The organism is Herbiconiux solani NBRC 106740, assembly GCF_001571005.1.
Classification (GTDB): domain Bacteria; phylum Actinomycetota; class Actinomycetes; order Actinomycetales; family Microbacteriaceae; genus Herbiconiux; species Herbiconiux solani.
In genome coordinates, this window is the sequence record NZ_BCST01000007.1 from 227192 (window position 1) to 284487 (window position 57296).

General features: G+C 70.1%; 51 protein-coding genes and 2 tRNA genes (2 of these 53 running past the window's edge). 37 read left to right on the plus strand and 16 right to left on the minus strand.

Features of this window, described 5'->3' with window-relative positions; translation table 11 throughout:
* A protein-coding gene (locus tag HSO01S_RS14460; protein WP_066042805.1) for an amidohydrolase crosses the window boundary here: on the plus strand, positions 1-1305 show its 3' portion. Its footprint begins 258 nt before the window's first position; the window shows 1305 of its 1563 coding nt (coding positions 259-1563); the start codon falls outside the window, past its left edge; its stop codon occupies positions 1303-1305.
* Between the two features lie 153 nt (positions 1306-1458).
* On the opposite strand, the gene HSO01S_RS14465 is transcribed toward HSO01S_RS14460, so the two are convergent.
* The 4 genes from HSO01S_RS14465 to HSO01S_RS14480 all read right to left on the minus strand — a co-directional run bounded on the left by HSO01S_RS14465 (position 1459) and on the right by HSO01S_RS14480 (position 3709).
* Positions 1459-1944 (minus strand): Dps family protein, encoded by a 486-nt coding sequence (locus HSO01S_RS14465; protein ID WP_066042807.1) that lies wholly within the window; start codon positions 1942-1944, stop codon positions 1459-1461.
* A 73-nt stretch (positions 1945-2017) separates the two neighbouring features.
* Positions 2018-2491 carry a hypothetical protein gene (locus tag HSO01S_RS14470; RefSeq protein ID WP_066042810.1) on the minus strand — a complete coding sequence of 158 codons (474 nt, stop codon included), beginning with the start codon at positions 2489-2491 and terminating at the stop codon, positions 2018-2020.
* Between the two features lie 64 nt (positions 2492-2555).
* Complete coding sequence (locus tag HSO01S_RS14475; RefSeq protein WP_066042813.1) at positions 2556-3350, minus strand: nitroreductase family protein; 795 nt, start codon at positions 3348-3350, stop codon at positions 2556-2558.
* 2 nt (positions 3351-3352) lie between these two features.
* The gene (locus HSO01S_RS14480; protein ID WP_066042816.1) at positions 3353-3709 is read right to left on the minus strand and encodes a hypothetical protein; all 357 of its coding nucleotides are present in this window, start codon (positions 3707-3709) and stop codon (positions 3353-3355) included.
* A gap of 705 nt (positions 3710-4414) precedes the next feature.
* On the opposite strand from HSO01S_RS14480, the gene HSO01S_RS14485 reads away from it, so the two are divergent.
* Positions 4415-5146, plus strand: a complete 732-nt coding sequence (locus HSO01S_RS14485; protein WP_157079093.1) for a hypothetical protein — start codon at positions 4415-4417, stop codon at positions 5144-5146.
* An 18-nt stretch (positions 5147-5164) separates the two neighbouring features.
* Here the strand turns inward: HSO01S_RS14485 and HSO01S_RS14490 are convergent, their stop codons facing one another.
* Positions 5165-6025 (minus strand): LLM class F420-dependent oxidoreductase, encoded by an 861-nt coding sequence (locus tag HSO01S_RS14490; RefSeq protein WP_066042822.1) that lies wholly within the window; start codon positions 6023-6025, stop codon positions 5165-5167.
* Positions 6026-6073: 48 nt separating this feature from the next.
* Positions 6074-6144 (minus strand) — tRNA-Gly (locus HSO01S_RS14495).
* A gap of 106 nt (positions 6145-6250) precedes the next feature.
* On the opposite strand from HSO01S_RS14495, the gene HSO01S_RS14500 reads away from it, so the two are divergent.
* From HSO01S_RS14500 to pnuC, 6 genes are all read left to right on the plus strand, one after another.
* Positions 6251-6325: transfer RNA gene (locus tag HSO01S_RS14500), tRNA-Pro, on the plus strand.
* Positions 6326-6366: 41 nt separating this feature from the next.
* Positions 6367-7722 carry a trigger factor gene (gene tig, locus HSO01S_RS14505; RefSeq protein WP_066042827.1) on the plus strand — a complete coding sequence of 452 codons (1356 nt, stop codon included), beginning with the start codon at positions 6367-6369 and terminating at the stop codon, positions 7720-7722.
* Positions 7723-7899: 177 nt separating this feature from the next.
* Positions 7900-8493 (plus strand): ATP-dependent Clp protease proteolytic subunit, encoded by a 594-nt coding sequence (locus HSO01S_RS14510; RefSeq protein ID WP_066042829.1) that lies wholly within the window; start codon positions 7900-7902, stop codon positions 8491-8493.
* A gap of 34 nt (positions 8494-8527) precedes the next feature.
* Entirely contained in the window at positions 8528-9193 is a 666-nt protein-coding gene (locus HSO01S_RS14515) for an ATP-dependent Clp protease proteolytic subunit (protein ID WP_066042832.1), read from the plus strand.
* A 138-nt stretch (positions 9194-9331) separates the two neighbouring features.
* A complete protein-coding gene (gene clpX / locus HSO01S_RS14520; protein WP_066042834.1) occupies positions 9332-10609 on the plus strand; it encodes an ATP-dependent Clp protease ATP-binding subunit ClpX in 1278 nt (425 codons plus the stop codon).
* 227 nt (positions 10610-10836) lie between these two features.
* Entirely contained in the window at positions 10837-11505 is a 669-nt protein-coding gene (gene pnuC, locus HSO01S_RS14525; RefSeq protein WP_066042836.1) for a nicotinamide riboside transporter PnuC, read from the plus strand.
* A 99-nt stretch (positions 11506-11604) separates the two neighbouring features.
* Here pnuC and HSO01S_RS14530 read toward each other — a convergent pair whose 3' ends face one another.
* Positions 11605-12612 carry a 1-aminocyclopropane-1-carboxylate deaminase gene (locus HSO01S_RS14530; protein WP_066042840.1) on the minus strand — a complete coding sequence of 336 codons (1008 nt, stop codon included), beginning with the start codon at positions 12610-12612 and terminating at the stop codon, positions 11605-11607.
* Between the two features lie 80 nt (positions 12613-12692).
* Here HSO01S_RS14530 and HSO01S_RS14535 point away from each other — a divergent pair, with 80 nt between their 5' ends.
* Complete coding sequence (locus HSO01S_RS14535; protein ID WP_066042842.1) at positions 12693-13340, plus strand: GntR family transcriptional regulator; 648 nt, start codon at positions 12693-12695, stop codon at positions 13338-13340.
* Positions 13341-13499: 159 nt separating this feature from the next.
* Here the strand turns inward: HSO01S_RS14535 and HSO01S_RS14540 are convergent, their stop codons facing one another.
* The 4 genes from HSO01S_RS14540 to HSO01S_RS14555 all read right to left on the minus strand — a co-directional run bounded on the left by HSO01S_RS14540 (position 13500) and on the right by HSO01S_RS14555 (position 18786).
* A complete protein-coding gene (locus HSO01S_RS14540; protein ID WP_245636017.1) occupies positions 13500-13739 on the minus strand; it encodes a hypothetical protein in 240 nt (79 codons plus the stop codon).
* On the minus strand, positions 13736-14203 hold the full coding sequence (locus HSO01S_RS14545; RefSeq protein ID WP_157079094.1) for a GNAT family N-acetyltransferase: 468 nt from the start codon (positions 14201-14203) through the stop codon (positions 13736-13738). Before HSO01S_RS14545 ends, HSO01S_RS14540 begins: the two co-directional genes overlap by 4 nt.
* Positions 14200-16848 (minus strand): valine--tRNA ligase, encoded by a 2649-nt coding sequence (valS, locus tag HSO01S_RS14550; RefSeq protein WP_066042845.1) that lies wholly within the window; start codon positions 16846-16848, stop codon positions 14200-14202. Before valS ends, HSO01S_RS14545 begins: the two co-directional genes overlap by 4 nt.
* A gap of 102 nt (positions 16849-16950) precedes the next feature.
* Positions 16951-18786, minus strand: a complete 1836-nt coding sequence (locus HSO01S_RS14555) for a phosphoenolpyruvate carboxykinase (GTP) (protein WP_066042987.1) — start codon at positions 18784-18786, stop codon at positions 16951-16953.
* 112 nt (positions 18787-18898) lie between these two features.
* Between HSO01S_RS14555 and HSO01S_RS14560 the strand changes: the two genes are divergently transcribed.
* Complete coding sequence (locus HSO01S_RS14560; RefSeq protein ID WP_066042849.1) at positions 18899-20341, plus strand: helix-turn-helix transcriptional regulator; 1443 nt, start codon at positions 18899-18901, stop codon at positions 20339-20341.
* Positions 20342-20401: 60 nt separating this feature from the next.
* Here the strand turns inward: HSO01S_RS14560 and HSO01S_RS14565 are convergent, their stop codons facing one another.
* On the minus strand, positions 20402-21502 hold the full coding sequence (locus HSO01S_RS14565; RefSeq protein WP_245636018.1) for an App1 family protein phosphatidate phosphatase: 1101 nt from the start codon (positions 21500-21502) through the stop codon (positions 20402-20404).
* Between the two features lie 179 nt (positions 21503-21681).
* Between HSO01S_RS14565 and HSO01S_RS14570 the strand changes: the two genes are divergently transcribed.
* From HSO01S_RS14570 to cydC, 9 genes are all read left to right on the plus strand, one after another.
* On the plus strand, positions 21682-22311 hold the full coding sequence (locus HSO01S_RS14570; protein ID WP_066042852.1) for a TetR/AcrR family transcriptional regulator: 630 nt from the start codon (positions 21682-21684) through the stop codon (positions 22309-22311).
* 95 nt (positions 22312-22406) lie between these two features.
* Complete coding sequence (locus tag HSO01S_RS14575; RefSeq protein WP_066042855.1) at positions 22407-23219, plus strand: ABC transporter ATP-binding protein; 813 nt, start codon at positions 22407-22409, stop codon at positions 23217-23219.
* Positions 23216-23908 carry an ABC transporter permease gene (locus HSO01S_RS14580; protein WP_066042858.1) on the plus strand — a complete coding sequence of 231 codons (693 nt, stop codon included), beginning with the start codon at positions 23216-23218 and terminating at the stop codon, positions 23906-23908. The genes HSO01S_RS14575 and HSO01S_RS14580 overlap by 4 nt, the downstream gene beginning before the upstream one ends.
* Entirely contained in the window at positions 23905-24642 is a 738-nt protein-coding gene (locus tag HSO01S_RS14585) for an ABC transporter permease (protein ID WP_066042861.1), read from the plus strand. Before HSO01S_RS14580 ends, HSO01S_RS14585 begins: the two co-directional genes overlap by 4 nt.
* A gap of 4 nt (positions 24643-24646) precedes the next feature.
* On the plus strand, positions 24647-25576 hold the full coding sequence (locus HSO01S_RS14590; RefSeq protein WP_066042863.1) for an ABC transporter substrate-binding protein: 930 nt from the start codon (positions 24647-24649) through the stop codon (positions 25574-25576).
* A 174-nt stretch (positions 25577-25750) separates the two neighbouring features.
* Positions 25751-27163 carry a cytochrome ubiquinol oxidase subunit I gene (locus tag HSO01S_RS14595; protein WP_066042866.1) on the plus strand — a complete coding sequence of 471 codons (1413 nt, stop codon included), beginning with the start codon at positions 25751-25753 and terminating at the stop codon, positions 27161-27163.
* Between the two features lie 9 nt (positions 27164-27172).
* Positions 27173-28180 (plus strand): cytochrome d ubiquinol oxidase subunit II, encoded by a 1008-nt coding sequence (cydB, locus tag HSO01S_RS14600; RefSeq protein WP_066042868.1) that lies wholly within the window; start codon positions 27173-27175, stop codon positions 28178-28180.
* A gap of 4 nt (positions 28181-28184) precedes the next feature.
* Positions 28185-29954, plus strand: coding sequence for a thiol reductant ABC exporter subunit CydD (cydD, locus tag HSO01S_RS14605; RefSeq protein ID WP_066042872.1), 1770 nt, complete (start codon positions 28185-28187; stop codon positions 29952-29954).
* Complete coding sequence (cydC, locus tag HSO01S_RS14610; protein ID WP_066042875.1) at positions 29951-31639, plus strand: thiol reductant ABC exporter subunit CydC; 1689 nt, start codon at positions 29951-29953, stop codon at positions 31637-31639. The genes cydD and cydC overlap by 4 nt, the downstream gene beginning before the upstream one ends.
* Positions 31640-31752: 113 nt before the next feature.
* On the opposite strand, the gene HSO01S_RS14615 is transcribed toward cydC, so the two are convergent.
* A complete protein-coding gene (locus HSO01S_RS14615) occupies positions 31753-32547 on the minus strand; it encodes an aminotransferase class IV (protein ID WP_084361701.1) in 795 nt (264 codons plus the stop codon).
* Positions 32548-32717: 170 nt separating this feature from the next.
* Between HSO01S_RS14615 and leuS the strand changes: the two genes are divergently transcribed.
* The 4 genes from leuS to holA all read left to right on the plus strand — a co-directional run bounded on the left by leuS (position 32718) and on the right by holA (position 40055).
* Positions 32718-35303, plus strand: a complete 2586-nt coding sequence (leuS, locus tag HSO01S_RS14620; protein ID WP_066042878.1) for a leucine--tRNA ligase — start codon at positions 32718-32720, stop codon at positions 35301-35303.
* A 237-nt stretch (positions 35304-35540) separates the two neighbouring features.
* Positions 35541-36299 (plus strand): ComEA family DNA-binding protein, encoded by a 759-nt coding sequence (locus tag HSO01S_RS18395; protein ID WP_245636019.1) that lies wholly within the window; start codon positions 35541-35543, stop codon positions 36297-36299.
* A 93-nt stretch (positions 36300-36392) separates the two neighbouring features.
* Positions 36393-38876 (plus strand): ComEC/Rec2 family competence protein, encoded by a 2484-nt coding sequence (locus HSO01S_RS14630; protein ID WP_066042883.1) that lies wholly within the window; start codon positions 36393-36395, stop codon positions 38874-38876.
* A 144-nt stretch (positions 38877-39020) separates the two neighbouring features.
* Positions 39021-40055, plus strand: a complete 1035-nt coding sequence (gene holA, locus HSO01S_RS14635; RefSeq protein ID WP_066042886.1) for a DNA polymerase III subunit delta — start codon at positions 39021-39023, stop codon at positions 40053-40055.
* A gap of 100 nt (positions 40056-40155) precedes the next feature.
* On the opposite strand, the gene rpsT is transcribed toward holA, so the two are convergent.
* A complete protein-coding gene (gene rpsT / locus HSO01S_RS14640) occupies positions 40156-40416 on the minus strand; it encodes a 30S ribosomal protein S20 (RefSeq protein ID WP_066042889.1) in 261 nt (86 codons plus the stop codon).
* A 189-nt stretch (positions 40417-40605) separates the two neighbouring features.
* Between rpsT and HSO01S_RS19690 the strand changes: the two genes are divergently transcribed.
* Positions 40606-42405, plus strand: coding sequence for an aminotransferase class I/II-fold pyridoxal phosphate-dependent enzyme (locus HSO01S_RS19690; RefSeq protein ID WP_169799992.1), 1800 nt, complete (start codon positions 40606-40608; stop codon positions 42403-42405).
* Positions 42402-43412, plus strand: a complete 1011-nt coding sequence (locus tag HSO01S_RS14650; RefSeq protein ID WP_066042892.1) for a ketopantoate reductase family protein — start codon at positions 42402-42404, stop codon at positions 43410-43412. The genes HSO01S_RS19690 and HSO01S_RS14650 overlap by 4 nt, the downstream gene beginning before the upstream one ends.
* Before the next feature lie 95 nt (positions 43413-43507).
* On the opposite strand, the gene HSO01S_RS14655 is transcribed toward HSO01S_RS14650, so the two are convergent.
* Positions 43508-44398, minus strand: coding sequence for an NAD-dependent epimerase/dehydratase family protein (locus HSO01S_RS14655; RefSeq protein WP_066042896.1), 891 nt, complete (start codon positions 44396-44398; stop codon positions 43508-43510).
* 79 nt (positions 44399-44477) lie between these two features.
* Between HSO01S_RS14655 and lepA the strand changes: the two genes are divergently transcribed.
* The 3 genes from lepA to hemW are packed head-to-tail and all read left to right on the plus strand — an operon-like array spanning position 44478 to position 48220.
* A complete protein-coding gene (lepA, locus tag HSO01S_RS14660; RefSeq protein ID WP_066042899.1) occupies positions 44478-46328 on the plus strand; it encodes a translation elongation factor 4 in 1851 nt (616 codons plus the stop codon).
* 2 nt (positions 46329-46330) lie between these two features.
* Complete coding sequence (locus HSO01S_RS14665) at positions 46331-46993, plus strand: DUF1990 domain-containing protein (RefSeq protein WP_066042902.1); 663 nt, start codon at positions 46331-46333, stop codon at positions 46991-46993.
* Between the two features lie 6 nt (positions 46994-46999).
* Complete coding sequence (gene hemW / locus HSO01S_RS14670; protein ID WP_066042904.1) at positions 47000-48220, plus strand: radical SAM family heme chaperone HemW; 1221 nt, start codon at positions 47000-47002, stop codon at positions 48218-48220.
* A gap of 127 nt (positions 48221-48347) precedes the next feature.
* On the opposite strand, the gene HSO01S_RS14675 is transcribed toward hemW, so the two are convergent.
* Positions 48348-48902 carry a DUF4870 domain-containing protein gene (locus HSO01S_RS14675; RefSeq protein WP_066042906.1) on the minus strand — a complete coding sequence of 185 codons (555 nt, stop codon included), beginning with the start codon at positions 48900-48902 and terminating at the stop codon, positions 48348-48350.
* Between the two features lie 182 nt (positions 48903-49084).
* Between HSO01S_RS14675 and hrcA the strand changes: the two genes are divergently transcribed.
* From hrcA to dapA, 9 genes are all read left to right on the plus strand, one after another.
* A complete protein-coding gene (gene hrcA, locus HSO01S_RS14680) occupies positions 49085-50119 on the plus strand; it encodes a heat-inducible transcriptional repressor HrcA (RefSeq protein WP_066042908.1) in 1035 nt (344 codons plus the stop codon).
* Positions 50120-50206: 87 nt separating this feature from the next.
* A complete protein-coding gene (gene dnaJ, locus HSO01S_RS14685) occupies positions 50207-51316 on the plus strand; it encodes a molecular chaperone DnaJ (protein ID WP_066042910.1) in 1110 nt (369 codons plus the stop codon).
* Between the two features lie 7 nt (positions 51317-51323).
* Positions 51324-52076: a 16S rRNA (uracil(1498)-N(3))-methyltransferase gene (locus HSO01S_RS14690; protein ID WP_066042912.1), complete on the plus strand. Its 753-nt coding sequence runs from the start codon at positions 51324-51326 to the stop codon at positions 52074-52076.
* Between the two features lie 65 nt (positions 52077-52141).
* Positions 52142-52486, plus strand: a complete 345-nt coding sequence (locus HSO01S_RS14695) for a histidine triad nucleotide-binding protein (protein WP_066042914.1) — start codon at positions 52142-52144, stop codon at positions 52484-52486.
* Between the two features lie 99 nt (positions 52487-52585).
* Positions 52586-53581: a PhoH family protein gene (locus HSO01S_RS14700; RefSeq protein WP_084361718.1), complete on the plus strand. Its 996-nt coding sequence runs from the start codon at positions 52586-52588 to the stop codon at positions 53579-53581.
* 13 nt (positions 53582-53594) lie between these two features.
* Positions 53595-54059, plus strand: coding sequence for an rRNA maturation RNase YbeY (ybeY, locus tag HSO01S_RS14705; protein WP_066042916.1), 465 nt, complete (start codon positions 53595-53597; stop codon positions 54057-54059).
* The gene (locus HSO01S_RS14710) at positions 54056-55375 is read left to right on the plus strand and encodes a hemolysin family protein (protein WP_066042918.1); all 1320 of its coding nucleotides are present in this window, start codon (positions 54056-54058) and stop codon (positions 55373-55375) included. Before ybeY ends, HSO01S_RS14710 begins: the two co-directional genes overlap by 4 nt.
* Complete coding sequence (gene era / locus HSO01S_RS14715) at positions 55372-56322, plus strand: GTPase Era (protein ID WP_084361703.1); 951 nt, start codon at positions 55372-55374, stop codon at positions 56320-56322. Before HSO01S_RS14710 ends, era begins: the two co-directional genes overlap by 4 nt.
* A 46-nt stretch (positions 56323-56368) precedes the next feature.
* On the plus strand, positions 56369-57296 hold the 5' portion of the coding sequence (gene dapA, locus HSO01S_RS14720; RefSeq protein WP_066042920.1) for a 4-hydroxy-tetrahydrodipicolinate synthase. 50 nt of this gene lie beyond the right edge of the window; only the first 928 of its 978 coding nucleotides appear in the window; it begins with the start codon at positions 56369-56371; its stop codon lies off the right edge, out of view.

The window sequence follows — 57296 nt, forward strand, 5'->3', positions numbered from 1 at the left end:
GCCGACTCGGCGGCCGGCACCGCGGCGCTCGTGCGCGAGGCACTCGCGACCGCAGAGCCGGAGGAGCTGCTGGTGGGCATCGGCTTCCGCGACGGCCTGTGGCCCGATCGGCCGAGTGCGGCGCTGCTGGATGCGGTGACCGGCCCGCATCCGGTCGTGCTGATCAGCGGCGACCTGCACTGCTGCTGGCTGAACTCGGCAGCCCTCGCGCGGTTCCGACGGGCCGGGCATCCGGACGGGGTGCTCCGCGAGGAGGACGCGTTCGCGGTCCACCGCGCACTCGACGAGGTGCCGCCCGAGACCGTCGACGGCTGGGCGCTCGACGCCGCGAAGGCCGCCGCCGCCCGCGGGGTGGTCGGGATCGTCGACCTCGAGATGGCGTGGAACCGCGAGAGCTGGCTGCGCCGGATCACGGCCGGCCACGACCTCCTGCGGGTCGAGTTCGGCGTGTACCCGCAGCACCTCGAGCGGGCGATCGCCGAAGGGCTCGCGACGGGGGACGCCGTGGGGGCCGTCGGCTCCGTCGAGGGTTCGCGGGCGGATGCCGGCGTCGCGCGCGGCGTCGACGCGACCGGTCGGGCGCTCGTGCACGTCGGACCGTTCAAGGTCATCACCGACGGCTCGCTCAACACCCGCACCGCCTTCTGCTTCGACGAGTACCCCGGCCTCGAGGGCCGGGCCGACTCCCGCGGGCTGCTGACCGTGCCGCCGGCCGAGCTCGGGGCGCTGCTCGAGCGGGCGACCGCGGCCGGGTTCGCGCCCGCCGTGCACGCGATCGGCGACCACGCGAACCGGCTCGTGCTCGAGACCTTCGAGCAGCTCGGCAGCGGGGGATCGCTCGAGCACGCGCAACTCGTCTCGGACGCCGACTTCGGGCGCTTCGCCGCCGCGGGGGTCGTCGCCGGGGTGCAGCCCGAGCACGCGATGGACGACCGCGACGTCGCCGACCTCTTCTGGGCCGGCCGCACCGGCCGCGCCTTCGCGCTGGCGAGCCTGCTCGAGGCGGGGGCCACGCTCGCGATGGGGTCGGATGCGCCGGTCGCGCCGCTCGACCCCTGGATCACGATGGCGGCCGGCACCGGGCGCGACCGCGACGGGCGGGCTCCGTGGCATCCCGAGCAGCGCATCCCGATGGCGGAGGCTCTCGCGGCATCGACCCGCGGTCGCCGCGGGCTGCACGTGGGGGAGGTGGCCGACCTCGTGTCGGTCGAGCGCGACCCGTTCGCGGCGACCTCGGAGGAGCTGCGCACGATGCCCGTCGCTCTCACCCTGCTGGCGGGCCGGGCCACCCACTCGGCACTCTGACGCTCGCAGCGTCCTGAGCGCCGACGCTCGGACTGCTGCTCGCCGTGCCGGTGGCTCTGCAGCTCGCTCTGCCACTCGCCGCCGCATCCCGCCCGGGAACGCGAAAGGCGGGCCCACCCGAGGGTGAGCCCGCCTTCGGCGGAGGGGGAGGAACTACGCGGCGATGTGCGCGAAGAGGAACCAGCGGTCCTTGTCGAGGCCGCGAGCGATCTCGATCGCCACGTCCTGCGACGAGGCGTCGATCTCACCGAGCTCCTTGACAGCCTTGTTGACGACGGCCAGGGCGACGTCGATCTGCGAGATGATCGTCGCGATCGTGGCATCCGACTTCTGGAAACCGGCGGGCATCGCCTCGGTGCCGGTCTTCGCGGCGACGGTCTGGATGCGGGCGTCGATCGGCAGGCCCAGGGCGACGACACGCTCAGCGGCGGTGTCGGCGTACTCCTGGGCGTGGTCGACGACCTGGTCGAGCAGCTCGTGCACACCGATGAAGTTCGAGCCGCGCACGTGCCAGTGCGCCTGCTTGCCGTTGACCGCGAGGGCCTGCAGCTCGATGACCACCGGGCTGAGGAACTGGGCCGCCGCTGCGGCGACATCCGGGCTCGTGGTGCTGGTGGGGGTGGTGATCAACTCGGTCATGGTGTGTCCTTCCGTTTCCCTGTGGCTCAACGCTACTCAGGCAGAAAACTTCCGCAAGCAAGCTGAGGCTGGGCTAATCCGGCGCGACGGCGGGGTACGGGGCCCGGAAGTAGGCGTTCGAGTTCGGCAGGTACATGGCCACGATGGCCACGATGGTGAAGAGCGCGTGGGCCATCGCGACCGGCACGTTGCTCTGGAACTCGACCGTCAGCCCGATCAGTCCGATCACGCCGAGGATGGTCAGCGTGTTGCGCGCCCAGGGCCGCCCGCGGAGCATGAAGACGGCCGCGATGATGCGGAACACCGCCACGAGGGCGATCAGGATGCCGATGATCACGAAGATCACGATGGTTCCCACGGCGGCGGCTCCGTCGGCGCCGACCACGACCGAGACCAGTACGCCGGCCAGGATGACCAGGATGCCGCTGAGGATGGAGAGGATCGCCTCGGCCAGCCACAGACCGAATGAGAGCTTGACCTCCCAGGGAGCGGCTTGAAGGGCGGTCTCGCCCGTGAATTCAGGACCGGAGAGTTCGGTGTCGGACATGGTTCGGCGCCTTTCGTCGAGCGGAGTCAGGTCGACACTATCGACGCGGGGTGTCGCGCAGGGGCTACGACTCGTCCCAATCCGTCTCGGGCGTCGCGCAGCTGTCGCGGAAGACGTACTGCGACGGACGCTTCCGCTCGTGGCTCGACCAGTCGATCGCGGGGCGCTGCTGGTCGGCTGGGAGGTAGCCGAGGCGGTACACGGCCATGAGCTCGAGGTCGTCCGGCACCGCGAGAAGTCGTTCGATCTCGGCCCAGCGACCCGGCACCTCCATGGGGAACGACACGAACTGGATGCCCATCCCGAGCTCGACGGTCGCGAGCCAGATGTTCTCCATCGCGGCGCCCATGCTGAAAACGGAATAGAAGGAGCTGAGCTCGCCGGGGCGGTACTCGGAGCGGTCGAGCATCACGCCGAGCAGGAGCGGTGAGCCGGCGACGAGCTTGCGGTTCTCCTCGCCCAGGGTCTGCGGCACGTGGAAGGTGTTCATCAGCTTCTGCCCGCGCGGGGTGAAGACCTGCTTGGTGAAGGGGCGGAGCGGCGCGGGGAGCTTGTCGAAGAGCATCCCGCTGCGCTTCTCGGCCATCTCGTCGGCGCTGAACCGGAAGTACGGTTTGTAGCGCTCGAAGAAGGTGCCGTTCGACATCGCCTCGGTCATGCTGCTGCCGCTGATCGACGCGATCTTCTCGATCGTGTCGCGGTTCTCGACGATCACGAAGCGCCAGGGCTGGCTGTTGAGCTGGGAGGGCGCGCGGCCGGCGAGCTCCATCAGGAGGCGCTGGTGGTCGCGGCTCACCGGATCGGGACGGAAGGGGCCGTTCGTGGTCTTGCGGCGGCGGACGACGTCGAGGAACTCCATGGTCATCCTCTCCTCGAGATGATCAGGCTCGCGACGAAGAAGGGGGCCGCGCTGAGCGCGACCCGCATGTGCTTCGACGAGCGGGTGCTGACGTAGGGGATGGCGGCGAGCGGTGCGGCCGCGGGCAGCAGCGCGAGGGCGGCGGTGCGGGCGGGGTTCGTGTCGGCGCGAGCGGTCGGGCGGCTCAGGATGCCGGTGCCCGCGGCGGCCGCCGCGAGCACGCAGGTCGAGATGTAGAGGGCGTGGTGCACCCAGCGGATCCGGCGGGTGTCGACCAGCCCCGCCGCCACCGAGGCGCCCAGTGCGCAGTTGACCAGGTAGCTCGTGGTGGCAGCGACGAACAGCGGCTGCGGGGACATTTCGCCAGACTACGCGGCCGCGCCGAGCCCGCAAGCGGGGGCGCTGCCGGTGGCGCCGCCGAGTGGATGCGGTGGCCGGCATGCGAGCGCAGGCGGCGCTCCGATGCCAGACTGATCCCGATGACGAACCGTGAGCCGGACCCCGAGCAGACGCCCGATCCGGGCTCCGTCCCGCCGCTTCCGCTGCCGCCCATCCCGGGCGCCACGACGCCGGAGGTGCCCGCCGGGCCCGGTTCGTCCGCCGCACCTTCGGCTCGGCCGGTGCCCGCCACCCCCACGCCGACCGTGACCCACCGGCCTGCCGGTCTGCGGGTGCCGGCCGTCTCCCGTCGGCGCGCGAAGAGCAGCTTTCCGCCGCCCCCGCCTCCGCCACCTCTGCCATCCGGAGTCGCCGCGGCGTCCGCTGAGCCGGTCGAGCCGGACGAGCCGGGGGACTCCGCCGCCCCGTCCTCGCCGCCGTCCTCACCGGCAATCCCCGCGATGCCGGCGTTCGGTGACGGCAAGGCCGGTGGGGGTCCTGGTGCCGCGACGTCCTTCGTGGTCTCCGGGCAGGGGACGCTTGCTTCCACGCCCGTCGCTCCTCCCGCATCCACCTCGACAGCCGCAAGCGAGCGGCCGTCCGCCGACCGACCGTCAGCTGACGGGCCAGGCCGGCCACAGGCGTCGGGGAGACCGCCGAAGCAGCCCCGTTCGGCTCGGCCGCCCGTGTCCCAGGGCAGCGGTCGGCGCGGGGCGGGCGCCGGAGCGGTGCTCGCGATCGTGCTCGGGCTCGTCGCGCTCGGCATCGCGTTCGTACCGATCGCCAGCTACGTCGCCGTCCCGATCGCCATCGCCGCCCTCGTGCTCGGCATCGTCGCGATCGGCCGCCGTCGCGGCCGTGCTCTGGCCGGCGGGGGAGTCGTCGTCGCCGGGATCGCCCTGGTCGCCGCTCTCGCCGTCTCGGTCGTCACCACCGTGGGCCTGCTGGCCGCGCTGCCCGGGGGACTCGCGGCGGCCCGCCCGGGTGCGGGAGGGGCGGCGACCGCCCCATCCACGTTGCCCGACGGCGATGGCACCGTGGTGCCCGCGCTCTACGCCCAGACGGTCACCTACGACGACGGCCTGCAGATCTCGGTCAGCGAACCGGTCGTCTTCGAGCCTTCGGCGGATGCCCTCGGGGCCGACCAGGCCCAGAACGTCTCGGTCTCGATCACGGTCTACAACGGCAGCCCCACCGCCTTCACGCCGCAGCCCGACGTGGTCGTGCGCTCCGGCGGCGGCGAGGGCACGACCATGGTCGACGTGCTGAAGCAGATGAACGGACTCCGGCCGAGCGATCCCATCGAGCCCGGCAGCACCGTGACCTGGGTCGAGGGCTACTCGGTGACGGATGCGGCCGACGTCGTCTACGAGATCACCCCGTCGCCGGCCTACCTCCCGGCGCGCTTCAGCGGCTGACCCTGATCGGTACGCCGCTCAGTACGCAGCGACCTCGTCGACGACGGACGCGATCAAGTCGACGGCGGCGAGCGGATCCGTGTACGTCGGCGTCACGTAGACCACGCTGAACCCCAGTTCGCGCGCGCGGTCGAGGTTCGCCAGCAGCTCGTCCCGGCTCGTCTCCGGGGTCAGGCGGGTGCTCGCCGTCTTCTCGACCGTGGCGAAGTCCCGGCCCACGTCGTCGCAATGCCGCTTGAGCACGTCGAATTTGTGGGGCGCGTCGTCGCCGATCGCGAGGTTGCAGGCATCCGCGTACTGGGCGACGAGCCGGAGGGTCTTCTTCTCGCCCCCGCCGCCGATCAGGATGTACGGCCGCGGCCGGCTGAGATTCTGCGGCGAATTGAGGGTGCGGGCGAGCTGGTAGTGCCGGCCCTCGTAGGGGCCGTCGTCGTCGCTCCACATCTGCAGGCAGATCTGGAGGGCCTCCTCGAGCCGCTCGAACCGCTCGGCGATCGGAGGGAAGTCGAGGCCGAGGCCCCGCGACTCCTCCTCGTTCCAGGCGGCGCCGATGCCGAGCCCGGCGCGGCCGCCGCTCAGCGCATCCAGGGTCGAGATCTGTTTCGCCAGCAGACCCGGCGCCCGGTACACCACACCCGTGACGAGCGTGTGCAGCAGCACCCGCGAGGTGTGCGCGGCGAGGAAGCCGAGGGCCGTGTACGCCTCGAGCATCGGCTCCTCGGGCGGGCCGAAGCCGCCGATCTGCCAGACGTGATCCATCACCGTGAGCCGGGCGACGCCGGCATCTTCCGCGGCACGCGCCGTGGCGGCCAGCGTCGGCGCCAGTGCCGCCGTTCCGCCCTCGTAACTGAGAAAGGCCAGATGCATCCCGAGCTCCATGCTCGAACCCTATGCCCGACCGGGCGGATGCCGATGATGAAAGGCCAGAGGGGATGACGGGAATCGAACCCGCGTGATCAGTTTGGAAGACTGAGGCTCTACCATTGAGCTACATCCCCGCGCCGGAGGCTGACCCCCGGGCACCCGAACATCGTAGTACAGCTTCGAACGCGCTGTGTGACGGGCATGCCGGGTGCGGTAGGCTTGCCGAGGCCATTTCGCCGCCGGGGCGTAGCTCAGCTTGGCTAGAGCGCCCGCTTTGGGAGCGGGAGGTCGCAGGTTCGAATCCTGTCGCCCCGACACGGATCTGAACCACCTCGAAACCACAGGAGAGACCCAACGTGAAGACCACGGTCGAAAAGCTCAGCCCCACGCGTGTGAAGATCGCGATCTTCGTCACCCCCGACGAGCTGAAGCCCAGCATCGATCACGCGTACACCCACATCGCGGAGCAGGTGAACATCCCCGGCTTCCGCAAGGGCAAGGTGCCGCCGCCCATCATCAACCAGCGCGTCGGCAAGGAGGCCGTGCTGGAGCACGCCGTCAACGAGGGCCTGGATCGCTTCTACCGCGACGCGGTCACCGAGAACGACCTCCGTCCGCTCGGCCGCCCGCAGGCCGACATCGTCGAGTGGCCCAAGGCCGAGGACTTCTCGGGCGACCTGGAGCTCGCGATCGAGGTCGACGTGCGTCCCGAGATCGACCTGCCCGACTACGAGGGCTACGAGGTCACCGTCGAGCCCGCCGTGGTCGAAGACAGCGACGTCGACGAGGAGCTCGAGCGTCTGCGCAGCCGCTTCGGCACCCTCGTGACCGTCGACCGCCCGGCCGCCATGGGCGACTTCGCCCAGCTCGACCTGGTCGCGACCGTCGACGACGTCGAGGTCGACTCGGCCTCCGGCATCTCCTACGAGCTCGGCTCGGGCGAGCTGCTCGAGGGCATCGACGAGGCGCTCGACACCCTCACCGCCGGTGAGACCACCACCTTCGAGGCTCCGCTGCTCGGCGGCGACTACGCCGGCCGCGACGCGCTGGTCACCGTGACGCTCAACTCCGTCAAGGAGCGCGAGCTGCCCGAGGCCGACGACGACTTCGCCCAGATCGCGAGCGAGTTCGACACCCTCGACGAGCTGAAGAACAGCCTCAAGGAGCAGGTCGAGAAGCAGAAGGCGTTCGGCCAGGCTTCCGAGGCCCGCACCAAGATCGTCGAGAGCCTGCTCGAGAAGGTCGAGATCCCGGTTCCCCCGGCGCTCATCGAAGACGAGGTGCACCGTCACCTCGAGAGCGAGAACCGCCTGGAGGACGACGAGCACCGCGCCGAGGTCACCGCCTCGAGCGAGAACACGTTCAAGACGCAGATCCTGCTCGACGCGGTCGTCGACCGCGAAGAGGTCAAGGTCAGCCAGGACGAGCTCACCCAGTACCTGGTGCAGTCCGCTGCCCAGTACGGGATGGACCCGAACGAGTTCGTCAAGATCCTCTCCGAGTCGAACCAGATCCCCGCGATGGTCGCCGAGGTCGCCCGCAACAAGGCGCTCGCGATCATCCTGTCGAAGGCGAAGGTCGTCGACACCAACGGCAAGGCCGTCGACATCTCGGAGTTCACGACGCTCGCCGAAGACGGCGAGGGCGAGAACCTCGTCGGTGCCGCCGCCGACGACCACGCCGGTCACGACCACGAGGGCCACTCGCACTAGTCGCGAACCCTCGCGGCACACCCGCGAGACCCTCTGGAGGGCCCGCATCCGAATTCCGGATGCGGGCCCTTCGTCGTTCCGCGATCCTGCGGATGATCTGCCGACGGCGAACACGGGTTCCCTGCCGCGTTCCACCCAGTAGATTCAAACCACTGCAAGTGAATTGGAGCGACACACATGGCCGAAACGGCTCTCCCATCCAGCGTCTTCGACCGGCTGCTGAAGGACCGCATCATCTGGCTCGGGTCCGAGGTTCGCGACGACAACGCGAACGAGATCTGCGCCAAGATCCTTCTTCTCGCGGCGGAAGACCCCGAGCGCGACATCTACCTCTACATCAACTCGCCCGGTGGTTCGATCACCGCCGGCATGGCGATCTACGACACCATGAAGTTCGTCCCGAACGACATCGTGACCGTGGGCATCGGAATGGCCGCGTCGATGGGCCAGTTCCTCCTCACGAGCGGCACCAAGGGCAAGCGTTACATCACGCCCAACGCCCGCGTGCTGCTGCACCAGCCGCACGGTGGATTCGGTGGAACGTCCTCCGACATCCAGACCCAGGCGCAGCTCATCCTCGGGATGAAGAACACGCTCGCCGAGATCACCGCCGCCCAGACCGGCAAGACCGTCGAGCAGGTCAACGAGGACGGCGACCGCGACCGCTGGTTCACCGCCCAGGAGGCGCTCGAGTACGGCTTCGTCGACCACGTGCGCGAGTTCGCCACCGATGTCGTCGGCGGCGGCGGCACCATCGAAGCAGACGACTAGCACCGGATCTCTAGAGAAACAGGGAACAGAATTTATGGAAACCCCCACCTTCGGTGCGAGTGCCTACGGCAACGGCACCATGCCGAGCGACCGCTACATCCTCCCCTCCTTCGAGGAGCGCACGGCCTACGGCTTCAAGCGCCAGGACCCGTACGCCAAGCTCTTCGAAGACCGCATCATCTTCCTCGGCGTGCAGATCGACGACGCGTCGGCTGACGACGTGATGGCCCAGCTGCTCGTGCTCGAGTCGCAGGATCCCGATCGCGACATCGAGATGTACATCAACTCTCCCGGTGGCTCGTTCACCGCGATGACGGCGATCTACGACACGATGCAGTACGTCCGTCCGCAGATCCAGACCGTGTGCCTCGGCCAGGCGGCCTCCGCTGCCGCCGTCCTGCTCGCGGCGGGAACGCCGGGCAAGCGCCTGGCGCTGCCGAACGCGCGCATCCTCATCCACCAGCCGGCCACCGGCCAGGGCGGCGGCCAGGCCTCGGACATCGAGATCCAGGCCCGCGAGATCCTGCGCATGCGCGGCTGGCTCGAGAACACCCTCTCGCACCACTCGAACCGCACGATCGAGCAGGTCAACAAGGACATCGACCGCGACAAGATCCTGTCGGCCGACGAGGCGCTGGAATACGGCCTCATCGACCAGGTGCTCACCTCGCGCAAGAACGTGCCGGCGCTCGTCAGCTGACGTCTGCCGTTTCGAAGGGGCTCGTCGCAATTCTGCGGCGGGCCCCTTCGCTCGCTCCGGCCGATTGCTGCGTCGGTGTCGAAGCTTGTCGGGGGTTCGGGTTAGGCTCGTCGGAACACAGCGATTAGGAGGCTGGGCATGGCACGCATAGGGGAGAGCGCCGACCTGCTCAAGTGCTCGTTCTGCGGAAAGAGCCAGAAGCAGGTCCAGCAGCTCATCGCCGGTCCCGGCGTGTACATCTGCGACGAGTGCGTCGAGCTGTGCAACGAGATCATCGAAGAGCGCTTGTCCGAGGCCAGCGAAGAAGCGGCCGGCGAGTTCGAGCTCCCGAAGCCGAAAGAGATCTACTCCTTCCTCGAGGAGTACGTGATCGGGCAGGATGCCGCGAAGCGCGCCCTCTCGGTCGCCGTCTACAACCACTACAAGCGCACGCGTGCCCGCAGCGCCATCGTCTCGGCCGAGGCGCAGGCCTCCGAGGTCGAGATCGCGAAGAGCAACATCCTCCTGATCGGCCCGACGGGATGCGGCAAGACCTATCTCGCCCAGACTCTCGCGAAGCGGCTGAACGTGCCGTTCGCGGTCGCCGACGCCACGGCGCTGACCGAGGCGGGTTACGTCGGAGAAGACGTCGAGAACATCCTGCTCAAGCTGATCCAGGCCGCCGACTACGACGTCAAGCGTGCCGAGACCGGCATCATCTACATCGACGAGGTCGACAAGATCGCGCGCAAGGCGGAGAACCCGTCGATCACGCGCGATGTCTCCGGCGAGGGTGTGCAGCAGGCGCTGCTGAAGATCCTCGAGGGCACGGTCGCCTCCGTTCCGCCGCAGGGCGGGCGCAAGCATCCGCACCAGGAGTTCATCCAGATCGACACGACGAACGTGCTGTTCATCGTCGCCGGCGCCTTCGCGGGGCTGGAGGAGATCATCTCCCAGCGAGCCGGCAAGCGCGGCATCGGGTTCAACTCGCCGCTCTACAGCAAGAAGGCCGACGCCAACCTGTTCGGCGAGGTGCTCCCCGAAGACCTGCACAAGTTCGGTCTCATCCCCGAGTTCATCGGCCGGCTCCCGGTCGTCACGACCGTCACGCCGCTCGACCAGTCGGCGCTAATGCAGATCCTCACCGAGCCGCGCAACGCACTCGTGCGCCAGTACCAGCGGATGTTCGAGCTCGACGGCGTCGAACTCGAATTCGAGGTCGACGCGCTCGAGGCGATCGCCGATCTGGCGGTGCTGCGGCAGACGGGTGCGCGTGGTCTGCGGGCGATCATGGAGGAGGTGCTCGGGCCGATCATGTTCGAGGTGCCGTCCACCGACGAGGTCGCCCGAGTCATCGTCACCCGAGGGGCGGTGCTCGAGAACGCGGCGCCGACGATCGTCGCGCGGAAGCCGCGTCGCGAAGAGAAATCTGCGTGATTTCTGCCGCGCCGCCGCCTCTGCGGCGCGGGCGACATGTGACGGTGCGGTCGTGAGAGCCGGCCTGCGGTCGTGCCTCACGGCCGCGCCGCCACCTTGGGTCGTCGAGTAGGGCCTGTTGCGTTCGTCGCGGCGCGCACCGGGATTGTTTTCGGGGGGCGGGGCGTTGTGGTGGTCGTGAGGTGTGCGGGGAGTAGCTCTGCCGCCGCGAGAGACGAGAAGGCGCCGTGAACGTCATCGAGTGGCTGTTCGATGCTCAGCTGAGGATCGGGGATCAGACGATCCTCTGGCGCGAAGTCGTCGGCAACCTGTTCGGCCTCGCGAGCGCCCTGGGAGCACTCCGGCGCCGCATCTGGGCCTGGCCCGTCGGCATCGTCGGTAACGCGCTGCTCTTCACCGTCTTCCTCGGCGCCGTCTTCGGCACGCCGAACCCCGTCGACCTGCTCGGCCAGGCCGGGCGCCAGGTGATGTTCATCATCGTGTCGATCTACGGCTGGTACCGATGGGCGCACCCGTCAGCCCGGTCGACCTCGCCGGTCGAGCCGCGCTGGGCATCCACTCGGGCCCGCATCGGGCTCGTGGTCGCGCTGATCGCCGGCACCGCCATCCTGACCCCGATCTTCCGCGCCCTCGGCTCGTTCGAGCCCGTCTGGAGCGACGCCTGGATCTTCATGGGCTCGCTGCTCGCCACCTACGGCATGGCGCGTGGCTGGGTCGAGTTCTGGCTGCTCTGGGTCGCGGTCGACATCGTCGGGGTGCCTTTGCTGTTCTCGGCGGGTTACTACGCCTCGGGGATCATGTACGCCGTCTACGGCATCTTCACCCTCGTCGGCTTCTTCGTCTGGCGTCGTCAGCGCCGCCGCACGGCCGTCGACCCGGCACTTGTTGTCGCCTAGACGCCGGTTTAGCGACAACAACTGACGGGTCGAGGACCTGCCTGCGGGCGGGACGTGGCGGGTGGCGGGCGGCGGACGGGACGTGGGCGGCGCCGGGCGTCAGCGGAAGAGGCCGCTGTAGGCGTTGAGGGCGAGCTGCCCACCGAGGTGCGCGTAGAGCACCGTCGACGTCGCCGGGATCTCGCGCGACTTCACCAGATCGATGAGCCCGGCGAGCGACTTGCCCTCGTACACGGGGTCGGTGATCATCGCCTCGAGCTCGGCCCCCAGCCGGATCGCCTCCATCGTCGAGTCGACCGGGATGCCGTACAGGTCACCCGCCCACCCCTCGAGGATCTCGATCTCGTCGTCGCGCAGGTCGCGCCCGAGGCCGATCAGGTCGGCGGTGTGCCGGGCGATCCGTGCGACCTGGTCGCGGGTCTTCTCGAGCGTCGCCGAGGCGTCGATCCCGATCACCCGGCGCGGCCGCTCCTGCCCGGCGAACCCGGCGATCATGCCGGCGTGCGTCGAGCCGGTGACCGTGCAGACGATGATCGTGTCGAAGAAGACGCCCAGCTCCCGCTCCTGCTGCTCGACCTCGTCGGCCCAGTTCGCGTACCCCAGTCCGCCGAGGTGGTGCTCGGATGCTCCGGCCGGGATCGCATAAGGCTTGCCGCCCGCCTCGACCACCTCGTCGATCGCCCGCTGCCAGCTCGACCGGATGCCGATGTCGAACCCGGCGGAGTCGAGCGTGACCGTGGCCCCCATCATCCGCGAGAGCTGGATGTTGCCGACCCGGTCGCTCAGCGGGTCGGGCCAGTCGACCCAGTTCTCCTGCACCAGCCGGGCCTTGAGCCCGAGCTTCGCGGCGACCGCGGCGACCTGCCGCGTGTGGTTCGACTGGTACCCGCCGATCGAGACGAGCGTATCCGCGCCCTGAGCCAGCGCATCCGGAACCAGGTACTCGAGCTTGCGCGTCTTGTTGCCCCCGAACGCCAGCCCGCTCGACACGTCGTCGCGCTTGGCCCAGACCTGCGCGCCACCGAGGTGCTGGCTGAGGCGGGGCAGCGGATGAACGGGGCTCGGCCCGAAGGTGAGCGGGTAGCGGGGGAAATCGGAGATCGGCATGGGGGTCCTTCGGTCCTTCGCGAGAGCAGCGGTACGTTATGTCGTATGCAATATATCGCACCCCGGTCTAGACTTCCGACATGCCCGTTCCGTCGACCCGCTCCGTCCGTTCGCGCACGCTCTTGCGCGACGAGGTGTATCAAACCCTCCGTGACGCGATCGTCGACGGCACGCTCGCGCCGGGGGAGCGGCTCCGCGATCCCGAGCTCGAGACCTGGCTCGGGGTCAGCCGCACGCCGATCCGCGAGGCGCTGCTGCGGCTCGAGCGCTCGGGACTCGTCGTGGCCAAGCCGGGCCGAGCCACGACAGTGGCCCCGGCCGACGGGCAGGCCGTGCGCAACGCGCAGCAAGTGGCGGCGGCGCTGCACGAGCTGGCCGCACGCCTGGCGGTGCCTCAGCTCGGGGAGCAGGACCTGGATGCGCTGGAGGCTGCGAACGACGACTTCCGCGCCGCGCTGCAGGCCCACGACGTGGATCGCGCCCTGCAGGCCGACGACCGCTTCCACGAGGTCTTCGTCGCGGCGAGCGGCAACGCGATGATCGCGGAGGTGCTCGAAGGGGCGACCAGTGTGCTCAGGCGCATCGAGCGCATCCGCTTCTCGTCGCTCGACGGGCGTGACTCCGTACGCCAGCACGGCGCGATCATCGAGGCGGCCCGTGCGGGCGCTGCCGACCGAGCGGCCGATCTGGTGCGCGCGAACTGGATGGCGCTCACCCTCGCCGAGTGACCCCGCTCACCCCATCCCACCTCGCCGAGAAGTCACTTTTACGTCCACCCCGCCGGTTTTAGACGTAAAAGTGACTTCTCGGCGAAGTGGGGGTGGGGTTGGGGCGTGTGTGTGGGCGGGGGTGGGGTGGGCGCGCGAGGTGGGGATGCGACCCGGGGGTCAGGACCCGGGGGTCACGACCGCCGCATCCTCGTCGGCGTCGTACTCGATGATCGTCTCGTCGTCGAGCTCGACCACGGGCTTGCCCTCGAGCCAGGTGAGCGTCCAGCTCCAGTCGGAGGCGTCGACGCCCTGCTCGGCGAGCTCGCCCTCGACCTCGTAGATCGCGTCGATCACGACCTGGGGCAGCCGCGACGGCGGCTCGTCGCCGACCAGCCAGCGCGTCCCGAGCTGGATCATCGCAGCGACCTGTCGTAGGTGACCCACGGGGTCTTCTCGGCCACGTCGTCGTAGAGCGCGCGGGCGGTCTCGTTGTCCTCCGCCGTGATCCAGCGCACGATGCTCGCCCCGCGGCGGCGGCCCTCGTCGGACACGCCGTCGAGCAGCGCGCGGGCGATGCCCTCGCGCCGGCGCTCCGGCAGCACGAACAGGTCGTCGAGGTAGAGGCCCCGGCTGCCGTCCAGCGGCCGCGCGAACTCGCGGAAGTGCGCGAGGCCCACGACCTCGCCCGAGTCGTCGACGGCGACGAGGCACTCGACCTCGTTGGAGTCGTCGATGATCCAGCTCCAGACGAGCACGGCCTTCTCGTCCTGCAACGGCTTCTCGTAGAACTCGCCGTAGCCGGAGTACACGGCGTGCCAGGGGAAGAACTCCCCGGTCGATACGGGTCTGACCTCGATCGGCATCGTCGCCTCCTGGTTCATCGTGCGCCCTCCGTCGTGTCGTCGGACGCCTTCTCGTCGGGTGCCAGAACTATATCGCTGACCACGAGCTCGTCCGCCGAGGCGAAGCCGAGCGACTCGATCCGGCCCACGGCCTTCAGATCGGCGGCGGCGAGCTCGAGCAGAGCGGTCTCCTCGGCGGGGCCGGCGATGGTCGCCGAGGCGACCGCGGTCTTCTGCGAGGCCTTGGCGTCGGTCTTCGCACGACGGATGCCCACGAGCGCCCGCGAGGCGAGTGGCAGCAGAGGGGCGTGCGCGGGCAGCGCCGCGGTCACGCCCTCGGGCAGCGAGGTCTCGACCGACTCGGGCCAGGCGGCGTTGTGCACCGAGCCCTCGTGGGTCCACGACCAGACCTCATCGGTGGCGAACGGCAGGTAGGGCGCGAACAGCCGCAGCAGCACGTCGACGGCGGTCTGCAGTGCGAGCACCGCCGACGCCTTGCCGGCCGCGTCGGAGGAGTCGCGGTACGCCCGCTCCTTCACCAGCTCGAGGTAGTCGTCGCAGAAGGTCCAGAAGAAGGTCTCGGTGAGCTCGAGGGCACGCGCGTGGTCGTACTTGGCGAGCGAGGCCGTGGCGGCCCGGACGACCTCGTCGAGCTCGGTCAGCATCGAGAGGTCGATCGGGTCGACGATCTCGGTGTGGCCCGAGGGTAGGTCGAAGCCGTAGACGAACTTCGCCGCGTTCAGGATCTTGATGGCCAGGCGCCGCCCGATCTTGATCTGCGTCGGGTTCTTCTCGTCGAAGGCCGCGTCGGTGCCCAGGCGCGAGGAGGCGGCCCAGTAGCGCACCGCATCCGAGCCGTGGGCCTTCAGAATGTCGGCGGGCGTGACGACGTTGCCCTTCGACTTCGACATCTTCTTGCGGTCCGGGTCGACGATGAAGCCCGAGAGCGCGGCGTGCGCCCAGGGCGCCTGGTCGGTCTCGAGGGTCGAGCGGAGCATGGTCGAGAACAGCCAGGTGCGGATGATGTCCTGGCCCTGGGGGCGCAGGTCGTAGGGGAAGACCATTCCCCACAGCTCGTCGTCGCGCATCCAGCCGCCGGCCAGCTGCGGGGTGAGGGAGGAGGTGGCCCAGGTGTCCATCACGTCGACCTCGCCCTGGAAGCCGCCGGGCACGCCACGCTGCTCCTCGGAGTAGCCGGGTGCCGCATCCGAGGAGGGGTCGACGGGCAGGATGTCGCGGGTCGCGACGATCGGCTCGTCGAAGACCGGGTTGCCGTCGCCGTCGAGCGGGTACCAGACCGGCAACGGCACGCCGAAGAAGCGCTGGCGCGAGACCAGCCAGTCGCCGGTGAGGCCGCCGACCCAGTTGTCGTAGCGCACCTTCATGAACTCGGGGTGCCAGTCGAGCTCGGCGCCGAGTTCGAGCAGGCGGGCGCGGAGCGCGTCGTCGCGGGCCCCGTTGCGGATGTACCACTGACGGGTCGAGACGATCTCGAGCGGACGGTCGCCCTTCTCGAAGAACTTGACCGGGTGGGTGATCGGTTTCGGCTCGCCGATCAGCTCGCCCGAGGCGCGCAGCAGCTCGACGACGGCCTGCTTGGCCGAGAACACGGTCTTGCCAGCGAGCTGCGCGTAGGCCTCGCGCCCGGCGGGGGAGGTGATGGCCGAAGGCGGCTCGCTGACGACACGGCCGTCGAAGCCGATGATCGCGCGGTTGGGCAGGTCGAGGTCGCGCCACCAGATCACGTCGGTCAGGTCGCCGAAGGTGCAGATCATGGCGATGCCCGAGCCCTTGTCGGCCTGGGCGAGGTGGTGCGCGAGCACCGGCACCTCGACGCCGAACAGCGGGGTGGTGACGGTGGTGCCGAAGAGGGCCTGGTAGCGCTCGTCATCCGGATGCGCGACCAGCGCCACACAGGCGGGCAGCAGCTCGGGGCGGGTGGTCTCGATGAAGACGCCCTCGCCGCCCGGCCCATCCTGACCGGCAGTGTGGAACTCGAGGCGGTGGTAGGCGCCCGGCTGCTCCTTGTCCTCCAGCTCGGCCTGGGCGACGGCGGTACGGAAGGTCACGTCCCAGAGCGTGGGGGCCATCGCCTGGTAGGCCTCGCCCCGCTCGATGTTGCGCAGGAACGCCAGCTGCGACGCGGCCTGCGACTCGCGCGAGATGGTGCGGTAGGTCTGGGTCCAGTCGACCGAGAGGCCGAGGTCGCGCCAGAGCGACTCGAACTGCTTCTCGTCCTCGACCGTGAGGATCTCGCACAGCTCGATGAAGTTGCGGCGCGAGATCGGGATCTGGTCGGCGGCCTTCGACGACTTGTTGTCGCCACCCTCGAACGGCGGGGTGAACGACTCGTCGTAGGGCAGCGAGGGGTCGCAGCGCACACCGTAGTAGTTCTGCACGCGGCGCTCGGTGGGCAGGCCGTTGTCGTCCCAGCCGATCGGGTAGAACACGCGCTTGCCGCGCATCCGCTGGTAGCGGGCGATCACGTCGGTGTGCGTGTACGAGAACACGTGGCCGATGTGCAGCGAACCGGATGCGGTGGGCGGCGGGGTGTCGATCGAATAGACGCACTCCCGGGTGGCGCCCTCGCGGCGGAACAGGTACGTGCCCTCATCCCGCCACCGCTCGTCCCACTTCGCTTCGAGCCCCTCGAGGGCGGGCTTCTCGGGCATGCGTGCGGACATAGCGGCCTCCTGGCGATATAGACGGCACCGTGTCAAGTGGTGAGGTGCCTCACTGTCTGGGCCAGTTTACCGGGACATCCCTTCCTCTACCCCATGCTCCCTCTACCTCATGCTCGCGCGGAGGGTGCGGAGCTCTCGGGTGAGGGGCTCGGGGATGCGGTCGGCTCCGAGCTCGGTGAAGTAGGCGTCGATCTCGTCGGCCTCGCGCGTCCAGGCGGCCCGGTCGACCGAGAGGATCGCCTGCAGGTCCTCGTAGCCGATGTCCAGGCCCTCGACGTTGAAGTCGCGCACCCGGGGCAGCTTGCCGACGGGGGTGTCCACGACCTCGACCGATCCGTCCAGGCGGCGCACGATCCACTCCAGCACGCGCGAGTTCTCCGAGAACCCGGGCCAGATGAACCGGCCGTCCGCATCCTTCCGGAACCAGTTCACCGAGAACACGGGAGGAGCATCCGCCCCCAGCGTCTCGCCGATCTCGAGCCAGTGGGCGAAGTAGTCGGTGATGTCGTAGCCGCAGAACGGCAGCATCGCGAAGGGGTCGTGGCGCAACCGGCCCACGGCACCCTCGGCGGCGGCGGTCGTCTCCGAGGCCATGGTCGCCCCCATGAAGACACCGTGCGCCCAGTCACGGGCCTGCGACACCAGCGGCACGGTCGAGGGCCGGCGGCCGCCGAACAGGATCGCGTCGATCACGACCCCCTCGGGCGAATCCCAGTCGGACGCGATCGAGGGGCACTGGTCGGCCGTCACCGTGAACCGGGAGTTCGGGTGCGCGGCCGGCGTCGCCGACTCCGGCGTCCAGTCCTCTCCCTGCCAGTCGATCAGGTGCGCCGGCGGGGTCGGGGTGAGTCCCTCCCACCAGATGTCGCCGTCGTCGCGCAGGGCGACGTTGGTGAAGATCGAGTTGCCCCAGACGGTGTCGACCGCGGTCGGGTTGGTCGTGATCCCGGTGCCGGGCGCGACGCCGAAGAAGCCGCGCTCGGGGTTGATCGCGCGCAGCCGGCCGTCGGGGCCGGGCCGCATCCACGCGATGTCGTCACCGATCGTCTCGACCTTCCAGCCCGGGATCGACGGGTTCAGCATCGCGAGGTTGGTCTTGCCGCAGGCCGAGGGGAACGCGGCGGCCAGGTGGTAGACCTTGCCGGCCGGCGAGGTGATCTTGATGATCAGCATGTGCTCGGCGAGCCAGCCCTCGTCGCGGGCCATGACCGAGGCGATGCGCAGCGCGAAGCACTTCTTGCCGAGCAGCGCGTTTCCGCCGTACCCGGAGCCGAACGACCAGATCTCGCGCGTCTCGGGGAAGTGGGAGATGTACTTGACCGGGTTGTGCGGCCACGCGACATCCTCGTGCCGCACGCCCGCGTCGTCGACGAGGGGCGCGCCCACCGAGTGCACCGCGGGGACCCACGGCGTCTCCGGCCCGATCAGGTCGAGGGCGGCCTCACCCATCCGCGTCATCAGCTGCATGCTGACGACGACGTAGGGCGAGTCGGTGATCTGTACGCCGAGCTGCGAGATGGGGCCGCCGAGGGGGCCCATCGAGAACGGCACGACGTACATCGTGCGGCCGCGCATGCTGCCGGCGAAGAGGGTGTCGAGCTCCTCGCGCATTGCGAAGGGGCTGCGCCAGTTGTTCGTGGGGCCCGCGTCGGCCTGGCGCTCGGAGCAGATAAACGTGCGGTCCTCGACCCGGGCGACGTCGGCCGGGTCGCTGCGGGCGAGGAAGCTGTTGGGCCGCCATTCCGGGTTCAGCCGGATCAGGGTGCCCTGGGCGACCATCATCTTGGTCAGGTCGTCCCATTCGCGGGTGCTGCCGTCGCACCAGACGATCTGATCGGGCTTGGTCAGGCGCGCTAAGTCGCGCACCCAGTCGTTCACGTCGGCGTTCCTGCTGGGGCCGTCGACGCCGGTCATGGTCGGTGTGGTGAGGATGCTCATCATCGAACCCGTTTTCGTCAAGTAGGGGAGGTTTCTTCCACTATGCGGAGATATTCGAGCAGAATCCGGGTATTCTGCCGGAAAGATCGGCCAATCTTTACGGGAGGCAAAAGTGGCGGACTCCAGTGACCTGATCACGCTCGGCCGGCGCATCCGGCACCACCGCAAACAGCACGGGCTGACCCTCGACCAGCTGGGCGCGAAGGTCGGCGTCGTCGGCAGCCAGCTCTCCCTGATCGAGAACGGCCGCCGCGAACCCAAGCTCTCGCTGCTGCAGGCACTCGCCGTCGAGCTCGGTGTGCCGATGCACGATCTGCTGAGCGACGAGGCTCCGGATGCGCGCACCGCGCTCGAGATCGAGCTCGCGAAGGCGCAGGCCTCGCCCCTCTACGCCTCACTGGGGCTCCCCGTGGTGCCGGCCAGCCGCACCCTGCCGCTGGAGACCCTGGAATCCCTCGTCGGACTGCACCGGGAGCTGCTCCGGCGCGCGACCCAGTCGATCGCGACACCTGAGGAGGCGCGGCGGGCGAACACCGAGAACCGGCTCGCCATGCGCGACGAGAACAACCACCTCCCGGAGCTCGAGGCGCTCGCCGAGGAGACGCTCGCGACCGTGGGTCACACCTCGGGCGCCCTCACCCACCGCAGCGTCTCGCTGCTCGCCGAGAGCCTCGGGTTCAGCCTGATCTACGTCGACAACCTGCCGCACTCGGCCCGCTCGGTCACCGACTTGGAGAACGGCCGGATCTACCTGCCGCCGGCCTCGATCCCGGGCGGGCACGGGCTCCGCTCGATGGCACTGCAGGCGATGGCGCACCGGCTGCTCGGGCACACCCCGCCCCGCAGCTACGCCGAGTTCCTCCAGCAGCGGCTCGAGATCAACTACTTCGCCGCCGCGTGCCTGATGCCGATGACCCCGTCGGTCGCGTTCCTCCGGGCTGCGAAGGAGCGGAAGGACCTGTCGGTCGAGGACTTCCGCGACGCGTTCGGGGTGACCCACGAGGCGGCGGCGCTCCGGATGACGAACCTCGCGACCTCGCACCTGGACATGCGCGTGCACTTCCTGCGGGTGGGGGAGGACGGCGCGATCTACAAGGCCTACGAGAACGACGGGCTCCCGCTGCCGGCCGACGTCACGGGCGCGGTCGAGGGTCAGCTGGTCTGCCGCAAGTGGGCGGCGCGCGGCGCGCTCGGCCGCACCAACCGCACGACCGAGTTCTACCAGTACACCGACACCCCGGCCGGCACGTTCTGGTGCGCGACCCAGACCGGCAAGACCGACGCCGGGGAGTTCTCGATCACCTTCGGGGTGCCGTTCTCGGAGGCCAAGTGGTTCCGCGGGCGCGACACCCAGGGCCGGGTGCAGTCGACCTGCCCAGACGAGTCGTGCTGCCGGAAGCCGGCGTCCGATCTCGCCGAGAAGTGGTCGGACTCGGCCTGGCCGAGCGCGAAGCTGCACGCCCACATCCTGTCGCCCCTGCCGTCGGGCAAGTTCCCCGGGGTCGACGAGAACGAGGTGTACCAGTTCCTCGAGGCCCACTCCGGGTCGCTCTAAGGGAAGCGGTCGCCTCAGGCGACGAGCTCTAGGTGAGCGGGCCACCCCGGGCGACGAGGTCTAGGCCAGCGGGTCGCTCGGGTCCCTCGGGTCGGTGTGGTCGAGCATCCACCCGCGGTCCTTCGCGGCCTTCTTGAGCTTCTCGAAGAGCCCGGCGCCGTCGGGGGCGTAGACCCGCGGGGCCAGCTCGACCGCCGCGTTCGGGTCGACCTTCGACCGGCCACCGGCCAGCACCGCCTCGCTCGCGGAGAGCTGGCGGATGGCGATCGCCGCGACGCTGTCAGGGTGCTCGATCGCGAACTCCCGGTAGATCTCCTCGTCGTGCTGCCCGTCGTCGCCGATCAGCAGCCAGTGGATGTCGGGGAACTCCTCGGCGAGCCGGCGGAGGTTCTTCTCCTTGTGCTCGCGGCCGTTGCGGAAGAAGCGGTCGTGGGTCGGGCCCCAGTCGGTGAGCAGGATCGGGCCGCTCGGATACAGGTTCCGCGACAGGAAGCGGGTGAGCGTCGGCGCGACGTTCCAGGCGCCCGTCGAGAGGTAGATCACGGGCGTGCCCGGGTTGTCGGTGGTCATCCGCTCGAGGAAGACGGCCATCCCGGGTGTGGGCGTGCGGGCGTGCACGTCGAGCACGAAGGTGTTCCAGAACGCCAGGAAGGGGCGGGGGAGCGCGGTGACCATGACGGTGTCGTCGATGTCGCAGACCACGCCGAACGTGGTGTCCGGGGCGACGATGAACACGGGCGCCTCGACCGGCTCGGAACCCTCGGCCGACATCGTGATCGTGTGCCAGCCCGGCTCGAGCTCGACGTCGACCGACGCGTCGACGACGCCGCCGCGGTCGGCGAGCACCGTGCGCACGCTGCCCTCGACCTGGATCGTCACCTCGACGTCGCCCACCGGGACGCTCGTGAAGCTGCGCCAGCCGCGCACCCGCTCCTCGCGCCGGCGCTGCTGGCGGGCGGCGCGGGAACCGGGCTTGGGCTGCTTGGTCAGCAGCACCCGGCCGAGAACCCGGACGCGGGTGGTGGAGCCGTACCCGGTGTACGGGATGACCGTCGCCTGGTGTCCGCGACGCCGGGCCCACTTCTCCCGGAAGTCGTGGATCGCGTCGTCGATTCGAGCGGCACGGTGCAGGCGGAGTGCCGCGGCGGGTTCTGTTGGCACGCTGCCAGTCTGTCACGGCCCGGCACGCACCGCAGAAGATGGTGCAGACCCGACGGGATCCGCACGCCGACGGGGCCGCCCGGACACGTCGACACGACGCAGACCCGAGAAGTGCTCACGCGACTGACAGACAGTCGATCTAGACTCGGGTGTCGGGATTCGGGAAAGGGACGGGCTCAGTGTCATTCAACGACCTCATCAGCGGTGCGCTCACATCGACCGGGAAGGTGCGCAACGAGCCGGTCCAGGCTCGCAGCAGCGAACGGATCGGAGCCCTGCTCGACGCCGCCTCGGCGGTCGTCGCCGAGGTCGGCATCGAGCGCCTCACGACCGCCATGGTCGCCGAGCGCGCCGGCGCCTCGATCGGCACCGTCTACCGCTACTTCCCCGACCGCATCGCCGTGTTGGGGGCCATGAGCCTTCGCGGCTTCGAGCGCTTCCTCCGCGCCAGCGTCGACCTGCTCGAGAGCACGAAGCCCACGACGATGGATGCCGCGTTCGGCTGCCTGATCGACGCGGCCGTGCAGATGCACCGCACCGAGCCGGGCTTCACGTCCATCCGGCTCTCGGACCAGATCGCCCTCCCCGAGGTGGATGGCGGCACCGCCGCCTCGGCCCGCGTCGCCGGCCCCCTCGCCGAGATCTTCGCCGCCGAGTTCGACATCGCCGACGACGGAACCCTGGCCGACCGCCTCGACATCGCGCTCACGATGGTCGACGCCCTGCTGGTGCGCGCGTTCATCATCGACCCGCAGGGCGACGAGGATGCGATCGCCGCCTGTCGCGCCGTCGTCACTGCGTATTTGTGACGATGGTTGACCCTCGGGCTTTGCGTTTTCCCCCGATGATGTTTGGCTTGTCCGAAGGATCGTAGCCCGCGGTCCCACGACGATAGGGCCCCGCGATGATCGAGTTCCGCTCGGTGACGAAGCAATTCCCGGACGGGACGGTCGCGGTCAAGTCCTTCGACCTCGTCATCCCGCCCCGCAAGACGACCGTGCTGGTCGGGTCCTCCGGCTGCGGCAAGACGACGTTGCTCCGCATGATCAACCGGATGATCGACCCGACCTCGGGCAGCATCCTGATCGACGGGGAGGACACCTCGACGCTCGCGCCGGTGAAGCTCCGCCGCCGGATCGGTTACGTGATGCAGAACTCCGGTCTGCTGCCGCACCGCAAGGTGATCGACAACGTCGCGACCGTGCCGATCCTGAACGGCGTGCCGAAGAAGGAGGCCCGGGCGCACGCGCTCGACCTGCTCGACACGGTGGGCCTGGACCGTTCGCTCGCCGACAAGTACCCCCGCCAGCTCTCCGGCGGTCAGCAGCAGCGCGTGGGAGTCGCACGAGGGCTCGCGGCCGACCCGAACATCCTGCTGATGGACGAGCCGTTCGGCGCCGTCGACCCGATCGTGCGTGCCGAACTGCAGCAGGAGACGATCCGGTTGCAGGACGGCCTCGGCAAGACCGTCGTCTTCGTGACCCACGACATCGACGAGGCCTTCCTCCTCGGCCACCAGGTCGTCATCCTGCAGAAGGGCGGACACATCGCGCAGGTCGGCACGCCGGCCGAGATCCTCGCGAACCCCGCCGACGACTTCGTCGCCTCGTTCGTCGGGGCCGACAAGGGCAAGCGGGTGCTCCGTATCGAGCGGGTCGACGGGCAGGATGTCGTGGTCGACGAGAACGGCACGCCGACCGGGGTGCTCCGCCCATGAAGTGGGTCGGATCGAACCTCGATCTGGTCTGGGAGCTGATCGTCGCCCACGTCGGCCTCAGCGTGCCCCCGATCATCATCGGCTTCCTGCTGTCCATCCCGCTGGGCTGGGTGGCCAACCGGTTCCGCATCTCCCGGGGCGTGATCCTGCTCGTGCTCGGGCTGCTCTACACGATCCCCTCGCTTCCGCTGTTCATCTTCATGCCGCTGATCCTCGGCACCAACCAGCTCTCGTCGGCCAACGTCGTGGTCGGGCTCACGATCTACGCGATCGCCCTGATGGTGCGGTCCTCGGCCGACGGCCTGGCCTCGGTCGACGACGACATCCTGCAGGCCGCCTCGGCCATGGGCTACTCGGCCTGGCAGCGGTTCTGGCGGGTCGAGCTGCCACTGTCGGGCCCGGTCCTCCTCGCGGGCCTCCGGGTCGTCTCGGCGAGCACCGTGAGTCTCGCCACCATCGGCTCGGTGATCGGCGTGACCAGCCTCGGCTACCTGTTCATCAACGGCTTCCAGCGCAACATCCCCGCCGAGGTCATCACCGGCATCGTGGCGACCCTGCTCGTCGCGGTGGTCTTCGACCTGCTGCTGGTGCTCCTCGGCCGGGTGCTGCTGCCCTGGAACGCCCGTGACCGGACGAGCTCGCGCCAGGCACGCCGGCAGGCCGTGCTGCTCGCGGAGGGTGTCTCGTGAACTTCGTCGTGGAGGGCTTCGGCTGGATCTTCGACCCGGCCAACATCGGCGGGCCGCAGGGCTGGATCGCGCGGCTGCTCGAACAGCTCTCGTACACCTTCGGCGCGGTCGCGATCGGCGCCGTCATCGCCATCCCGCTCGGCTACCTGGTGGGCCACACCGGCCGTGGCCGGGACATCGCGGTCTCGCTCTCGGGCGGCCTCCGCGCTCTGCCGAGCCTCGGTGTGCTGATCCTAATCGGGCTCGGACTCGGGATCGGGTTCAAGGCGCCGCTGATCACCTTCGTCATCCTCGCCATCCCGCCCATCCTGGCCGGTGCCTACTCGGGCTTCGAGGCGGTCGACCGCAAGACCATCGACGCGGCGCGGGCGGTCGGGATGACCGAGTGGCAGGTCATCACGCAGGTCGAGGTGCCACTCGGGCTGCCCCTCCTGATCGGTGGGATCCGCTCCGGCGTGCTGCAGGTCGTCGCGACCGCGACACTCGCCGGGTACATCTCCGGAGGCGCCCTCGGCGTCTTCATCTTCGAGGGCACCAGCACCCGCAACTACGCCGAGACGCTCGGCGCCTCCATCCTGGTGACGGCCCTGGCGCTCGCACTCGAGGGAATCTTCGCCCTCGTGCAGCGGTTGGTCGTTCCACGCGGAGTCGTCGCGAAAGAAGCCACAGACCTCCGGCCGCGGTCATCCCGTCCGCAGCCGGTGATGGGAATCCCCATCCACGAAGGGAAATGATCACATGTTCACAGCAATCAAGAAAGGCCGGCTCGTCGCAGGGCTAGTCGCGGTCAGTGCGACGGTGGCACTGGCAGGGTGCTCGTCAAGCAATCCGCTCGACACCTCGTCGTCATCCGCCGGCGGCGACGGATCGGCGATCGTCATCGGCTCGCAGGCGTACTACTCCAACGAGATCATCGCGGAGATCTACGCCCAGGCCCTCGAGGCGAACGGCGTGACCGTCACCCGCCAGTTCAACATCGGCCAGCGCGACGCCTACCTCCCCGCCCTCGAGAGCGGCGAGGTGCAGCTGTTCCCGGAGTACTCCGGCAACCTGCTCCAGTACTACGACCCCGAGACCACGGCCAAGACCAGCGACGACGTCTACGCGGCACTCAAGGGCGCACTGCCCGAGGGCCTCGAGGTGCTCGACCAGTCGCCGGCCACCGACCAGGACTCCTACAACGTCACCAAGGAGTTCTCTGACGCGAACGGCGTCACGAGCCTCGAAGACCTCGCGAAGGTCACGACGCCGATCACCCTCGGCGGCAACTCCGAGCTCCAGACCCGTCCTTACGGACCTCAGGGTCTGCAGTCGACCTACGGCGTGACCGTGGGCTTCACCCCGATCGAGGATTCGGGCGGACCGCTGACCATCCAGGCGCTGAAGGACAACACCGTCCAGCTGGTCAACATCTACTCGGCAGACCCGAACATCAGCACGAACAACCTGGTGACGCTGGAAGACCCGAAGGGCCTCTTCCTCGCCTCCAACATCGTCCCGCTGATCAACTCGGACGCGGCGACCCCCGAGGTCTCCGACGTGATCAACAAGGTCAGTGCCGCGCTCACCGCCGCCGACCTCGTCGAGCTCAACTCGCAGAGCGTCAACGACCAGGAGTCGGCCGACAAGATCGCCTCCGACTGGCTCGCCAAGGTCAAGCTGTTCTGACGACCCCCCACTGAGAGGCCCCGATCCGCGCGTCCTGCGGGTCGGGGCCTCTTCGTGTATCGACTTGTATACAGGTCAATGTTTACGCGTGCGTGCTGCACATCCGTGCAATGACGCGGGATAAAGGGACTAAGGGCCCGACCTGTATACAGCCGTTCGTAGACTGTAGGTGTCATGAACGATCTCCTCGATCCACTCTTGCTGTCGCGGTGGCAGTTCGGTCTCACGACCATCTACCACTTCCTGTTCGTGCCCCTGACGATCGGCCTGGCGACCACGGTCGCCATCTTCCAGACCGCCTGGGTGCGCACGGACAAGACCAAGTACCTCCAGCTCACGCGGTTCTTCGGCAAGATCTTCCTGATCAACTTCGCCATGGGCGTCGTGACCGGGATCGTGCAGGAGTTCCAGTTCGGGATGAACTGGTCCGACTACTCCCGCTTCGTCGGCGACGTCTTCGGGGCGCCGCTCGCGCTCGAGGGACTGCTCGCGTTCTTCCTCGAGGCGACCTTCATCGGGTTGTGGATCTTCGGCTGGGACAGGCTGCCGAAGAAGATCCACCTGCTCACGATCTGGGCGACCGCGATCGGCAGCACCCTCTCGGCGTACTTCATCATCGCCGCCAACTCCTTCATGCAGAACCCGGTCGGCTACCAGATCAACGAGGTCAAGGGCCGGGCCGAGCTCACCGACATCTGGGCCCTCCTGACCAACAAGGTCGCGCTCGCGGCCTTCCCGCACACCGTCTTCGCCTGCTTCATGGTGACGGCGGGCCTGATCATCGCCGCAGCGGCCTGGCATCTGTACCGCAACCAGCACCTCGAGACCATGCGCCCGGCCCTCAAGTTCGGCCTGTGGATGATGGTGATCGCCGGGGCGCTCACCGTGCTGAGCGGTGACCAGCTCGGCCTCGCGATGGTCGAGACGCAGCCGATGAAGATGGCCGCGGCGGAGGCGATGTACACGACCTCGACCGGCGCCGACGCCTCCTTCTCGATCTTCACCCTCGGCACGCCCGACGGCGTGCACGAACTGTTCTCGATCCGCATCCCGTACCTGCTCTCCTTCCTGTCGACGCACACCTTCGACGGCACCGTCGAGGGCATCAACGACCTGCAGGCGCAGTACACGCAGCTCTACGGCCCCGGCGACTACACACCCACCATCTGGGTCACCTACTGGGCCTTCCGCTGGATGATCGGCCTCGGCATGGTGCACGTGATGATCGCGGCCGTCGGCCTCTGGATCACCCGCCGCGGCCGTCAGCCCCGCTGGCAGTGGCTCTGGCGGGTCGCGATCTGGGCCTTCCCGCTCTCGCTCGGAGCCATGATCGTGGGCTGGATCTTCACCGAGATGGGCCGGCAGCCGTGGATCGTGTTCAGCCTGCTGAAGACCTCCGACGCCGTCTCGCCCGGCATCACGGGTCTGGACGTTCTGATCTCGCTGGTCGCCTTCACCGTGATCTACGGATCGCTCGCCGTGGTCGAGTTCAAGCTCATCAAGAAGGCCATCCAGAAGGGGCCGGACGACGCCCCCGAACCGGATCCCGAGTCGGGCGAGGTCCGGCACGCGGCGACGGTCTACTAGGAGGACATGATGGATCTCACAGTCCTGTGGTTCGGCATCGTCGGCTTCTTCTTCATCGGCTACTTCGTGCTCGACGGCTTCGACTTCGGCGTCGGGATGTCGCTGCCCTTCCTCGGCCGCGACGACACCGATCGGCGCGTGCTGATCAACACGATCGGTCCGGTCTGGGATCTTAACGAGACCTGGGTGATCGTGGCCGGAGCTTCGCTGTTCGCCGCCTTCCCGGAGTGGTACGCGACCCTGTTCAGCGGGTTCTACCTGCCGCTGCTGTTCATCCTGCTCGCGCTCATCCTCCGCGGCGTCTCGTTCGAGTACCGCCACCAGCGGCCCGAGGCAGTCTGGAAGAAGCGTTTCGACCGGATGATCGTGATCGGGTCGGCCGTTCCCGCCTTCCTCTGGGGTGTGGCCTTCGCCAACATCGTGCGCGGGGTGCCGCTGGATGCGAACCACGACTACATCGGCGGGTTCTTCGCCCTGCTCAATCCGTACGCGCTGCTCGGCGGTCTGACCACCCTGCTGCTGTTCTTCACGCACGGGGTGGTGTTCGTCTCGCTGAAGACCGACGGCGAGATCCGGGAGCGCGCCCGGCGGCTCGCCATCCGCTCCGGTGCGGTGACCATCGCCGTTGCGGCCGTGTTCCTGGCCTGGACGACGCTCTCGTACGGCTCGCCGATCTCGGGCCTTCTGTCGGGAGTCGCCGCCGTGACCCTGATCCTGTCCTTCGCCGCGAACCTGCGCGGGCGGGAGGGGCGGGCCTTCGCGCTGATGGCCGTGACCATCGCGGTCGCGGTGCTGAGCCTGTTCGCGGCGCTCTTCCCCGACGTGATGCCGGCCTCGAACGACCCGGCGAACAGCCTGACGATCGAGAACGCCTCCTCGTCGGCGTACACGCTGCAGATCATGAGCTGGGTGGCGCTGGCCTTCGTGCCGTTGATCGTGGCCTACCAGGCGTGGACCTACTGGGTGTTCCGCAAGCGGGTCAGTCGCGCTCAGATCCCGGTCGAGAGCGCACACTAGAACCGTGCGACCTGTCGACCCGAGGCTCCTGCGGTACGCCGCGGCGGCGCGGTCGTTCTTCCTGATCGGCGGGGGCGTCGCCCTGCTGCAGACGGCGGCGACCGTGGCGTTCGCGTACCTCGTGACCCAGCTGATCGTGCGGGCGATCGCAGGGGAGCAGCTGCCGGCGCTCGCCGGGCCGCTCGCCGCCCTCGGTGGCGTGGTCGTGCTGCGGTTCGTGCTCGCCTGGGCGTCGGAGGCGAGCGCCCTCCGCGGTGCCGCGGTGGTCAAGAGCCAGTTGCGCACGCGGGTGCTCGACGCGATCACCCGACTCGGGCCGGGCTGGCTCGCCGCGCGCAACTCGACGGCGGTGGGCGTGACCACCGGGCCGGGCCTGGATGCGCTCGACACCTACTTCGCCCGCTACCTCCCGCAGCTCGTGCTCACCGCGGTGGCGATGCCGATCGTGGTGGTCGTGATCTGGTGGCAGGACTGGATCTCGGGGCTGACCGTGGCCCTCACGCTCCCGCTCATCCCGGTCTTCATGATCCTGATCGGCTGGGCGACCCAGAGCGTGCAGCAGAAGCAGTGGGAGAAGCTCACGCGCCTCTCCACGGCCTTCCTCGACGTGGTCGGCGGGCTGTCGACGCTGACGGTCTACGGGCGTCAGCACCGCCAGGCCGGCCGCATCCGCCAGGTGACCGAGGAGTACCGGGGCGAGACGATGCGGGTGCTGCGGATCTCGTTCCTCAGCGGTTTCGCTCTCGAGCTGGCCGCGAGCCTGTCGGTGGCGCTGGTCGCGGTGTCGATCGGGGTGCGGCTGATCGACGGGAGCCTCGGGCTCGGGGTCGGGCTGTTCGTGCTGCTGCTGGCGCCGGAGGCCTTCCTGCCGATCCGGAACGTGGGGGCGCAGTTCCACGCGGCGGCCGACGGGATCGCGGCGGCCGAGGAGGTGTTCGCGATCATCGGTGCGGGTGCGGGTGCGGGTGCGGGTGCTTCGGCTGGTGCGGACGTTGGGCTCGGTGGGGGTGTGGCTTCGGCGGGGGTGTCGGATGCGCAGGGCGCCCGAGGTGGTCGGTCCGGTCGTGGCGGACTGCGGATCGCGGATCTCACCGTTCGGTACGGCGACACCGTCGCGCTCGACGGCTTCTCGGCCGAGGTGCCTGCCGGTGCGGTCACGGCGCTGAGCGGGCCGAGCGGCAGCGGCAAGACGTCGCTCGTCAACGCGCTGCTCGGCTTCGTGCCGCACGACGGCCGCATCCTCCTCGGCGACGGCGACGGCGACGGCGACGGTGGCGGGCGGGCGGTCACGGATGGCGCAGGGCGCGCGTGGTTGGCCTGGGCAGGGCAGCAGCCCAAGCTGATCTCCGGGCCGGTGGCCGGCAACGTCACCCTGGGGGACACCGCGCCGGACGCCGTACTCGCTCGTGCCGCGCTCGACTTGGTCGGCGGCTCGGACATCTCCCTCGAGACCGTCGTCGACCCGAGCGGCGGAGGACTCTCCGGCGGACAGGCGCAGCGCGTCTCGAACGCCCGCGCGGTCTACCGCGCCCGCCGGCTCGACTGCCCGGTGATCGTCTTCGACGAGCCGACCTCGGCCCTCGACGCGGTCGCCGAGGAGCGCTTCACGGCCGGGCTCCACGAACTCGCGGACGAGGGCCGGGCCGTGCTCGTCGTGAGCCACCGGCGCGCGGTGATCGACGCCGCCGATCGGGAGATCACACTCGAACCCGCTCACTCCGGCTTGCACGTGGACGTGGACGTGGACGTGGTCGTCGACGGAGCAGTGACGTGAACCGCCGCGAGGTCGTCCGGCTCGCGCAGCCGCGGCTCCGCCGGTTCCTCCCGGGGGTCCTCCTCGGGCTGGTCAGCGCCCTCTGTGCCGTCGGGCTGCTTGCGACGGCCGCCTGGCTGATCACCCGGGCCGCCGAGCAGCCGCCCATCCTCTACCTCTCGGCCGCGATGGTGGGGGTGCGTGCCTTCGCGCTCGGCCGGGCGGCCTTCCGCTACCTCGAGCGGCTGACCGGGCACGACGCCGCCTTCGCGACGCTTCCCGAGCTCCGCGTCGGCGTCTACGAGCGGCTCGTCCCCGTCGCCCCCGACGGACTGGGCGGCAGCCGCCGCGGCGATCTGCTCTCCCGCCTCGTGGCCGATGTCGACGAGCAGCAGAACGTGCCGCTCCGCGTCGTCCAGCCCCTCGTGGTCTCCGGTCTCACGGCGCTCGCCGTGGTGGTCGTGGTCTCCGTGCTGCTGCCGGCCGCGGGGCTGATCCTTGGGATCGGTCTCGTGCTGGCCGCGGTGCTGGGCACCGCCCTCAACTCCCGGGTGTCCGGCCGCGCCGAGCGCGAGCTCGCCGGCCTCCGCGGCGCGTACCAGGCCGAGCTCGCCGACTACCTCGGTTCGCTCGACGTGCTGGTCGCCTACGGTGCCGACGCCGAGGCGCGGGGCCGCCTCGCGGAAGCCCACCACGCGCTGACCCGCGCATCCGTTCGCCGTTCGCTCGGCAGCGCCCTGACGACCGCGCTCGTCACGCTGATCTCGGGGGGAGTGACGCTCGGCATCCTGGCCGTCGGCATCCCGCAGCTGCAGCCGGGGGGAGCCGGGGGTGGCGCGGGCGGCTTCGACGGACCGGTGCTCGCGCTCGTCGCCCTGGTGCCGATGGCGGTGTTCGAGGTCTTCGCGATGGTGCCGCTGGCGTGGGGCGCCTGGCGTCAGGTGGCGGCGAGCGCCGACCGGATCGCGGCGGTGGTGCCGGATGTCGTGCCCGCCGAGATCCCCGTCGACGGCCCGGGAGCGGTCAGGCCGGCGCCCGCCCGTGGCGAGGCCGTCCGGCTCCGGGTGCGGGACCTCAGCGCGCGGTGGCCGGGGGCGTCCGGCGACTCACCCGCCCTCGCGCCCGTGTCCTTCGACCTGGGTCCGGGCGACCGGGTGCTGGTCCGGGGCGCGAGCGGCGCCGGCAAGACGACGCTCGCGCACGCCCTGGTGCGCTTCCTCGAGCACGGCGGCCGGTACGAGCTGAACGGCGCCGACGTGCGCGAGTACCCTGCCGACGCCGTGCGCAGCGTGGTCGGCCTCTGCGAACAGCGGCCCTACCTCTTCGACGACGACATCCGGCAGAACCTGCTCTTCGCGAAGGACACGGCCGACGACGCCGAGCTCGAAGCGGTGCTCGACCGCGTGGGCCTCGGCGAATGGATGCGCGAGCGCGGCGGGCTGTCGGCCCGCGTCGGCGAGCGCGGCTCACTTGTCTCCGGCGGGCAGGCGCAGCGCATCGCGCTGGCCCGGGCGCTCCTCGCGGGCTTCCCGGTGCTCGTGCTGGACGAGCCGACCGCGAACGTGGATCCGGATCGGGCCGACGCCCTCCTGGCCGACCTGCTCTCGGCCGCGGCGGGGGAGGATCGGGCGGTGCTGCTCATCTCGCACACCCCGGTGCCGGACGAGCTCGTGACCTCGACCGTGACGCTCGTCGCGGCGCACTGAGCCCGTCCGATCTACTGCGAGTCGCCGCCCGAGTGCGCCCGGCTCAGAGCGCCCGGCTCAGAGCGGGCGGCTCAGAGCGCCCGGCTCCGAGCGCCCGGCTCCGAGCGCCCGGCTCAGAGCGGGCGGCTGAGCGCGGCGAGCTTCTTGCGCCAGATCGCGGCCCGCTCGGGTCGGACGAGCACCTCGGGTCCGTCGATCCAGGTGTCGACGGGTGTGATCCCGCGGAGTGCGCTCACGATCCAGACCTCGCAGCCCGCGAGGTCGGCCGGCCGGGCGCGCTCCTCGACCACCCGAGTCCCGGTCGCCGTCGCGATCAGCCGGATGCTCCGCGCGGTCACACTGGCGACCCGCGCGAGGTCGCCGGCCGGCGCGACCAGCGTCTCGCCGCGCCACCAGAGGATCGCCGAGCTGGAGCCATCCACGACGCGTCCTTCATCCAGCAGCACGACCTCGTCGGCGCCGTTCTCCTGGGCGGCGGCGCGCAGATCGATCAGCGTCTCGAGGTCGGGGCCCTTGATCCGGGGCACCCGGCGGGGATCGGGACCGCGGTGGGTGCTCAGCACGGCCGTGTCGCGCATCCGCGGTGCCACCCGCACGCGGAGCCGCAGCTCCAGCCCGCCGCCGGGGAACCGCGCGAGCTCGAGGCGGGGGAACAGGGCCGCCTCGCGGAACGACCGCAGGCGGCCGATCGAGGCGCCCCAGAACGCCTCCGGGTCGAGGGCGTCCGCCCGCGGCATCCGCTCGGCGATGCTCTCGAGGAAGCGGTCGCGGTGGGCGTCGAGCGCGCGGGCGCGGCCGGCGGGGGAGACGAACCAGGAGTCGGCGACCTCGAGGGCCTCGTGCGGGATCAGGTCGCGCTCGACGAGGGCGCCACCGGTCCAGGTGAAGGTCGCGGGGGCGTCGGCCATCCGGAACCCCTTCCTCGTCGCCTCGGGTCCACGGTAGTACAGCCCGGGAACACCCCGGGGTTTAGTACTGTTGATCAGTGGTGCGCCTTGCGCGCCCCCTTCCGAGCGACCCACTCCTTCCCGAAACGCTGAGCCGTGGATCGCCTGTGCACGCAACGAATGAGAGTCACGTGGCCACCGAGAACACATCCCCTGCCTCCGCAACGCCGGGCGAGGACGGCGCCGAGCGCTACGACTTCCGCGCCCTCCAGGAGAAGTGGCAGCCGGTCTGGGAGGAGCTGAAGCCCTTCCGCACCGACCTCGACGGCGACAAGCGCCCCCGCAAGTACGTGCTGGACATGTTCCCGTACCCCTCGGGAGACCTGCACATGGGCCACGCCGAGGCCTACGCGCTCGGCGACGTCGTCGCGCGCTACTGGCGGCAGCAGGGCTTCAACGTGCTGCACCCGATCGGCTGGGACTCGTTCGGCCTGCCCGCCGAGAACGCGGCGATCAAGCGCGGTCTCGACCCGCGGCAGTGGACCTACGACAACATCGAGCAGCAGGAGTCGAGCTTCAAGAAGTACGCCGGCTCGTTCGACTGGGACCGCGTGCTGCACACCTCCGACCCCGAGTACTACAAGTGGAACCAGTGGCTGTTCCTGAAGATGTACGAGAAGGGCCTGGCGTACCGCAAGGCCAGCTGGGTCAACTGGGACCCGGTGGACCAGACCGTGCTCGCGAACGAGCAGGTGCTGCCCGACGGCACCTCCGAGCGCTCGGGCGCCGTGGTGGTCAAGAAGAAGCTGACGCAGTGGTACTTCCGCATCACCGACTACGCCGACCGTCTGCTGGATGACCTCAAGCAGCTCGAGGGTACCTGGCCGGCCAAGGTGATCGCGATGCAGCGCAATTGGATCGGCCGCTCGATCGGCGCCGACGTCGATTTCGCCATCGAGGGCCGTGACGAGCCGGTGACGGTGTTCACCACGCGTCCCGACACGCTCTACGGCGCGACCTTCATGGTCGTCGCGCCCGATTCCGACCTGGCCATCGAGCTCGCGGCGGGCTCCCCGTCGGAGGAGGTGCGGACGCGCTTCTCGACCTACCTGGCCGACGTGCAGAAGTCGTCCGAGACCGAGCGCCAGGCGACCGACCGGCCGAAGACCGGGATCTTCCTCGAGCGCTACGCGATCAACCCGGTCAACGGCGAGCGTCTGCCGATCTGGGCCGCCGACTACGTGCTGGCCGACTACGGTCACGGCGCGGTCATGGCCGTGCCCGCGCACGACCAGCGCGACCTCGACTTCGCGCGCGCCTTCGGCCTGCCGATCAAGGTGGTCGTCGACACGCTCGCCCCCGTCACCGGGGCCATCCCGGTCATCGACCTCGACGACCTGCCCGAGATCCCGGATCTCGACCCGGCGACCACCGGCATCGCGCTGGCGGGCGAGGGACGCCTGATCAACTCGGGGCCGCTGGACGGGCTGAGCAAGTCGAACGCGATCCGCAAGATCATCGAGACGCTCGAGGCCGCCGGAACCGGTCGGCCCGCGAAGAACTACCGCCTGCGCGACTGGCTGATCTCGCGGCAGCGCTACTGGGGCACGCCCATCCCGATCATCCACGGCGCCGACGGCCAGGAGTACCCGGTGCCGGAGGACCAGCTGCCCGTGCTGTTGCCGCCGACCGAGGGCCTGAACCTCACCCCCAAGGGCACCTCGCCGCTCGGTGCGGCCTCGGACTGGGTGAACGTGCCGAACCCGGTCGACGGCTCGCCGGCCCTCCGCGACGCCGACACGATGGACACCTTCGTCGACAGCTCCTGGTACTTCCTGCGCTTCCTGTCGCCCAACGACGACACCAAGGCCTTCGACCCGCGCGAGGTCGACAAGTGGGCGCCGGTCGACCAGTACGTCGGTGGTGTCACGCACGCGATCCTGCACCTGCTGTACGCCCGCTTCATCACGAAGGTGCTGTTCGACCTGGGCTACGTCAGCTTCACCGAGCCGTTCAGCGCGCTGCTGAACCAGGGCATGGTGCTGATGGACGGCTCGGCGATGTCGAAGTCCAAGGGCAACCTGGTGCGGCTCTCGGACCAGCTCGACGAGCACGGTGTGGATGCGGTGCGCCTCACGATGGCGTTCGCCGGACCGCCGGAGGACGACATCGACTGGTCGGACGTGTCGCCGGCCGGTTCGGCGAAGTTCCTGGCCCGCGCCTGGCGCCTGGTCGGCGACGTCACCTCGGAGCCGTCGGTCAACTGGCGCGACGGCGACCGGGCGCTGCGCCGGGTCACCCACCGCTTCCTGGCCGAGGCGCCCGGGCTGATCGAGGCCTTCAAGTTCAACGTCGTCGTGGCGCGCCTGATGGAGCTCGTGAACGCGGCCCGTAAGGCCATCGACTCGGGCCCCGGCGGCGGCGACCCGGCCGTCCGCGAGGCGGTCGAGACGATCGCGCTCGGCCTGTCGCTGTTCGCGCCGTACACGGCCGAGGACATGTGGGCGCGGCTCGGCTACGAGCCCTCGATCGCCAACTACGGCTGGCGCGGGGCCGACCCGTCGCTCCTGACGGAGGAGACCGTCACGGCGGTCGTGCAGGTCGACGGCAAGGTGCGCGACCGCATCGAGGTCTCGCCGAAGATCGACGGCGCCGCTCTCGAGGAGGCCGCGCGTGCGCTGCCCTCGGTGGTGCGCTCGATCGCGTCGCGCGAGATCGTGACGGTCGTGGCGCGTGCGCCGCGGCTGATCAACTTCGTCACAAAGCCGGCTTCGTAGCGGGTTCTCCACAGATTGCGGTCTGTGGGGTGGTGGTGGGTGTGCGGTCTTTAGCGTGGGCGCATGGATCGGTTGGTGCGCGGTGCGGGGGTGGGTGGCGGTGGCGAGCCGCCTGCGCCGCCTTCGTCTGCTGCGCTGCCTCGCGCCGACGGTGAGCCTGAGCTGGGCTCAGAGCGCGACCCGGAGGGCGTAGCGGTCCCCACTCCACCTCCCGTTCCCCGTCCCGCGGAGCCCTCGGTGCGGGTGCGCGTGGGGATCGGCGCGGCCGTGGTGCTGGTCGTTGTAGCGCTGGTGTGCTCGGTGCTCGTGACTGCGCTGTCGCCCGTGGGTGCGACGACGGTGTTCGGCGGGCCTCCTTCTGGCGCGCCGGGAACTTCTTCTTCGACTCCCACCTCTGGTGCTGCCGCGGAGACGACCCCTCGGGCGTCTGATTCGGCTCCGTCGTCCGACGCGGAAGCGGGCGGAGCCGGCGCGGGTGGGGCGGGTGCGGGTGGCACGTCCGCGACCATCCTCGTGCACGTCCTCGGCGCGGTCGCGTCGCCCGGCGTATACGAGCTGCCGGAGGCGTCCCGTGTGATCGACGCCGTCGCGGCGGCGGGCGGTCTCGCCGAGGCGGCCGATCAGGCGTCGGTGAACCTCGCGCGGGTGCTGGTCGACGGGGAGCAGCTGCGCATCCTGGCGGTGGGCGAGGTGCCGCCGCCCATCGTCGGGGCCGGCTCAGGTGCCGGTACCGGCGGCTCCGGGTCGGCGTCCGTCGGCGGTACGTCGGGCTCGGCGGGTGGCGCGGGGTCGGCAGGCGCGGCCGCCGTCGTCAACCTGAACGCGGCGACCGAGCTCGACCTCGACGGTCTGCCGCGTATCGGCCCGGCGATGGCCGCGCGCATCATCGCCTGGCGCGCCGACAACGGCCCCTTCACCTCCGTCGACGACCTCCTCCAGATCCCCGGCATCGGCGACAAGACCCTCGAGTCCCTCCGCCCCCTGGTCACGGTCTGACCCCCGCCATGCCGCCGCCTTCCCACGCCGTACGCCAAGTCAGATCGGGCATTTCGCCACATTGGGTCTCCACTTCGACCGTGACGGTGCGCGATGGGGACTGACCTGCGGCTGGGGCTGCCGGCGGTCGCGGCGTGGGCGGTGGGGTACGTGCTCACGGGTGCGCCACCCGCCGCCGGATGGACCGCGGCGGCGGCATGGGTGACCGCGGCCGCCATCCTCCTCGCCCTGCTCCGGTCGCGCAGATCCCCACGGATGCTGCCGACGGTGGGGCTCGCGGTCGCCGCCGTCGCCCTGGTGAGCACAGCGTGCTTCGGGATGGGTCATCTCCGGCATCCACCGGGACTGGCGGCCGATGGACCGCGATCGGGGACGGCCGAGATCGTGATCACCGGGACGCCCTCAGAGGCATCCACCGACTTCTTCGCGTCGTCGGACCAGGCCCCGCTGGCCTCGCCGTCGCCATCGCTCGCGGACGCGGACGCTGGCGCGAAGGCGGGCGCGGGCGCGGGCGCGAGTGCGGCGGTGGGCCACAGTGCCGTCGCGGCCGTGCACGCGGCCATGGGCCCCCGTGACGCTACGGGCGCGGGCGAGGAAACCCGGGCAGGGCCTCAGCGGGTGAAGGTGGCGGGGGAGCTCGTGCGGTTCAGCGCGAGCCGTGCCATGACGACCGCTCGCGCGCCCGTGCTCGTCTTCGCCACGGTCGACGATCCCGCGGCCCTCCGCATCGGCGCCACCCTCACCCTCACCGGATCCCTCCTCGCCAAACCGCCCGGCGAGTCCGTCGAGTTCCTCTTCTTCGGTCGGGGCCACGCCGAGGTCACGTCCGGCGCCCCGTGGTACGTCGCCTGGGCCGGCGAGGTGCGATCGGCCTTCCGCGCGGCAGCCGCACCCCTCCCGGGCGACGGAGCCCAGCTGCTCACCGGCCTCGCGATCGGCGACGACTCCCAGGTCACCGACGACCTCAAAGACGCCATGATCGTCAGCGGACTCACCCACCTCACCGCGGTCTCGGGCGCGAACTGCGCGGTGATCGTGGCCTGCGTCATGCTCGTCGGAGGCGCACTGGGCCTCGGCCGGCGCGCCCGTGTGATCGTCTCCATCGGGGTGCTCGCGCTCTTCGTCACAGTCGTGACTCCCGAGCCGAGCGTGCTGCGGGCCGCGACGATGGCGGTGATCGTGCTCGTCGCCCTGGCCCTCGGCCGGCCCGCCGCCGGCATCCCGCCGCTGTGCCTCTCGATCGTCGTGCTCCTGGCCCTCGACCCCTGGCTCGCCCGCAGTGCCGGCTTCGCCCTCTCCGTGCTCGCGACCGGCGGGCTCCTCCTGCTCACCCGGCCGCTCGCCTCGGTCGCCGAACGCGTCCTCCCGCGCTGGCTCGCCCTCGCGGTCGCCGTCCCGGTGGCCGCGCAGCTCGCGTGCCAGCCGGTCCTCTTCCTCCTCGCGCCCCAGCTCACCCCGTACACGGTCCCGGCCAACCTGCTGGCCGAGCCGGCGGCGGCCCTGGTGAGCATCCTCGGGCTGGTCGTGTGCCTGCTCGCCATCCCGCTGCCCGGGCTGGCGGCGGCGCTCATCTGGCTGCCCTGGGCGCCCTCCTCGTGGATCGGCGCCGTCGCCCGCTTCTTCGCCGCCGCCCCTGGCGCAGCGGTGCCGCTTCCCGACGGAACACTCGCAGCCGCGGCCGCCGTGGTGCTCACCGCGCTGGCCTTGCTCGCGCTGCTCGGGCGTCACGCGCATCCACTGCTCTCCCGTGCATCCGGTGCCGTGGCGCTCGTCAGCGCGCTGCTCCTCGCGGCGGCGACCGGTGGCGGGCTGATTGCTCAGGCGCGCGCCGTGCCGCCCGACTGGCAGCTCGCCGCCTGCGACATCGGCCAGGGCGACGCGGTGCTCGTGCGGAGCCGCGGCGTCACCGCCCTCGTCGACGTCGGTCCCGATCCGGAACCCCTCGCCGCCTGCCTCGACCAGCTCGCGATCCCGACGATCGACCTCCTCGTGCTCACCCACTACGACCGCGACCACGTGGGTGGCCTCGACGCCGTCTTCGGGCGGGTCGACCGCGCCCTGGTGGGCCCGCCGGACGGCCCGGCCGACGAGCGGATGCTCACCCGCCTCCGCGACGGCGGGGCCGACATCGTGCCCGCGGCGCGCGGCCAGTCGGGCCAGCTCGGCGACTACCGCTGGGACGTGCTCTGGCCGCGCCCGTCGACACCGCTCCGGGGCAACGACGCCAGCGTGACGCTGCTGTTCAGCGGCCCGCTCCGGATGCTCTTCCTCGGCGACCTGGGGGAGCAGGCCCAGCAGGCCGTGCGCGCCGCGAACCGCCTCGGCCGGGTCGACGTGGTCAAGGTCGCGCACCACGGGAGTGCCGACCAGAGCGAGCAGCTCTACCTCGACGTGCACGCGGTGGTCGGCATCATCTCGGTCGGAGCCGGCAACACCTACGGCCACCCGACCGAGCGCCTCCTCGGCATCCTGGGCCGAGCAGGCACTCGCCCGTTCCGAACCGACCTCGGCGGCCTCACCACCGTCTCCGGAACAGCCGCCCACCTCACCCTCTGGTCCTCCCGAGCCCCGCCCTGACCCGCCAAGGAATGGCGCGGGGACGGGCACCGCCCAGCATCCCCAGCAGGGGAGCGAGACGTTGCCACCGTGCCCGCGGGCGGCGGCTCCGGGAGGGCGATGACGGGGGTGGACGATAGACTCGTGGGCGGCTGAGGAGGTGCCGTGGCGGTTGCACGTGGAGGCAGGGCGGCGGCGAAGCCGAGCGCCAAGGTCGCCATCCCCCAGCTGGGGTGGAACGAGGTGCGCCCGGCCCCGGTCGTGCTCGTCACCGGCCCGGAGACCTTCCTCGCCGAGCGGGCGATCCGTCAGCTCCGCGACCTCCTGAAGGCCGAGGATCCGAGTCTCGAGATCACCGACATCGAGGCCTCCTCCTACGCGCCGGGCGAGCTGCTCTCGCTCGCCAGCCCCTCCCTCTTCGGCGAGCCCCGGCTCATCCGGGTCAGCGGCGTCGAGAAGTGCACCGATGCGTTCATCGAGGATGCGATCTCCTACCTCGCCTACCCGGCCGACGACGTCTACGTCGTGATGCGGCACGGCGGCGGGGTGCGCGGCAAGAAGCTGCTCGACGCGATCCGCGCGGCCGCCGGCGTGGCCATCGAGATCGTCTGCGCCGAACTGAAACGGGATGCCGACAAGTACGACTTCGCCTCGGCCGAGTTCCGGGCCTCCGGCAAGCGGGTCTCGCCCGGGGCGATCCGCGCGCTCGTCTCGGCGTTCTCCGACGATCTCGCCGAGCTCTCGGCCGCGGTCGCCCAGCTCGTGTCCGACTCGAGCGAGGAGATCACCGAGGTCACCGTCGAGCGCTACTACGCCGGCCGGGTCGAGACCAACGCCTTCGCGGTCGCCGACTCGGCGATCGCGGGCAACTACGGCGACTCGCTCGGGCTGCTCCGGCACGCGCTCGCGTCCGGCGCCGACCCGGTGCCGATCGTCGCCGCCTTCGCGATGAAGCTCCGCACGATGGCCAAGGTGATGGGAACCCGCGGCGCCTCCGGCCAGCTCGCCGGCCAGCTCGGCATGGCGCCGTGGCAGGTCGACCGTGCGCGACGCGACCTCTCGGGGTGGACCGGGGAGGGGCTCGGCCGCAGCATCCAGATCCTCGCCGAGACCGACGAGAGCGTGAAGGGCGCCGGCCGCGACCCCGTCTACGCCCTCGAGCGCATGATCGGCGTCATCTCCTCCCGCGGCACCCTCTGACCGACTCCACGGGCCTGACGCGGGTCCCGGGTACGAAGAAGGGCCCCGCCGGAGCGGGGCCCTTCTTCGTACCGAGCGGCGCAGTGCGCCGCCCAAGCGCTTAGAGCGCCGAGACCTGCTTGGCGATGGCCGACTTGCGGTTCGCCGCCTGGTTCTTGTGGATGACGCCCTTCGACACGGCCTTGTCGAGCTTCTTGCCGGCGGTGACCAGCGCGGACTCCGCCTTGGTCTTGTCGCCGGAGACGACGGCCTCGCGCGTGGCGCGGATCGCGGTCTTGAGCTCGCTCTTGACCGCCTTGTTGCGCTCCTGAGCCTTCTTGTTGGTGCCGATGCGCTTGATCTGCGACTTGATGTTTGCCACGGAAATAACCTCTGTATCTGTTCGGATGAGTGCGGTGCGATGCTCTGCTGCGGCCGAGCCGCAGATGAAGCCACTCGCTGTTCGCACCCGACGGAAATCGCGTGGATGCGTAAGCCAACAGGCAACATTACCAGTTCTCGGCGGACTGGACAATCCGGCCGTCATACCCAGGAGGTACCGTAGAAGCCTATGCCACGTCTCGCCTCCCACACCGACTCCGTTCCACCCTCCGGGATCCGTCGCAGCTTCGAGCTCGCGCACTCCGTCGAGGACGTGATCTACCTCGTCGTGGGCGAGCCCGACGTGAGTGTGGATGCGGCGGTGCTGACCCGCGGAGCCGCCGCCTGGGAGGCCGACGACACCGATTACACGCCGAACGGCGGCATCCCCGAGCTCCGCGAGGCGATCGTGCGCTCGGTGGCCGAGCGGAACGGCATCCCGACCGAGACCGAGCGCGTCTGGATCACGAACGGCGCGACCCAGGCCCTCTACCTCGCGATGTCGCTGCTGCTGGATCCGGGAGACGAGGTGCTCGTCCCCGACCCCGGTTACACGACCTTCACGATGAACGCGCACCTGCTCGCTGCCACCCCCGTGCCCTACCCGCTGCGACCCGAGAACGCCTTCGAGCCGGATCTCGCCGAGCTCGAGCGGCTGATCACCGACCGCACGCGCGTGCTGATCGTCAACTCGCCCTCGAACCCGCTCGGCGCGGTGTTCGGCGAGGCCACGCTGCGGGCGCTCCTCGCCTTCGCGGTCGAGCACGACCTGTGGATCCTGAGCGACGAGGTCTACGAGCGCTTCAGCTACGGCACGCCCCACCTGAGCATCGCGGGGCTCGACCCCGCGGCGGCCGACCGGGTGCTCACGGTCTTCTCGGCATCCAAGACCTACGCCCTTACGGGCGCGCGGGTCGGCTGGCTGCTGACGCCTCCCGGGTTCGCCCCGCTGATGAGGTCGGCGCAGGAGGCGATGATCAGCTGCGTCAACACCCCCGCCCAGCGCGCGGTCGTCACGGCGCTCGAGGGCTCCCAGGAGCATGTCACCGAGGCGGCCGACCACTACCGCAGCAACCTCGCGCACGCGACGGCACTGCTCCGCGAACGCGGCATACGCTACCTCGAGCCGACTGGCGCCTTCTACCTCTGGGTGGATGTCTCGCACGCGAGCGGCGGCGACGTCGCGGAGTGGGCCGAGCGCTTCCTGCTCGAGGAGCGGGTTGCCGTGGCGCCGGGGAGCGCCTTCGGGCGGATGGGGGAGGGCTGGATCCGCCTCTGCGTCGCCGCCGGCCTCGACGACCTGCTCGAAGGCATCCGCCGCCTGCCCGCGCCGGCCGACGCCACCGCCGCCCCGGCCGGGCAGGCGTCCAGCCCGGCCGACCCGGCGACGGATGCCGTAGCACCGCGCGCCGCCGCACCCACCCGCCCCGCCGAGATCACGATCCGCCTGATCCGCCCCGACGAGTACGACGCGGTGTCGCGCCAGCGCTACGGCGCCTACGCCCACGACTTCGACATCGAAGGGCCCTACGGCGAGCAGGTCGCCGCGGTCGCCGAGCACGCCACGACCGCCGAGGTCTGGGTCGCGGTCGACGAGCCGAGCGGCCACCTGCTCGGCTCGGTGACGCTGCCGCGCGACGGCGGCGCGCTCACGACGCTGGCCCATGAGGGCGAGCTCGAGTTCCGGCTGCTCGCCGTCGACCCCGCAGCCCGAGGGCGAGGCGTCGGCCGCCTGCTCACCGAGTTCGTGCTGGCCGAGGCGCGCCGCCGCGGAGCCCACCGGGTCGTGATGAACAGCGGCACCGAGATGATCGTCGCCCACCGCCTCTACGAGTCGCTCGGCTTCACCCGCATGCCCGACCGCGAGAACCCGCCTGGCATCGAGCCCACCCGCGCCTACGGCCTCGACCTCACCGACGAGCCCGAGCAGCAGCACGCCGCCGCCACCGCCGACTCCGAGCCGCGCCCGACCCCCACCCCCCGCCCATGAAGATCGCCGTCATCGGAACCGGCGCGATCGGCGGCACCGTCGCCGCCCTCGCCGACCGCGCCGGCCACGACGTCTCGGTCACCGCCCGGGGCGCCCAGCTCGACGCCCTCCGCGACACCGGGCTGCACCTCACGGGGCAGTGGGGCGACCACCTGGCCCGGCCCCATGCATCCGCTCAGCTCGACGAGAAGCCCGAGCTCGCAGTGCTCGCCGTCAAAGCCCAGGATGCGGGCTCTGCGCTCGACGAGAACGCCGGATTCCTCGACGGTGTGCCCCTCGTCGTCGTGCAGAACGGCCTCGGAGGGGCCGAGGCCGCCGCGGCCCGCCTCCCCGGCACTCCCGTCATCGGTGCGCTCGCCCTCTACGCCGCCTCCTACCTCTCGCCCGGCGAGGTCGAGATCACGACCGCGGCCACGACCTACCTCGGACGTCTGGCCGACACCCCGGACGACGACTTCGCGACCGCCGTGGAGACCTTCGCCTCGTTCATGCCCACCGAGACGACCGTCAACTTCACGGGCGCGCAGTGGACGAAGCTGATCGTCAACCAGATCAACGCCCTCCCGGCGATCACCGGGCTCTCGGTGCAGCGGTCGATCACCGACCCGCGCCTGCGCCGCGTGCTCACGGCGAGCATGCGCGAGGCGGTCATGGTCGCCCGGGCGTCGGGGGTGCGCTTCGAGCCGCTGCTCGGCCTGAGCGACGGGCTGCTGCTCGCGTTCGAGTGGGCACCGCCCCGCCTGGCACGGCTGCTTCCGGGGGCGATGGCGAAGCGGATGGGGTCGACCCCGAACCCGGGATCGACCCTGCAGAGCATCCGTCGCGGCCAGCTGACCGAGATCGACCACCTGAACGGTGCCGTCGTCGAGGCGGCCGCCCGCGTCAAGGTCACCGCCCCGCTGAACGCGGCACTCGTCGCCCTGGTGCACCGCGTCGAGCGCGAGGGTGCGTTCATCCCGCCGTCGGTCGTCGTGCGTCAGCTCTCGCGCCTGCTCGACGCGCGCTAGCCCGTCGGGCCGCTAGCGCATCAACCCGCTACGCCCACGACCGACCGAGTCGTCCCGCCTGCAGGAACACCCGCAGGCGGGACACGACTCGAACCTCAGCCCGCGTACGACCCCGTGCGCAGCTCGTCGACGAGGCTCGGCCCGTTCGGCTCCCAGCCGAGGTCGATCCGCGCCGCCGCGCCCGTCGCCTGCTGATCCAGCAGCAGCGCGTCGCCGAAACCCTCGCCGAGGCGCTCGTGCGCCTGCTCGACCGTGGTCGGTGCGACCCGCCCGTCGAGGCCCGCAGCGGTCGAGGCCGCTTCGCCGAGCTCGCGCACGGTCGGGTTCTGGCCGCTGGCGCCGATGTAGTACGAGCCGGCGGGGGCCAGGTCGTAGGCCAGCAGGTAGAGCTCGGCGAGGTCGTCGACGAACACCGTGGTCCAGTGCTGGTCACCCGAGCCGATCAGCTCGAGGGCCTGGCCCTCAGGAGTGTCGACGCGGGCCGCGCCGGCGATCGCGGTCGGGATGCCGTCGCCGTGTCCGAACACGATGCCGGGGGCGATGATCGTGGTCTTGACGCCCGAGGCGCTCCGCACCCGCGCCTCGACCGGCAGGCGCCAGGAGGTCAGGGCCGGCGGGGAGAAGGGGGTGCGCTCGGTGAGGTCGGCGCCGGAGCCGAAGATCCAGATGCCGCCCGTGTGCACGTAGGGCTTGTCGCTGCCCTCGAGTCCGGCGAAGACCGCCGAGACGAACGCGTCGTCGGTCGGGGCGCTCGACTCGTCGCCGGGGCTCGCGAGATGGATGACGCCGTCGCTGTCCAGCGCGAGAGAAGTGATCAGCTCGCGGTCGGTGAGGGTGCCGAGGACGGCGGTGGCGCCGAGCGCGCGGACCTCCTCGGCCTTGTCTTCGGTGCGCACGAGGGCGACGACGTCGCGGCCCTGGGCGCGGAGTTGACGGAGGACGGCGGAGCCGATGAAACCGGTCGCGCCGGTGAGAAAGATAGCCATACGACGATTCAACAGGTTCGGAGCGCCCGCATTCCAGTGCATGGCAGAATAGGACGTCCGATCGAACCAAGAGGAATGCGTGAGCCCCCTAGCTAAGAAGGCCCTCCAGCCTGCCTCGACCGACCCCGCATTCATCCGCAACTTCTGCATCATCGCGCACATCGACCACGGCAAGTCGACCCTGGCCGACCGGATGCTCGGGATCACGGGTGTGGTCAGCGATCGCGACATGCGCGCCCAGTACCTCGACCGCATGGACATCGAGCGCGAGCGCGGCATCACGATCAAGAGCCAGGCGGTGCGGATGCCGTGGTCGCTCGGTGACGACACCTTCGCCCTCAACATGATCGACACCCCGGGGCACGTCGACTTCTCCTACGAGGTCAGCCGCAGCCTCGCGGCCTGCGAGGGCGCCATCCTCCTGGTCGACGCCGCGCAGGGCATCGAGGCCCAGACCCTCGCGAACCTGTACCTCGCGCTCGAGAACGACCTGACGATCATCCCGGTGCTGAACAAGATCGACCTGCCGGCGGCCGACCCCGACAAGTACGCCAAAGAGCTCGCGAGTCTGATCGGCGGCGACCCCGCCGACGTGCTCCGGGTGAGCGGCAAGACGGGCCTGGGCGTCGAAGAGCTGCTCGACCGCGTGGTCGAGCTCATCCCCGCCCCGGTCGGCGATCCGGATGCGGCGGCCCGCGCCATGATCTTCGACTCGGTCTACGACGCCTACCGCGGCGTGGTCACCTACGTCCGCATGATCGACGGCCACCTCAGCCCGCGCGAGCGCATCCAGATGATGTCGACCCGTGCCACCCACGAGATCCTCGAGATCGGGGTGTCGAGCCCCGAGCCGACCCCGTCGAAGGGTCTCGGCGTCGGCGAGGTCGGCTACCTGATCACGGGTGTGAAGGATGTGCGTCAGTCGAAGGTCGGCGACACCGTCACGACGGCCGCGAAGCCGGCGACCGTGGCGCTGCCGGGCTACACCGAGCCGCTCCCGATGGTCTTCTCGGGCCTCTACCCGATCGACGGCAGCGACTACCCGGTGCTCCGCGAGGCGCTCGACAAGCTCAAGCTCAGCGATGCCGCGCTCGTCTACGAGCCCGAGACCTCCGTGGCGCTGGGCTTCGGCTTCCGCTGCGGGTTCCTCGGCCTCCTGCACCTCGAGATCATCACGGAGCGCCTCGAGCGCGAGTTCAACCTCGACCTGATCGCCACGGCCCCGAGCGTCATCTACGAGGTGACGACGGAGGACAAGAAGACAGTCACCGTCACGAACCCCAGCGAGTTCCCCGGCGGCAAGATCGCCAACGTGAAGGAGCCGGTCGTGAACGCGGCCATCCTCGCGCCCAAGGACTACGTGGGCACGATCATGGAGCTCTGCCAGAGCCGTCGCGGCACCCTGCAAGGCATGGACTACCTCGGCGAGGACAGGGTCGAGATCAAGTACACGATGCCGCTCGGCGAGATCGTGTTCGACTTCTTCGACAACCTCAAGTCGAAGACGGCCGGCTACGCGAGCCTCGACTACGAGCCCGCCGGCGAGCAGGAGGCCGACCTGGTGAAGGTCGACATCCTGCTGCAGGGCGAGCAGGTCGACGCGTTCAGCGCGATCGTGCACCGCGACAAGGCCTACGCCTACGGCGTGTTGATGACCGGGCGCCTGCGCGAACTCATCCCGCGCCAGCAGTTCGAGGTGCCGATCCAGGCCGCGATCGGCGCCCGGATCATCGCGCGCGAATCGATCCGCGCGATGCGGAAGGACGTGCTCGCCAAGTGCTACGGCGGTGACATCACCCGCAAGCGCAAGCTGCTCGAGAAGCAGAAGGAGGGCAAGAAGCGGATGAAGATGGTGGGCCGCGTCGAGGTCCCCCAGGAAGCCTTCATCGCCGCCCTCTCCGGTGACACGGAGAAGAAAGAGAAGAAGTAGCCATGGCGCCCACCCTCGCGGGGGCGGCGGCCGCCGAAGCCCCGCTCAGCTACGCGGCCGTCGGGGCGACCAAGGCGGCCGACCTCCTCTACTACCCGCCCAAGGGCTTCCACCCGATGGAGCGCCGCGCGCGCCTCGGCAGCGGCACCGCACGCTTCGAGACCGCCTCGGCGAAGCTCATGGCCTGGGGCGTGCAGCGCGGCTCCGGCATCACGGTCGGCGACATCACCCTTCCGGCTCCCACCGAGACCGACTACGCCGGGCTGGTCTACGACCAGGCGGGCGTGCCGGTCGCCCCCCGCGAGGCGACCCCCGAGCAGGCCTACGGGTCCGACGGCACGCCGCTGGTCTCGCCCGGCACGACCGCGGTGCTCACCGTGCGTGCGCTCGGCGTCCCCGTGAAGGCCCCCGTGCGGGTCGTCTACGTGGTCGACGAGCCGGGCCGACTGGGCTTCGCCTACGGAACGCTGCCCGGGCATCCGGAGTCCGGCGAGGAGCTCTTCCTCGTCGAGCACCTGGCCGACGACTCCGTCTGGATCGTCATCCGCGCCTTCTCCCGCCCGAGCACCTGGTTCTACGCGCTCGGCCTGCCGGTGCTGCGCCTCTTCCAGGCCCGCGCGACCAAGAAGTACCTGCGCTCGCTGATGCCCGCGATGGGGGCGTAGGAGGCCGTGCCCTCCGTTCTTCCCCTCGGCGATCCCGCGCCCTCCGACGGCCTGCTGCCGATCGACGGCGCCCTCCGCTCGGCCGAGCGCGACCTGAGCCTCTACGTGCACGTGCCGTTCTGCCGGGTGCGCTGCGGCTACTGCGACTTCAACACCTACACGGCCACCGAGCTGCGTGGGGTCAAGCAGTCCGACTACGCCTCGCAGGCGGTCGCCGAGATGCGGTTCGCGGGCGGCGTGCTCGCCGCCTCCGGAGTCGCGCCCCGCTCGCTGTCGACCGTGTTCTTCGGCGGCGGCACGCCGACGCTCCTCCCGGCGGCGCAGCTGACGGCCATGCTGGGCGCGGCCCGCGACGAGTGGGGCTTCGCTCCGGATGCCGAGATCACGACCGAGGCCAACCCCGACTCCGTCGACGCCGAGTACCTGCAGGCGCTGGCCGACGCCGGCTTCACCCGGGTGAGCTTCGGCATGCAGTCCGCGGTGCCAAGTGTGCTCGCCACGCTCGAGCGCACGCACGACCCGGCCCGCATCCCGGATGTGGTCGGCTGGGCGAAGGATGCCGGGCTCCAGGTGAGCCTCGACCTCATCTACGGCACCCCGGGCGAGACCCTCGACGACTGGAAGCGCTCGCTCGACACCGCCGTCGCGAACGACCCCGGCCACATCTCGGCCTACGCGCTGATCGTCGAGGACGGCACGAAGCTCGCCCGCCAGATCCGCTCCGGTGCACTCGCCGCCCCCTCGGACGACCTGCAGGCCGACATGTACGAGCTGGCCGATCAGACACTCGGTGCGGCGGGCTACGAGTGGTACGAGGTCAGCAACTGGTCGAAGGATGCGGCGACCCGCTCCCGGCACAACCTCGGCTACTGGGTCGGCAACGACTGGTGGGGGATCGGTCCGGGTTCGCACAGCTACGTCGGCGACACCCGCTGGTGGAACGTGAAGCACCCCGCGGCGTACGCGCAGCGCATCGCGGCGGGGGAGTCGCCCGCCGCCGGCCGCGAGACCATCGACGACCCGACCCGGGAGCTGGAGCGCATCCTGCTGGAGAGCCGCGTGCGCGACCGGTTGCGCATCCGCTCGCTCGCCCCGGAGGCCCGCCGCGAAGTCGCCGGCCTCATCGCCGAGGGCCTCGTCGACGGCCCGGCGGCGGTCCGCGGCACCCTCGACCTCACCCTGCGCGGCCGGCTGATGGCCGACACGGTCGTGCGCCGCCTCACCTGAGGCCCGCAGTCCTGGCTTAACGCCAGAGCGACGGCCGAGGGTTTCCCCTCCCGCCTTCGGTCGCGCTGTGCGCGAAGGCGGCGGGAGGGGAAACCCTCGACCGTCGCTCTTCGACGGTCTCGGTTACCTACTTGATGAACCGGAAGTTGAACGGGTAGCGGTACGTGCCGCCGTTGTTCACCTTCACTCCACCGATGATCGGGAACGCGATCTGCACGGCAAGCAGGGCCAGCCAGAGCAGCGTGCCGATGATGAAGCCGACGATCGGGATGAAGCCCAGGATCACGTTGATGATCGAGTAGGCCACCCAGATGATCGCCATGGTGATCTGGAAGTTCAGGGACTCCTTGCCCTCCTGGTTGGTCAGGGGACCGCGGTCCTTGAAGACCAGCCAGATGATCAGCGGCGGGAGCACGAACAGCACGCCGCCGATGTGCGACCACATGGCCCACTGCTTGTCCTCGGCCTGGGTCAGCGGAGCCGCCCCGGCCGTGGGCTGGTAGCCGGGCTGCTGCTGGTACCCAGGCTGCTGGTAGCCCGGCTGCTGGTAGCCCGGGGGCGGCGCCTGGTACCCGGGCGGAGGAGCCTGGTATCCCGGAGGCGGAGTCGGCTGCCCCTGCTGCGGCGGCGTCGGCTGCCCGGAGGCCGGGTCGTACGGCGGTGTTGCGTTGGGGTCGGTCATTGTCTCGCGCCTTTCAGACGTTGGGCGTTCTTACAGGTGGCAGGATAGCGCCCGGCGTGATGGGGCGGCAATCATCTCCCCAGGGTGTTCGGAACCCGCCCGCCCCGATCAGAGATATAATTGGCACTCAGGCTGCGTGAGTGCCAATGCGCAGCCCTCGGCTCGGAAGGAGGGTGCGTCCTATGGTCTCGGACCGCAGTCTCGAAGTGCTGAGGGTGATCGTGCAGGACTACGTGGCCTCCCGCGAGCCCGTCGGCTCGAAGAGCATCGCCGAACGCCACTCCTTCGGCGTCTCCGCCGCCACCATCCGCAACGACATGGCGCTGCTGGAGGAGGAGGAGCTGATCACCGCTCCGCACACCTCCTCGGGCCGGGTGCCGACCGACAAGGGCTACCGCCTTTTCGTCGACCACCTCTCCGACCTCCGGCCGCTCTCCTCAGCGCAGCGTCACGCGATCGAGACCTTCCTCGGCTCCTCGGTCGACGTCGACGACGTGCTGGCACGCACCGTGCGGCTGCTCTCGCAGCTGACCCGGCAGGTCGCGCTGGTGCAGTACCCGCTGCGCTCGCAGGCGAAGGTGCGGCACGTCGAACTGGTCGCGCTCGCGCCGCGGAAGCTCCTGACCGTGATCATCACCGACAACGGCCACGTCGAGCAGCGCGTCGTCGACGTGCCCTCCGATCTCGACGACAAGCTGATCAGCGACCTGCGCCAGCGCTTCAACGAGGCGGTCTCCGGTCTCGGGCTGCTCGAGGCGGCCACCGCGCTCGAGGGTGTCGCCGACCGTTTCCCGGCCGAGTCGGCTCCGGTGGCCTCCGCGGTCGCGGCGACCCTGCACGAGCAGGTCACGGCGAACCGGCAAGAGAAACTGCTGATCGCGGGCGCGGCCAACCTGGTCCGCACCGAGGACGACTTCCACGGCAGCATCCTCCCCGTGCTCGAAGCGGTCGAGGAGCAGGTCGTGCTGCTCCGGCTGTTCAGCGAGATGGAGGCCGACCAGCGCGGCGTCACCGTCTCGATCGGCCGCGAGAACGAATCCTTCGGCCTCGGCGAGACCTCAATCCTCGCCAGCGGGTACACGGGTGTCGGCAGCGCCGTCTCCCGCTTGGGCGTGCTCGGCCCGACCCGGATGGACTACTCCAGCAACATCTCAGCGGTCCGCGCCGTCGCGCGGTACCTCTCCCGCTCTCTCGGGGAATCGGGCAGCGCGGTCTGAGGCCCGAGCCGACGACCGCACCGCTCCGACCCACCCGAACCACGAACGATCGAATGAACTCGAACTCGAACGAAGGAGAAGCCCAGCGTGGCTGACCATTACGACGTGCTCGGTGTCTCCCGCGAGGCGACCCCCGAGGAGATCAAGAAGGCCTACCGGCGCCTGGCGCGCGAACTGCACCCCGACGTCAACCCCAGCCCGGATGCGCAGGAGAAGTTCAAGCAGGTCACGCACGCCTACGACGTGCTGAGCGATCCCGGGCAGCGCCGCGACTACGACCGCGGCCCGCAGCAGGGCTTCGGCGGTGCCGCCGGCGGGTTCGGCGGCTTCGGCGACATCTTCGAGACCTTCTTCGGCGGGCAGGGCGGCGGCCAGCGCGGCCCCAAGTCCCGCGCCGAGCGGGGTCAGGATGCGCTGCTCCGAGTCGAGATCGACCTCGGCGAGGTCATCTTCGGCGCCCACCGCGACCTCGAGGTCGACACGGCCGTGCTCTGCGAGACCTGCAACGGTTCGTGCTGCCAGCCCGGCACCTCGCCCGTGACCTGCGACATCTGCCACGGCAGCGGATCGATCCAGCGCACCGTGCGGTCGCTGCTCGGCAATGTCGTGACCAGCGCCCCCTGCGGCACCTGCCGCGGCTACGGCACCGTCATCCCGAACCCGTGCCCCACCTGCCAGGGCCAGGGCCGCGTCCGCGCCCGCCGCACCATCCCGGTCGACATCCCCGCCGGCGTCGACACCGGCCTCCGTCTCCAGCTGCCCGGTCAGGGTGAGGTCGGCCCCGCCGGCGGCCCCCAGGGCGACGTCTACCTCGAGATGAAGGTGCGCCACCACGACATCTTCTCCCGCAACGAAGACGACCTGCTCTGCACCCTCGAGGTGCAGATGTGGGATGCGGTGCTCGGCACCACGACCACGATCAAGGCCCTCGACGGCGACATCGAGCTCGAGCTGAAGCCCGGCACCCAGAGCGCCGAGGTGCTCACGGTCAAGGGTCGCGGCATCACGCACCTGCGGGGCAACGGCCGCGGCGACCTGCGGGTCGGCATCCAGGTGGTCACGCCCACCAAGCTCGACCACAAGCAGAAGGAACTGATGAAGCAGCTCGCGGGGGCGCACAAGTACCCGGCCCCTTCGCTCGGTCAGTTCCAGCAGGGCCTGTTCGCGAAGCTCCGCGACCGGTTCCTCAACGTCTGAGCCCCGGGTGAGCTCCCTCTTCCTCCGTGACGACCTCGCTGTCGTCCCGCACGACGTCGGCGACGTGGTGGCTCTCGACGGCGACGAGGCGCGCCACGCGGCGACGGTGAACCGGATGCGCGTCGGCGAGCACACCGCGATCGGCGACGGCCGCGGCCTCGTCGTGCGCGGGATCGTGGTGAAGGCCGAGGCGCGCGAACTCGAGCTGCTCGTGGACGCCGTCGACGTGCATCCCGAACCCGCGCCCCTGATCACGCTCGTGCAGGCCCTCGCGAAGGGCGACCGCGACGAGCTCGCCATCCAGGCCGCCACCGAGCTCGGGGTCGGCGCCGTCGTGCCGTGGCAGGCCGAGCGCTCGGTCTCGCGGTGGACGGGCCCCAAGGAGCAGAAGGGCGTCGAGCGCTGGCGGAGCATCGTGCGTGAGGCGGCCAAGCAGTCGATCCGGCCCTTCGTCCCGGTCGTCGGCGACCTCGAATCGACCAAGGAGCTCGCCGAGCGGGTGACGGGGGTGCGGATGCTCGTGCTCGAGCCGAGCGCCGAGACGCGGCTCACGGAGGTCGACGTCGCGGGCGCCTACGGCGACGACTCGCGGCCGATCGTGCTGGTCGTCGGTCCCGAAGGCGGCATCTCGCCGCGCGAGCTCGAGCTGCTGACCGAGGCGGGTGCCGAGACGGTGCGCCTCGGCCCGGAGGTGCTCCGCACCTCGACCGCGGGGCCGGCCGCCCTCGCCGTGCTGAACGTGCTGCTCGAACGCTGGTAGCGAACCGGCGGATCCCCGGGCGTCCAGCCCCTTCGAACGTCGGTGGCGAAAAGTAAGATGGAGTCATGTCTCACGAATCCCCGGCGCCCTCGATCTTCAGCAGGATCGTCGCGCGCGAGATCCCGGCGACCATCCTGCGAGAGAACGACCGCCTGATCGCGTTCGAAGACGTCGCACCGAAGGCGCCGGTGCACGTACTGGTCGTTCCGAAGACCGAGCAGTACCGCGACGTGGTCGAACTGGCCGCGGGCGACCCCGAACTCCTCGCGGAGCTCGTCGCCACAGCGAAGTCCCTCGCCGAGGAGCTCGCTGACGGAGACTTCCGCCTCATCTTCAACACCGGAGAGAACTCCGGGCAGACCGTCTTCCACGTGCACGCCCACGTGCTCGCGGGCGGTCTGAAGGAATAGCACTTGGCATCCTCTGAACCCACCTCCCCCCTGTCCTCCTCATCGAACGAGGGCGTCCAGCCGACCGGCGAGGCGCGACTGCACATCGACGGCATCGAGATGGTGCGCCTGCTCGGTCCTCAGGACCGGCTGCTCACCACGGTCGAGAAGCAGTTCCCGCTCGTCACCGTGCTCGTCCGCGGCAACGACATCACCCTCACCGGTGATCCCGATCAGGTCGACGCCGCGCGCCGCCTGGTCGAAGAGCTGCTGCTGATGGTGCGCGACGGCCGCGACCTCACCCAGACCGAGGTCGCCACCTCGGCGCGCATCCTCGAGAACGACCGCAGCACGAGCCCGGCCGAGCTCCTCAGCCAGGCCATCGTCACCGCCCGCGGCAAGAGCGTGCGCCCCAAGACGCTCGGCCAGAAAGACTACGTCGACGCGATCGACGAGAACACGATCGTCTTCGGCATCGGCCCGGCCGGTACCGGCAAGACCTACCTCGCCATGGCGAAGGCCGTGCAGGCCCTGCAGCGCAAGGAGGTCGAGCGGATCATCCTGACCCGTCCGGCCGTCGAGGCGGGGGAGCGGCTGGGCTACCTCCCCGGCACCCTCACCGACAAGATCGACCCCTATCTCCGGCCGCTCTACGACGCGCTCAACGAGATGATGGACCCCGAGATCGTGCCCAAGCTCCTCGCGGCCGGCACGATCGAGGTCGCGCCGCTCGCGTACATGCGCGGTCGCACGCTGAACAACTCGTTCATCGTGCTCGACGAGGCGCAGAACACCACGCCCGAGCAGATGAAGATGTTCCTCACCCGCCTGGGCTTCGGGTCGAAGATGGTGGTCACCGGCGACATCACGCAGGTCGACCTGCCGACGGGCACGAGCGGTCTGCAGGTCGTGTCGCGCATCCTCGACCGGCTCGACGACATCCACTTCGCCACCCTCACCAGCGCCGACGTCGTCCGGCACACCCTGGTGGGCCTGATCGTCGACGCGTACACGAAGTACGACCAGGTGCAGATGGCGCAGAAGCAGAACCCCGGGTACCGGGGCGACGACACCACGAGCGATCGCGATCGCCGCTACAACAGGAGCAAACGATGAACAGGACGATCGCGTGAGCATCGAAGTGAACAACGAGTCGTCCATCCCGGTGGACGAGACGGCTCTGCTGCGGCTCGCGAGCTACGCGCTCGACCAGCTGCACGTGCATCCGGATGCGGAGCTCGCGATCGTGCTGGTCGACGAGGCCGCCATGGAGCAGCTCCACGTGCAGTGGATGGACGAGCCCGGCCCGACCGACGTGTTGAGCTTCCCGATGGACGAGCTGCGGCCCGGTACCGAGGACGCGCCGACCCCGGCCGGCCTCCTCGGCGACGTCGTGCTCTGCCCGCAGGTCGCGGAGGCCCAGGCGCAGACCGCCGGGCACTCGACGCTCGAAGAGCTGCTGCTCCTCACGACCCACGGCATCCTGCACCTGCTCGGCTTCGACCACGCCGAGCCCGACGAGGAGCGCGAGATGTTCGGTCTGCAGCGCGACATCCTCGTGGGCTTCGCGATGGATGAGCGCCGCCGCAGATGACGTTCGTCCTCTTCCTCCTCGTGGCGGTCGTGCTGGTCGCCCTCGGCGGCCTGTTCGCGGCCGTCGACTCGGCGATGGTCTCGTTGTCGCGCAGCGACATCCTCGAGCTCGCCGAGCACGCGAGGGCGAAGAAGTCGCTCCGGGCGATCGCGCAGGATCTCGGGGCGCACCTGAACGCCGCCAACTTCGCGCGCGTGGTGTTCGAGACGACCGCGGCCGTGCTCGTCACGATCACCTTCGCCTCCTGGATCGGCGAGCTCTGGATCGCGCTGCTGGTCTCGGCGGTCGTCATGACGGCCGCGAGCTTCGTGCTCGTGGGCTCGAGCCCGCGCAGCGTCGGGCGGGTGCACGCCCGGCCGGTGCTCCGGTACAGCGCGGTCGCGGTGCACCTGGTGCGCGTCGTGCTGGGGCCGGTGGCGAACATCCTGGTCGCGATCGGCAACCGGGTCACGCCCGGAAGGCCGCGCTCGGGCGCCTTCTCGTCGGAGGAGCAGCTGCTCAGCATGGTCGACGAGGCCACCGAGCTCGACGTGCTCGAAGAAGACGACCGCGAGCTCATCCACTCGATCCTCGAGTTCAACGACACCGTGGTGCGCGAGGTGATGATCCCGCGCACCGACATGGTGACGATCGGCGACGACGAGACCGTGGGGCACGGGCTCGGCCTCTTCCTCAGCAAGGGCGTCTCGCGCATCCCGATCGTGGTCGACGACAACGTCGACGAGATCTCGGGCGTGCTCTACCTGCGTGATGCGGCCCGCCTGAGCTACGAGCGGCCCGCGACGCTCGACACGATGCCGGTGAGCGCGCTCGCGCGGACGCCGCTGTTCATCCCCGAGTCGAAGAAGGTCGACGACACGCTCCGCCAGATGCAGCTGGAGTCGAACCACCTCGCGATGGTCGTCGACGAATACGGCGGCATCGCCGGGCTCGTGACCCTCGAAGACCTGATCGAAGAGCTCGTCGGAGACATCTCGGACGAGTACGACCGCGACGTCGTCGAGGTCGAGCCCCAGGGCGACGGCGCCTACCGCGTCAGCGCGCGCCTGCCGGTCGACGAGCTCGGCGAGCTGTTCGACCTCGAGCTCGACGACGACGACGTCGACTCCGTCGGAGGCCTGCTCTCCAAGTCGCTCGGCCGCCTGCCGGTCGAGGGTTCGGTCGCCCGCGTCTCGGGCCTCGAGCTCACGGCCGATAGGGTCGACGGGCGGCGCAAGCGCGTCGTCACCGTGCTCGTGCGGCGCGATCCGGATGCTGTGCTCGAGTCGAGCGACACCGGTTCCCTCAGGATCATCGGCACCAAGGAGAAGGCATGACCGACAACGACCAGCCCGGCATCGAGGCTGCGGGCGTCGAGCCCTCGGGCGTCGACCCGGACGACTTCCGGGCGGGCTTCGTGACCTTCGTCGGCCGGCCGAACGTCGGCAAGTCCACGCTCACCAACGCCCTCGTCGGCGAGAAGGTGGCGATCACGAGCTCGAAGCCGCAGACCACGCGGCAGACCATCCGCGGCATCGTGCACGAGGAGGCCGGCCAGGTCATCGTCGTCGACACCCCCGGCATGCACCGCCCGCGCACCCTGCTCGGCGAGCGGCTGAACTCCCTCGTGCAGTCCACGCTCGGCGACGTCGACGTGATCGGCTTCTGCCTGCCCGCGAACGAGAAGCTCGGCCCGGGCGACCGTTACATCAACGACCAGCTCGACCAGTACCCGGGCGCGAAGAAGATCGCGATCGTCACCAAGATCGACTCGGCGTCGAAGCAGCAGGTCGGCGAGCAGCTGCTCGCGGTCTCCGAACTGCGCGACTGGGAGACCGTGATCCCGGTCTCGGCGACCAGCAGCATCCAGCTCGACGTGCTGATCAGCGAGCTCATCCGCCTGCTGCCGCGCTCGGAGCGGCTGTACCCCGACGACCAGTTCACCGACGAGGGCCTTGAGTCGCGCATCTCGGAGCTCATCCGCGAGGCCGCGCTCGAGGGCGTGCGCGACGAGCTCCCGCACTCGATCGCCGTGACGATCGACGACATGACCGAGCGGGAGGATCGCGACCTGGTCGAGATCTACGCGAACCTCTTCGTCGAGCGCGACAGCCAGAAGGGCATCATCCTCGGCCCGAAGGGCTCCCGGCTGGGCGAGGTGGGCTCGCGGGCGCGGGCGCAGATCGAGCCGCTGCTCGGCCGCCAGGTCTACCTCAACATCCGGGTCAAGGTGGCGAAGGACTGGCAGCGCGACCCCAAGCTGCTCGGGCGGCTCGGCTTCTGAGCCGGCTTCCGAGAACCCGGCAGGCCAGAACCGATAGCCTGTAGTCGTGTCTACCGCTTCGAACCCGTTCGGCCAGGTCCTGGTCGCCATGGTCACGCCCTTCACCGCCGACGGCGAGGTCGACTGGCCCGGTGTCGAGACCCTGATCGACGACCTGATCAGCCACGGCGCCGACGGCATCGTGGTCAGCGGCACCACCGGCGAGACATCCACCCTCACCGACCCGGAGAAGATCCGGCTCGTCGAGGTCGGCAAGTCGGTCGCCGCGGGGCGCGCGAAGATCATCACGGGTGGCGGGTCGAACGAGACCGCCCACGCGATGCAGCTCGCCCGGCAGAGCGAGAAGGCCGGCGCCGACGGCAACCTCGTCGTCACGCCGTACTACAACAAGCCCACCCAGGCGGGCATCCTCACCCACTTCCGGATGATCGCGGACTCGACGGCACTGCCCGTCATCCTCTACGACATCCCGGGCCGCACAGGCGTGCCGATCAAGTACGAGACGATCCTGCGCCTGGCGAAGCACCCGAACATCCTCGCCGTCAAAGACGCCAAGGGCGACTTCAGCGAGGTCAGCCGCGTGCTCAACCAGACCGACCTGCTCTACTTCTCGGGCGACGACGCGAACGTGCTGCCGCACATGGCGATCGGAGCGGCCGGCCTCATCGGGGTCACCGCCAACGTCGCTCCCGGCTCGTACCGCACGATCGTCGACGCGGTGAACGCCGGCGACCTCGCCACGGCCACCGCGGCGCACCGGTCGCTCGAACCGCTCGTCCGGGCCGTCATGACGCACGTGCCCGGCACGGTCGCGGCGAAGTACATCCTCCACGGCCTCGGCCGTATCGGCAGCCCCCGCGTGCGGCTGCCCCTGGTCGGCCCCGAGGAATGGGAAGCCGCCCAGATCGAGAACGAGATCGACCTCGTCACCGGGATCGACGGTCTCGACTTCCGCAACTTCCGCCCCGACCGCA

Coding starts and splice junctions, on each gene's coding strand:
- HSO01S_RS14465 (WP_066042807.1), bottom strand. CDS start 1,944: ATGACCGAGTTGATCACCACCCCCACCAGCACCACGAGCCCGGATGTC.
- HSO01S_RS14470 (WP_066042810.1), bottom strand. CDS start 2,491: ATGTCCGACACCGAACTCTCCGGTCCTGAATTCACGGGCGAGACCGCC.
- HSO01S_RS14475 (WP_066042813.1), bottom strand. CDS start 3,350: ATGGAGTTCCTCGACGTCGTCCGCCGCCGCAAGACCACGAACGGCCCC.
- HSO01S_RS14480 (WP_066042816.1), bottom strand. CDS start 3,709: ATGTCCCCGCAGCCGCTGTTCGTCGCTGCCACCACGAGCTACCTGGTC.
- HSO01S_RS14490 (WP_066042822.1), bottom strand. CDS start 6,025: ATGGAGCTCGGGATGCATCTGGCCTTTCTCAGTTACGAGGGCGGAACG.
- HSO01S_RS14510 (WP_066042829.1), top strand. CDS start 7,900: ATGGCCGAAACGGCTCTCCCATCCAGCGTCTTCGACCGGCTGCTGAAG.
- HSO01S_RS14515 (WP_066042832.1), top strand. CDS start 8,528: ATGGAAACCCCCACCTTCGGTGCGAGTGCCTACGGCAACGGCACCATG.
- clpX (WP_066042834.1), top strand. CDS start 9,332: ATGGCACGCATAGGGGAGAGCGCCGACCTGCTCAAGTGCTCGTTCTGC.
- HSO01S_RS14530 (WP_066042840.1), bottom strand. CDS start 12,612: ATGCCGATCTCCGATTTCCCCCGCTACCCGCTCACCTTCGGGCCGAGC.
- HSO01S_RS14535 (WP_066042842.1), top strand. CDS start 12,693: ATGCCCGTTCCGTCGACCCGCTCCGTCCGTTCGCGCACGCTCTTGCGC.
- HSO01S_RS14540 (WP_245636017.1), bottom strand. CDS start 13,739: ATGATCCAGCTCGGGACGCGCTGGCTGGTCGGCGACGAGCCGCCGTCG.
- HSO01S_RS14545 (WP_157079094.1), bottom strand. CDS start 14,203: ATGAACCAGGAGGCGACGATGCCGATCGAGGTCAGACCCGTATCGACC.
- valS (WP_066042845.1), bottom strand. CDS start 16,848: ATGTCCGCACGCATGCCCGAGAAGCCCGCCCTCGAGGGGCTCGAAGCG.
- HSO01S_RS14555 (WP_066042987.1), bottom strand. CDS start 18,786: ATGAGCATCCTCACCACACCGACCATGACCGGCGTCGACGGCCCCAGC.
- HSO01S_RS14575 (WP_066042855.1), top strand. CDS start 22,407: ATGATCGAGTTCCGCTCGGTGACGAAGCAATTCCCGGACGGGACGGTC.
- HSO01S_RS14580 (WP_066042858.1), top strand. CDS start 23,216: ATGAAGTGGGTCGGATCGAACCTCGATCTGGTCTGGGAGCTGATCGTC.
- HSO01S_RS14590 (WP_066042863.1), top strand. CDS start 24,647: ATGTTCACAGCAATCAAGAAAGGCCGGCTCGTCGCAGGGCTAGTCGCG.
- HSO01S_RS14595 (WP_066042866.1), top strand. CDS start 25,751: ATGAACGATCTCCTCGATCCACTCTTGCTGTCGCGGTGGCAGTTCGGT.
- cydB (WP_066042868.1), top strand. CDS start 27,173: ATGGATCTCACAGTCCTGTGGTTCGGCATCGTCGGCTTCTTCTTCATC.
- HSO01S_RS14615 (WP_084361701.1), bottom strand. CDS start 32,547: ATGGCCGACGCCCCCGCGACCTTCACCTGGACCGGTGGCGCCCTCGTC.
- HSO01S_RS14630 (WP_066042883.1), top strand. CDS start 36,393: ATGGGGACTGACCTGCGGCTGGGGCTGCCGGCGGTCGCGGCGTGGGCG.
- HSO01S_RS19690 (WP_169799992.1), top strand. CDS start 40,606: ATGCCACGTCTCGCCTCCCACACCGACTCCGTTCCACCCTCCGGGATC.
- HSO01S_RS14650 (WP_066042892.1), top strand. CDS start 42,402: ATGAAGATCGCCGTCATCGGAACCGGCGCGATCGGCGGCACCGTCGCC.
- HSO01S_RS14655 (WP_066042896.1), bottom strand. CDS start 44,398: ATGGCTATCTTTCTCACCGGCGCGACCGGTTTCATCGGCTCCGCCGTC.
- HSO01S_RS14665 (WP_066042902.1), top strand. CDS start 46,331: ATGGCGCCCACCCTCGCGGGGGCGGCGGCCGCCGAAGCCCCGCTCAGC.
- HSO01S_RS14675 (WP_066042906.1), bottom strand. CDS start 48,902: ATGACCGACCCCAACGCAACACCGCCGTACGACCCGGCCTCCGGGCAG.
- hrcA (WP_066042908.1), top strand. CDS start 49,085: ATGGTCTCGGACCGCAGTCTCGAAGTGCTGAGGGTGATCGTGCAGGAC.
- HSO01S_RS14695 (WP_066042914.1), top strand. CDS start 52,142: ATGTCTCACGAATCCCCGGCGCCCTCGATCTTCAGCAGGATCGTCGCG.
- HSO01S_RS14700 (WP_084361718.1), top strand. CDS start 52,586: ATGGTGCGCCTGCTCGGTCCTCAGGACCGGCTGCTCACCACGGTCGAG.
- HSO01S_RS14710 (WP_066042918.1), top strand. CDS start 54,056: ATGACGTTCGTCCTCTTCCTCCTCGTGGCGGTCGTGCTGGTCGCCCTC.
- era (WP_084361703.1), top strand. CDS start 55,372: ATGACCGACAACGACCAGCCCGGCATCGAGGCTGCGGGCGTCGAGCCC.